Raw genomic sequence first — 57124 nt, 5'->3', positions numbered from 1 at the left:
AACATGGAAACCGTCCGCCAGGTGGCGCCCTTCCTGCTGGTCGGCGCCGTCCTCGCGCTCAGCCTGGGCCGGCCGCTCAACGCCATGGCCATGGGCGACGACACCGCGCGGGCGCTCGGCGCGCACCTGACGCGGACCCGGATCGGCGCGATGATCGCCATCACCCTGCTGTGCGGGGCCGCGACCGCCGCGTGCGGGCCGATCGTCTTCGTCGGCCTGATGATCCCGCACCTCGTACGGTTCTTCACCGGCCCGGACATGCGCTGGGTGCTCGCTTACTCGGCGGTGCTCTCGCCCGTCCTGCTGCTCGGCGCCGACGTCATCGGCCGGGTCGTCACCCGGCCCGGCGAACTGCAGGTCGGCATCGTCACCGCGCTCATCGGCGGACCCGTCTTCATCTACCTCGTCCGGCGCAAGAGGATGGCCCAGCTGTGACAGTGACCGACGCACCCGTCAAGGCGCGCGGGCGACGGACCGGGCCCCGGCCGGTGTACCTGCCCGGCGGGCTGTCGCTGCGCGTGGAGCGGCGCGCGCTCGGCGTGGGGGCGCTGCTCCTGGTGCTCGCGCTGGCGATGGCCGTCCTGCTCATCGGCACCGGCGACTTCGACATCGCGCCGTGGGACGTCGTACAGACCCTGATGGGCAACGGCACGCCCGCGCACGAGTTCATCATCAACGACCTGCGGCTGCCGCGGGTCCTGGTCGCCGTCCTGGTGGGCGCCGCCCTCGGGATGGCCGGCGCCGTCTTCCAGTCGGTCTCGCGCAACCCGCTCGGCTCGCCGGACGTGCTCGGCTTCGGCTACGGATCGGCCGTCGGCGCGCTGCTGGTCATCGTGCTGTTCCACGGCGGCGCCGGCGAGGTGGCCGCCGGGGCCCTCCTGGGCGGGCTGGTGGCCGGAATCGCCGTGTACCTGCTCGCGTACAAGCAGGGCATCCACGGCTACCGGCTGGTCCTCGTCGGCATCGGCGCCTCCGCGATGCTGGTCGCCGTCATCCAGTACCTGCTGACGAAGGCGCAGCTCGTCGACGCCACCCGTGCGATGGTCTGGCTGACCGGCTCGCTGGCCGGCCGGGACTGGGCGCAGGTCTGGCCGCTGCTCGCGACCTGCGCGGTGCTGTTCCCGCTGGTCCTCGGCCAGAGCCGGGCCCTGCGGATGATCGAGATGGGCGACGACGCGGCGTACGCCGTCGGGGTGCGGGTGGAGCGGACGCGGCTCGTGCTGATGGTGGCGGCGATCCTGCTCACCACCGCGGCCAGCGCCGCGGCAGGGCCGATCAGCTTCGTCGCGCTGGCCGCGCCGCAGCTCGCGCGCCGGCTGACCCGCTCGCCCGGGGCGAGCCTGCTGACCGGCGCGCTGATGGGCGCCCTCCTGCTGCTGGTGTCCGACTGGGCCTCGCAGCGGGCCTTCGGCGCCGACCAGTTGCCGGTGGGGGTGGTGACCGGCCTGGTCGGCGGCTGCTACCTGCTCTGGCTGCTCGTCACCGAGCGCAAGGCGGGCCGCATATGAGGAACCAGAGGGCCATGGGCAATCAGAGGAGCAGGCAAGTGCAGCGGCTGACCGCGGAGAACGTGACCCTCGGCTACGACCAGCGGGTCATCGCCGAGAACCTGTCGGTGGAGATCCCCGACAACTCCTTCACCGTGATCGTCGGCCCCAACGCCTGCGGCAAGTCCACCCTGCTGCGCGCCCTGTCGCGGATGCTGAAGCCCTCGCAGGGGCGCGTGCTGCTGGACGGTCAGGCCATCGGGTCGATGCCGGCGAAGAAGGTGGCCAAGACGCTGGGTCTGCTGCCGCAGTCCTCGATCGCCCCGGACGGGATCACCGTGGCGGACCTGGTCTCGCGGGGCCGCTATCCGCACCAGGGGCTGCTGCGGCAGTGGTCGGGCGAGGACGAGCGGATCGTGGAGGAGTCGATGGCCTCCACGGGGGTCGCGGAACTCGCGGACCGGGCGGTGGACGAGCTGTCGGGCGGGCAGCGCCAGCGGGTGTGGATCGCGATGGCGCTGGCGCAGCAGACGCCGCTGCTGCTGCTGGACGAGCCCACGACCTACCTGGACATCCAGCACCAGATCGAGGTGCTGAACCTCTGCGCGGAGCTCCACGAGGACCAGGGGCGGACGCTGGTCGCGGTGCTCCACGATCTGAACCACGCGGCGCGCTACGCCACCCACCTGATCGCGATGCGGGACGGGAAGGTCGTGGCGGAGGGGCCGCCGGCCGAGGTGGTCACGGCGGAGCTGGTGGAGCGGGTGTTCGGGCTGCGGTGCCAAGTCATCTCGGACCCGGAGACGGGGACGCCGCTGGTGATCCCCGCGGCGCGGGTGGTTGCTCGCGCGAGGTAGGGGGCGTGCGGTGTAGCCTCCCGGGGCTCCGCCCCGGACCCCGCGCCTCGAACGCCGGCGGGGCTGAATTTGGCGGGGCTGGGTTTGGCGGGGCTGAACTTGGCTAGAGCAGGCTCTTGAGGCGGAGGAGGTCGCGGAAGCCTGCTTCCAGGCGGACGCGGCCCGAGGCCCAGGCCTTGGGGAACTTCAGGTCGCCGGTGACCAGGGCGAGCAGGTCGTCGCCGGTCATCGCCAGCCGGATCTCGGCCTTGGCGGACGGCGGGCCGGGGGTCACCGCGTCCACGCGGATCCGGCCTCCGTCGAGGCGGCCCGTGAAGGTCCGGTCCAGGTCGGTGATGTGGCAGCTCAGCGAGCGGTCGAGCGCGGTCGCACCGCGCACGTCGCCTTCGGCCCGCGCCAGGTTGTCGGAGAGTCGGTCGAGTGCCGTACGGCACTCCTCGGTCGTAGCCATCGTGATCCCGACCGTACCGCAGAGCCGTGCGCGGTCGCGGACGCCCTACGCGGTAGCGTCGGGGCATGAGCGAAGAAGTGCCCGCCGCGGCCCAGGAGCCGGACGAAGCCCCGGCCGCGCCCGCCGGGCCGGTCGCGCTGGGCGTCGTACGCACCCCCACCGGGCACGCCGAAGCGGATGCCGCGCTGGAGCGGCTGGCGGACGTGGACCACCTCCCGGCGGACGGACACGTCGAGGTGTACGAGGATGTGCACAGGGGGCTGCGCTCCGCGCTGACCGCGCTGGACGCGACCGAGGGCCCCCGTCCGCACGAAAACAGGAGCTGAACCGATCGTGGCAGGAGTGGCACGCCGCCGCCTGGACGCCGAACTGGTACGCCGCAGCATGGCCCGCTCCCGCGAGCACGCCGCGCAGCTGATCGCCGCCGGCCGGGTGACCGTGGGCGGCAACACGGCGACGAAGCCGGCCACCCAGGTCGAGACCAGCGCGGCCCTCGTCGTCCTCAAGGACGACAGCGACCCCGACTACGTCTCCCGGGGCGGCCACAAGCTGGCAGGGGCCCTCGCGGCCTTCCAGCCCCGGGGGCTGCTCGTGGAGGGCCGCCGGGCGCTGGACGCGGGCGCCTCGACCGGTGGTTTCACCGACGTGCTGCTGCGCGCCGGGGTGGATCACGTGATGGCCGTCGACGTCGGCTACGGGCAGCTCGCCTGGTCCCTGCAGAGCGACGACCGCGTCACCGTGAAGGACCGCACCAACGTGCGCGAGCTCACGGTGGAGCTGATCGACGGGGTGCCCGTGGACCTGGTCGTCGGCGATCTGTCCTTCATCTCCATCGGGCTGGTGCTGCCCGCGCTCGTACGCTGCTGCGCGCCCGGCGCGGACCTGGTGCTGATGGTCAAGCCGCAGTTCGAGGTCGGCAAGGACCGGCTCGGCAGCGGTGGCGTGGTGCGCAGTACGGAGCTGCGCGCCGAGGCCGTGCGGGACGTCGCGGCGCAGGCGTGGAAGCTGGGCCTGGGCGTGCTCGGGGTGACCGCGAGCCCGCTCCCGGGCCCCTCCGGCAACGTCGAGTATTTTCTGTGGCTGCGGGCGGGGGCACCGGCACTCGACCCGGCGGATGTCGATCGTGCAGTGGCGGAGGGGCCGCAGTGAGTGATCTTTCGGGGGACCCGGCACAGCCGGGCAAGTCAGGGACGTCAGGGGCGCCGGGGAAGCGGACCGTCTTCCTGCTCGCGCACACCGGGCGGCCGGCGGCCATCCGCAGCGCCGAGCTGGTGGTGCAGGGTCTGCTGCGCAGCGGGCTGGGCGTACGGGTGCTGCGGCACGAGGCGGTGGACCTGCCGCTGCCGCCCGAGGTGGAGCTGGTGGCCGAGTCCGAGTGCACCCCGGAGGTGCTCGCCGGGTGCGAGCTGCTGATCGTGCTGGGCGGCGACGGGACGCTGTTGCGCGGCGCGGAGTTCGCGCGCGGCTCGGGGGTGCCGATGCTCGGCGTCAACCTGGGCCGGGTGGGCTTCCTCGCGGAGGCGGAACGGGACGACCTGGACAAGGTCGTGGACCGGGTCGTGACCCGGGAGTACGAGGTCGAGGAGCGGATGACCCTCGATGTGATCGTGCGGACCAACGGGGACGTGGTGCACCGGGACTGGGCGCTGAACGAGGCGGCCGTCCAGAAGGTGTCCCCGGAGCGGATGCTGGAGGTGGTCCTGGAGATCGACGGGCGCCCGGTGTCCGGCTTCGGCTGCGACGGGATCGTCTGCGCGACGCCGACGGGCTCGACGGCGTACGCCTTCTCGGCCGGCGGGCCGGTGGTCTGGCCGGAGGTGGAGGCGCTGCTGATGGTGCCGATCAGCGCGCACGCGCTGTTCGCGAAGCCGCTGGTGACCTCGCCCGACTCGGTGCTGGCCGTGGAGGTGCAGACCGGGACCCCGCACGGGGTGCTGTGGTGCGACGGGCGGCGGACGCTGGAGCTGCCGGCCGGGGCCCGGGTGGAGGTCCGGCGGGGGACGGTGCCGGTGCGGCTCGCGCGGCTGCACCACGCGTCGTTCACGGACCGGCTGGTCGCGAAGTTCGCGCTGCCGGTGTCGGGATGGCGCGGGGCTCCGCACTAGTCCCGTAGGGGGGCGGGTGTGGGCGTGGGAGCGGCGCGATACGGGTTCCCGTGCACCGCGCGTACGTAAATAGCATGATTGTTCGAGCCGGTTCGGGCGGGTGACGTCACATGGCACCCATGAAACCTCGGTATCGTCGTCCCGTGCTTGAGGAGATGCGGATACGGTCGCTCGGGGTCATCGACGACGCTGTGGTCGAGCTGTCACCCGGTTTCACCGCGGTGACCGGCGAGACCGGCGCGGGCAAGACCATGGTCGTCACCAGCCTCGGGCTGTTGCTCGGCGGGCGCGCCGACCCTGCCCTGGTGCGGATCGGGGCCAAGGCCGCGGTCGTCGAAGGGCGCATCGTCATGCGCCCGGACGCCCCCGCGGCGCTGCGCGCCGAGGAGGCCGGTGCCGAGCTCGACGACGGCGCGCTGCTGATCAGCCGGACCGTTTCCGCCGAGGGCCGCTCGCGCGCCCACGTCGGCGGCCGCTCCGTGCCCGTCGGACTGCTCGCCGAACTCGCCGACGACCTCGTCGCCGTCCACGGCCAGACCGACCAGCAGGGACTGCTCCGGCCCGCCCGGCAGCGCCAGGCCCTCGACCGGTACGCGGGCGACGCCGTCGCCGTCCCGCTGGAGAAGTACGCCGCCGCCCACCGCAGGCTGCGCGCCGTCGCCGGAGAGCTGGAGGAGATCACCACCCGGGCCCGGGAACGCGCCCAGGAGGCCGACCTGCTGCGCTTCGGGCTCGACGAGATCGCCGGCGTGGAACCGCTCTCGGGTGAGGACACCGAACTGGCGGCGGAGGCGGAGCGCCTCGGGCACGCCGAATCCCTGTCCTCGGCCGCCCAGGTCGCGCACGCGGCCCTCGCCGGCAACGTCGAGGACCCGGAGGGCGTCGACGCGGGCGCGCTCGTCGCCGGGGCGCACCGCGCACTGGAATCCGTACGCTCCCACGACCCGGCGCTCGGCGCGCTCGCCGAGCGGATCGGGGAACTGGGCATCCTGCTCGGGGACGTGGCCGGGGAACTCGCCGGCTACGCGGACGACCTGGACGCCGATCCGCTGCGGCTGGCGGTCGTGGAGGAGCGCCGGGCGGCGCTGACCCAGCTGATCCGGAAGTACGGATCCGCCGGGCACCCCGAGAACACAGTGGACTCCGTCCTGGAGTGGGCCGAACGGGGTTCCGTACGGCTGCTCGAGCTGGACGGAGACGACGAGCGGATCGACGAGCTGACCGCCGAGCGTGACGGGCTGCGCCTCGAACTCGCCGCACTGGCCCAGGCGTTGACCGACGCACGGGGCGAAGCGGCGACCCGCTTCGCGTCCGCCGTCACCGAGGAGCTGGCCTCCCTGGCGATGCCGCACGCACGGGTCACCATCGACGTCCGGCAGACCGAGGACCCCGAGGGGGTCGAGGTCGGCGGCCGGCTCGTCGCGTACGGGCCCTCGGGCGTCGACGAGGTCGAACTGCTCCTGGCCCCGCACCCCGGCGCCCAGCCGCGGCCGATCGCCAAGGGCGCCTCGGGCGGTGAGCTGTCCCGGGTGATGCTCGCCGTCGAGGTCGTCTTCGCGGGCTCCGACCCGGTGCCCACGTACCTCTTCGACGAGGTCGACGCGGGCGTCGGCGGCAAGGCGGCCGTGGAGGTCGGGCGGCGGCTCGCGAAACTGGCCAAGTCGGCGCAGGTCGTGGTCGTCACGCACCTGCCGCAGGTGGCGGCCTTCGCGGACCGGCAGCTGCTGGTCGAGAAGACCAACGACGGGTCCGTGACCCGCAGCGGTGTCACCGTCCTGGAGGGCGAGGCCCGGATCCGCGAGCTGTCGCGGATGCTGGCCGGCCACGAGGACTCGGCATCGGCGCGGGCGCACGCGGAGGAGCTGCTCGCGGCGGCCCGGAGCCCGGAGTAGGGCTCCGGCGTTGACCTCAGGGTCATCGGGCTGACGCCCGGCTAGCCCGTGTGGGTGAGGATCGGGGGGTCCGGGCCGTAACTCACACGGGATCCGCACCCGTATGGTCCCGGAACGCGCGTGCGGACTGGCATCCTGGGCGACGTCCCTGCCTTCCTCCTTCCCTCACCCTGGAGCTTCGGCCCGTGAGCAGCTCCCCGGTCCCGGTCCCCGTCCTTCGCACCGTCCAAGTACTCGGCGGCGCGAGCGGTGGTGCGCACGTGCGGTCGCTGGCCACCGGGCTCGCCGCGCGCGGCGTACGGGTCACCGTGTGCGCGCCCGTCGAGGCGGAGGGGGAGTACGACTTCACCGGCGCCGGCGCGCGGTTCACCCCGGACGCGGTGAGCGCGCTGCGGGCCGCCTGCGTCGAGGCCGACGTGGTGCACGCGCACGGCGTACGGGCCGGCATGCGCGCCGCGCTGGCCCTGCGCGGGCGGCGGGTCCCGCTGGTCGTCAGCTGGCACGGCGGCGGCCCCGGCAGCGGCCGGCTGAGCCTCCTCCTCGAACGGCACGTCGCGCGGGCCGCGGCGATCGTCCTCGGCGCCTCCTCGGCGCAGGTGGACCTGGCCCGGCTGCGGGGGGCGCGGGACGCGCGGCTGGCGGCGGTGGCGGTGCCTTCGGCGGCCTCCGGGCCGTCCGGCGCTCCGGACCCGGGGAAGGTACGGGCGGAACTCGGCGCGGTCGAGCGGCCGTTGCTGATCGCGATCGGGAGTCTGGTGCCGCGGCGCGGGTACTCCGTACTGCTGGACGCGGCGCGCGAGTGGCGGACCCTGGACCCGGTGCCGCTGCTGGTGATCGCGGGAGAGGGCCCGATGCGGGCGGAGCTCGCGCGGCGCATCCAGGCGGAGCAGCTGCCGGTGCGGCTGCTCGGGCGGCGGCGGGACGCCGCGAGGCTGCTGGCGGCGGCCGATGTAGCGGTGCTGCCGAGCCGGTGGGAGGCGCGGTCGCCGCTCGCGCAGGAAGCCCTGCGGATGGGCGTGCCGTTGGTGGCGACGGCGGTGGGCGGTGTGCCGGAGCTGGTGGGCCCGGCGGGCGTGCTGGTGCCCTACGGGGAGGCGGGGGCGCTGGCCGGCGCCGTGGCCGGGCTGCTGGCCGATCCCGCGCGGCGGGGGGCGCTGGCGGTGGCCGGGCGGGCCCAGGCCTCGACGTGGCCGTCGGAGGACGACACGGTGGCGCAGGTCCTGTCCGTGTACGACGAACTGACCTCCCGCCGGCGGTAGGGCCCCTCGCAAACTCCCGCCCGCCTCGGGCGACGACGGGAGTTTGACGACAGGCCCCAGGGTCGGCCGGCCGACCCCGAGCCCGGCGGCCCTCAGTACCAAGGGCGGGCGTCGGGCGTGGGCAGCGGACGCAGCTCCGGCCAGCGTTCGAGCAGGCGGCCCGCCAGGGCGGAGCTGAGGCTCCCGACGGCGTGCAGGTGATCGTGGTCGCGGGTCAGGTCGGCGACCACGCCCAGGCGGTGGACGAGCCGCTCACGGGCGGAGACGTAGCCCCACTCGAAGTCCTCGGCGGGTACCCGGGCGAGCTGGTCGACCGTCCCGCGGTGGGCCCGCTCGACGAGCGCGTCGCCCTGGATCAGCCAGCCCGCGCACGCGTCGGCGAGGTCACCCGGCACGTCCTTCCCGGTGAGGCCGCGCCAGGTGGTCCGGTAGACGTCCTCGACCTCCGTGAGCGGGGCCGCGGTGACCGACATGGCACACCAGCAGGTGGGGAAGCCGATGCGGAAGTAGGCGAACTCGACCAGGCCGTTGCCGAGCGAGGCCCGCTCGAAGTCGACGAAGCGGACGCCGCCGGCGGTACGCAGATCGTTGCCGGGGCAGGGGTCGCCGTGCAGCAGCGCATGGTGCGGGGTGGGGTCCAACCGGTCCAGGAGCCCGGCGAGTTCATCGGGAACCGTGGACGGCACGGGCACGTCGAGTGTCCGGGCCAGGGTGAGGAAGGACTCCGCGTCGGTGGCCGTGGGCCCCGACCAGGCCGGTAGTGCGCCCGCGTCGGCGGGCCCGGTCAGGGCGTGCAGCCGGGCGAGCGACTCGGCGTACGCCGGCATCCAGTCGTCGCTCTCGCCGAGGTCGTCCACGTACTCGAGGACGAGCACCCTCGAGGAAGGGTCCGTGGCGAGCACCGCGGGGGCCACGGCGGGCCCGGAGGCCCGCCCCGCCAGGCGCAGCCCGGCGAGCTCCCGCGCGAAGCGCGCGTCCGCGTCGGCGCCCGTGTCCCCGGCATCCGTGATCTGCTTGACGATCACCGGCCGCCCGTCGGCCAGCCGCACCCACCACACCCGGGACCGCGGACTGCTGTCCAGGAGTCTGGCCTCTTCGGGGGTGCCCACGGCGGAGAGCAGCGACTCGTCGAAGGGAACACGGTTCGGCATGCGGACGAGCCTAGGGCCTGTCGTCAAGAAGGAATGGTGTGGCGGCGGGCACGGAGGGCCAGGCTCAGGGAGAGGACCGTCTCCGGGTCGTCCAGGTCCGCGCCCAGGAGCTCCGAGATGCGGGCCAGGCGGTTGTAGAGGGTCTGGCGGTTCAGGTGGAGCTCGCGCGCGGTCTCCGCCTTGCGGCCCGCGTGGGCCAGGTACGTCTCCAGGGTGGGCAGGAGCGGCGGGCGGGACTGGGTGTCGTGGACGCGCAGGGGGCCGATCGCGCGGTCCACGAAGGCCGCCAGGTCGGGGTGCTCGCGAAGGCGCCACAGGAGCAGGTCGATGTCGAGGCGGCGGGCGTCGTACCAGGGGCGGGACGGCAGCCCGGCCGCGGCGGTGGCGGTTTCCGCCGCGTGACGCAGGCCCGCGGAGGCCGCCGTCCAGCTGCCGCAGACGCCGACGACGACCGCCGGCGCGGCCCCCGCCCGGTCCAGGCCCGCCCGCTCCACACCGGCCCGCAGGGCCGCCGCGACCCGGTCCGCCACCGTCGTGCGCTCGGCGTCGGACCGGAGGGAGACCAGGAGGGGGACGCGGCCCTCGACCGGGCGGACCCCGAGGAGGACCGGGACGCCGACCGAGGCGAGTTCCTCCAGGACGGCCCGGGCCAGGACCGCCCAGTTCCCCGAGGGGGCCAGGTCCGAGGACAGCCGCATGACGATGGGCAGGAGCGGGCCGGGGCCCGGTTTGAAGCCCAGGACGCGGGCCTGGGCGGGAGCGTCCTCCGCCGAGATCCGTCCCTCCGCCAGGTCGGTGAGGAAATCGCCGCGGCCGCGCGCCGCCAGCTCGTCCTCCTGCCGGGCCTGCATCAGCACGACGGCCAGTACGCCGGCCGTCCGTTCCGCCGCCATCCGGTGCACGGGCAGCAGCGGGGCGGAGACCCCCAGCAGGACCAGCCGGGCCCGCACCGAGCCCGTGCCGCGGCCGCCGCCCGGGACGTCGACCACCACGGCGTTGCCGGAGGGCTCCGCCGGGCGCTGGCCCCGTAGGCCCTCCCAGACCTGGAGCGGGTCCGCCGCGGCCTCGCCGGCGACCGGGCCGGCCGCGTACAGCAACTGGCCGTCGGGGGTTTCCAGGAAGACCGGGTTCGCCGTGAAGTCCGCCAGGATGTGGAGCACTTGGGGGATACCGCCGCCGTCGAGCAGGGCTTCCGTGCAGCGCCGGTGGACTTCCTCGGCCCGCTGGAGCAGCGCGTAGTGCCCGTTGACGATCTCGGTGTGGACCTCCTCCGTGACGGTCACGAAGGGGACCTCCCGGTGCAGCTGGACCAGGGGGAGGCCGACCGCCCGCGCCGTCTCCACGAGGGTCGCCGGGAGCCGGGTGAAGCGGGGTCCCAGCTCGACGACCAGTGCGGCGATGCCGCGGTCCGCGAGGCGGCGTACGAAGGCGCGCTGCTCGGCGGGTCGGGTGCCGAGGCCGAGGCCGGTCGTCAGCAGCAGCTCGCCGCCCTTGAGCAGGGAGGCGATGTTGGGGACCTCTCCGGCGTGCACCCAGCGCACGGTCCGGCCGAGCCGGTCGGCGCAGGCCACGACCTCCGGGAGCCCGCTGCGCAGTCCCGGCAGCTCAAGCGCCCGCTGAACCGTGATCCCGCCCTGATTGTCCATATGGCGGACGCTACCGGGGCTCTTGTTCCGTGCACATCACCGAGCGGTTACGGGGGCCGATCTACCCCCGTCCGGCCCGACAACTCGTCGCGCCGGTAAGGAGATTATCGGACTGCATGCCGATTGTGGCGTACGTCACGCGGGGTGAGAGTGAGCGCCCTCACGACAGGAACGAGGAGCCATGAGCACGGATAGCAGCACGGGCGGCGGCGCACTCCAGGTCCAGCGGCTGAAAGCCAATTCTGTGGGCCTGGTCGGTGTCGTCTTCATGGCCGTCGCCACCGCCGCTCCCATCACCGCGATGACCGGCAACCTGCCCATCGCCGTCGGCTTCGGAAACGGCATCGGCGCCCCCGCCGGATACCTCTTCGCGACCGCCGTCCTGACCGTCTTCGCCGTCGGCTACGTCGCCATGGCCAAGCGGATCACCGCCGCCGGCGCCTTCTACGGATACATCTCGCACGGCCTCGGCCGGATCGCCGGCATGGCCTCCGGCATGCTCGCGGTCCTCGCCTACATCGTCTTCGAGGCCTCGATCGTCGGCGTCTTCTCCTACTTCACCAAGACCACCGTCCACGATCAGCTCGGCATAGACCTGCCCTGGATCGTCTACGCGGCCGCCATGCTCGCGATCACCGCCGCCCTCGCGCACTTCGACATCAACCTCACGGCCAAAGCCCTGGGCGTGATGCTCATCGCCGAGATCGCCGTGCTCTTCGCCGTCGCCACCGCCGTACTGATCGCGGGCGGCGGCCCGGACGGCATCCCGGTCGAACCCCTCAACCCCAAGAACGCCTTCACCGGCGCCTCCGCCGGGCTCGGCCTCTTCTTCGCCTTCTGGTCCTGGGTCGGCTTCGAGTCCACGGCCATGTACGGGGAGGAGTCCAAGAACCCGAAGAAGGTCATCCCCAAGGCGACCCTGATCTCCGTCATCGGCGTCGGCCTCTTCTACATCTACGTCTCCTGGATGACCATCGCCGGCAACGGCCTCGCCAAGTCCGTGGAACTCTCCGCCTCCGCGAGCCCGCTCGATCTGTTCTTCGCCCCCACCCAGACCTTCATCGGCGCCTGGGCCGTCGACGCCTTCCAGTGGCTGCTGCTCACCGGCTCCTTCGCCTGCGGCATGGCCTTCCACCAGTGCGCCGCCCGCTACCTGTACGCCATCGGCCGCGAGGGCTTCCTCCACCCGGGCCTGGGCCGTACGCACGCCAAGCACGGCTCCCCGTACGTCTCCTCCCTGGTGCAGACGGCCATCGCCACCGGCCTGGTCGCGCTGTTCTGGCTGACCGGGCAGGACCCGTACATCCACCTGTACACGCTGCTCGCGATCCTCGGCACCATGGCGATCCTCATCGTCCAGACCCTGTGCTCCTTCGCGGTGATCGGGTACTTCCGCAAGAACCACCCCGAGGACCGGCACTGGTTCCGCACCTTCACGGCCCCGCTGATCGGCGGCGTCGCCATGGCCGCCGTGGTGGTCCTGCTGCTGGTCAACATGAAGACGGCGGCCGGGCTGGCCGCCGACTCGTTCTTCTTCACGCTGATCCCGTGGATCGTCGGGGCCGTCTTCTTCGGCGGGCTGGGACTGGGCCTGTGGCTGAAGTACAAGGCCCCCGAGCGCTACGAGATCATCGGCCGCGTCGTCCTGGAGGACGCCGCCGAGCGCACCGACGAGCGCACCGACGGCGCCGCCGGTGCCTTCGCCCCCTCCGCCGCGAACGTCTGAGAAGGAGCCACCGCCATGGCCCGTACGCCGCTGATGCACGCGCTCCGCCGGCTCGCCGCCGAGCACGCCGCCGCCCGCCGGCTCGGCCTGCCCGTCGCCGAGGTCCGCGGCTCCACCCGCCGTCAGCTCCTGGGGCGCGCCGCCGCCCTCGGCCTCGCCGCCGCCGTCGCCCCGGCGGCGGGCGCCCATGCCGTCGAGGCCGCCCCCGACAAGAAGCCCGTCACCCCCGCCCGCGTCGCCGTCGTGGGCGCCGGCATCTCGGGGCTGACGGCGGCCCTCACCCTCAAGGACGCGGGCGTCCCCTTCACCCTCTACGAGGCCAACCCGGGCCGCGTCGGCGGCCGCATGTGGACCCAGCGCTCCCTGTGGGCCTACGGGCAGACCTCCGAGATCGGCGGCGAGCTCATCGACACCAGCCACAAGAAGATCCTGGAGCTCTGCCGCCGCTTCGACCTCCCCACCGAGGACTTCCTCGGCGGCGGCCCCAACGGGGCGGAAGAGGTCCTCTGGTTCAACGGGACCTACTACCCGCGCGAGCAGGCCGACGTGGACTTCAACGCCGTCTACCAGGCCCTGCGCCGCGACCTCCAGGAGGCCGGCGAGGTCGCCTGGAACTCCACGACCCCGGCGGGCACCGCCCTCGACAACATGACCCTGTACCAGTGGATCGAGACCCGGATCCCCGGCGGACACGGCTCGCGGCTCGGCCGCTTCATCGACGTGGCGTACAACGTCGAGTACGGCGCCGACACCCAGCAGCAGTCCGCCCTCGCGCTGGTCCTGCTGATGGGCTACCAGCCCAACCCGGGCCACTTCAACGTCTGGGGCCTGTCCAACGAGCGTTACCACATCACCGGCGGCAACGACCGGCTGCCGAACGCCATCGCCCAGGCGCTACCCGCAGGTTCGACCGTCATGGGCCGCGAGCTGGTCGCCGTACGCGTCTCCGCCGACGGCACCCAGACGCTGACCTTCAACGACGCGGGCGCCACCCGCACCGTCGTCGCCGACCACACCATCCTGTGCCTGCCGCTGCCCATCCTCCAGCGGATCGACATCACCGGCGCCGGCTTCGACCCGCTGATGAAGAACCTCCTGCGCGACGCCCGCATGGGCTACTGCACCAAGCTCAACATGCAGTTCACCAGCCGCCCCTGGCGCGGCACCGGCCCCTGGCCGGGGGTCTCCGCCGGGGACTGCTTCACCGACAGCGAGGTCCAGCAGACCTGGGACACCACCAAGGTCCAGCCGGGCAACGGCGGCATCCTGCTCCAGTACGGCGGCGGCACCCTGGCCGGCGCCCTCACCCCGGCGACCCCCTTCGCCACCGATTCCGACCCCTACGTACGCGCCCTCGCGGGCCGGATGCTCACCGGGATCGACGCCTTCTTCCCCGGCACCAAGGCGGCCTGGAACGGCAAGGCGCAGGTGTCGGCCTGGCACCGCGATCCGTACGCGCTGGGCGCGTACGCGTACTGGCCGACCGGCTACCTGCACAAGTACGCCAAGTACGAGGGCACCGCGCAGGGCCGGATCCACATCGGCGGAGAGCACTGCAGCTACGACTTCCAGGGGTTCATGGAAGGCGGTGCCACCGAGGGGGAGCGGGCGGCGAAGGAGGTGATCACCGCCCTGACGTAAGCCTCGGGCGGGCGGTCAGGCGGGCGTGATGTTGTGGTTGAAGCGGAAGACGTTGTCCGGGTCGTACTCCCGCTTCAGCCGGCCCAGCCGCCGCATGTTCTCGGGTCCGAGACCGGCCACCACCCGGTCTCCGCCCTCGTCCCCGGTGAAGTTGAGGTAGACCGCGCCGGTGCTCCACGGCTGGACGTCGGCGCGGACGTCCTTGACCCACTGGCGGCAGCGGTCGTCGTCGGCCGGGTCCTCCCAGGAGCCGAACGGGTGCACCGCCCAGGGCGCGTCGCGGAACGACAGCGGGTAGTCGGCCGGGCCCTCGGCGATCGCGCCGCCCTGGGGCCACACCACGTGCTGGGTGCCGCTCGGCACCGGCATGGAGTCCGCGCGGGCGCAGAACACGTCCACGAACGCGTCGGGCACCCCGGTCAGGTACTCCGCCGACCAGTAGTTCCGCATGCCGGGCGGATCGTCGAGCATGCACTGGAGGTCCGCGTAGGGCAGGGCCGTCACCAGCTCCGCCTCGTGCGGGATCACCAGCAGCGGCGCGGCCAGCCGGCGCAGCTCCTCCTCGGGTCCCGCGTAAGTGATCAGCGCGCCCGCCAGCAGTCGGCCCACCAGGTGCGGCGGGACGAACTCCTCGGGCGGGCCGGTCAGGTAGATGGCGCCGCCGCCGGCCTCGCGCGGCCCGTCCTCCATGACGTCCCGGTACGTACGGACCATCTCGGGCCCGTGCTCCGGCAGGTACAGCAGGAACGCGACGGACATGACCGGCAGCTCGTGCAGCCGCAGGGTCAGCGAGGTCGCTATACCGAAGTTCCCGCCGCCGCCGTGCAGCCCCCAGAACAGCTCCGGGTGGTCCTCCTCGGTCGCCGTCAACATCTCCCCGTCGGCCGTCACCAGGTCCACGGCGAGCAGGTTGTCCACCGCCAGGCCGAACTTGCGGTCCAGCCACCCGGTGCCGCCGCCCAGCACGAAGCCGCCGACCCCGGTGGTGGAGACGCGGCCGCCGGTGGTCGCCAGCCCGTACCGCTCACAGGCCCGGTCCAGATGGCTCATCGTGGCGCCGCCCTCGACGCGGACGGCCGAGGCCCCGGGATGGACGGTCACCCCCTGCATCCGGCGCAGGTCCACGACCACGCCGCCGTCGTTCAGGGACATCCCGGCCACGCTGTGGCCGCCGCCGCGCACCGCGACCGGCAGGTCGAGCCGCCGTGCGAAGCGCACGGCGGTCACCACGTCCACCGGACTCTCGCACTGCGCGATGACGGCCGGCCGGCGGTCGATCATCCCGTTGTAGAGGGTGCGGGCCTCGTCGTACCCCGGATCCTCCGGAACCAGGACGGGGCCGGACAGGTCCTCGCGGAGCTCGGCAAGTGCCGTGCCCGCCTTCGAGAGGGGAGCCATGGCTACCCCCTTCCGGGAGATGCGGAAGGTGCGGAAAGGCCTACGACCCCTCCAGGTTAGTCAGCCCCCGTACGCCCCGCTCGCCGTCAGCCGCAGCGCGGTGTCGATCAGGGGGACGTGGCTGAAGGCCTGGGGGAAGTTGCCGACCTGTCGCTGGAGCCTCGGATCCCATTCCTCCGCCAGCAGGCCCAGGTCGTTGCGGAGCGCGAGCAGCTTCTCGAAGAGGCGGCGGGCCTCGTCGACCCGGCCGATCATCGCCAGGTCGTCCGCCATCCAGAACGAGCACGCCAGGAAGGCCCCCTCGTCGCCCTCCAGACCGTCCACGCCCGCTTCCTCACCCGAGGTCGGGTAGCGCAGGATGAAGCCGTCCGGGGTCGACAGCTCGCGCTGGATCGCCTCGATCGTGCCGATCACCCGCTTGTCGTCCGGCGGCAGGAAGCCCATCTGCGGGATCAGCAGGAGGGACGCGTCCAGCTCCTTGGACCCGTAGGACTGCGTGAAGGTGTTGCGTTCCTTGTCGTAGCCCTTCTCGCAGACGTCCTGGTGGATCTCGTCGCGCATCTCGCGCCACCGCTCCAGCGGCCCGTCCGCGTCCCCGCTCTCGATCAGCTTGATCGTGCGGTCCACGGCCACCCACGCCATCACCTTCGAGTGCACGAAGTGCCGGCGCGGGCCGCGCACCTCCCAGATGCCCTCGTCGGGCTGGTCCCAGTGGGTCTCCAGGTAGCGGATCAGCTTCAGCTGGAGCAGCGAGGCGTAGTCGTTGCGCGCCAGGCCGGTCATGTGGCCCAGGTGCAGGGCCTCGGTGACCTCCCCGTACACGTCGAGCTGGAGCTGGCCGGCGGCGCCGTTGCCGACCCGGACCGGCCGGGAGTTCTCGTACCCCGGCAGCCAGTCGAGCTCGGTCTCGCCGAGCTCCCGCTCGCCCGCGATCCCGTACATGATCTGCAGGTTCTCCGGGTCGCCGGCCACCGCCCGCAGCAGCCACTCGCGCCAGGCGCGGGCCTCCTCGCGGTAGCCGGTGCGCAGCAGCGAGGACAGGGTGATGGCGGCGTCGCGCAGCCAGGTGTAGCGGTAGTCCCAATTGCGGACCCCGCCGATCTCCTCCGGGAGCGAGGTGGTGGGCGCGGCGACGATCCCGCCCGTGGGGGCGTACGTGAGCGCCTTGAGGGTGATCAGGGAGCGGATCACCGCCTCCCGGTAGGGGCCGTGGTACGTGCACTGCTCGACCCAGTCCCGCCAGAACTCGGTGGTGGCCTCCAGGGCCTCCTCGGCCTCCGGCGGCTGCGGCGGCTCCTTGTGCGAGGGCTGCCAGCTGATGCAGAAGGCCTTCCGGTCGCCCGGCCCGACGGTGAAGTCGGAGTACGTGGTCAGATCCTTGCCGTAGGTCTGCGCCTCGGTGTCCAGCCAGACCGAGTCGGGGCCCGCCACGGCCACGGTGCGGTCGTCGACCCGGTGCACCCAGGGCACCACCCGGCCGTAGCTGAAGCGCATGCGCAGCGCCGAGCGCATGGGGACGCGCCCGCTGATGCCCTCCACGATGCGGATGATCTGCGGTGCGTGGTCCTCGCGGGGCGGCATGAAGTCGATCACGCGGACCGTGCCGCGCGGGGTGTCCCACTCGGACTCCAGGACCAGCGAATCGCCTCGGTAACGGCGCCGGGTGGCACGCGGGGCCTCGGTGCCGGCCGGGAACGCCGGGCCGATCCGCCAGAACCCGTGTTCCTCGGTGCCGAGAATGCTCGCGAAGACGGCATGGGAATCGAAGCGTGGCAGGCACAGCCAGTCCACCGCCCCGTCCCGGCAGACCAATGCCGCGGTCTGCATGTCGCCGATCAGTGCGTAATCCTCGATGCGCCCGGACACGTTGCATCTCCAGTCGAACAGCCACGTCCGCCCCGAAGGGCGCTTGCATTGCGCGATGTCGCGGATTCTCCGGTGATGTGGATGGCCGCGTCCAGCCCATGATTCCGGAACCGGACGGGTTACGCCGTTCGCGGGGCCGCTCGGCAGGGATGTGATCGAGATCCGAGCAGGACAAGACGGCACCCTAGTGATCCCCGTCAGCTTGGGGACAATGAGGTTCGGCCGAACGGGTGAGCGGCGGCGATACCGCCGTGACAAGCCCCCCGGAGGCCCGGCGGAAGCCCCCCGCCGCGTGGCCGGAGGCGGACCGGCTCGGGCGCTGATAGGCTGGTATCCCGTGGACCGGTGGTCTGCCTGTGCGAATCAGGAGCCCCGAAACCGCAGCTTCGGCGCCCCCTGAGACCCTCCGGTTCGACGGTGGCCGGCGCCGGACGCACCTCACCTTCGCGACCACGGGAGCCCCCTCTTGGCGATGCCGCCCAAATCCATGACGACCAAGCACATCTTCGTCACCGGGGGTGTCGCTTCCTCCCTCGGCAAGGGCCTGACGGCCTCCAGCCTGGGTGCGCTGCTGAAGGCGCGCGGTCTTCGGGTCACGATGCAGAAGCTCGACCCGTACCTGAACGTCGACCCCGGCACGATGAACCCGTTCCAGCACGGCGAGGTGTTCGTCACCAACGACGGCGCCGAGACCGACCTGGACATCGGTCACTACGAGCGCTTCCTCGACGTCGACCTCGACGGCTCGGCCAACGTCACCACCGGCCAGGTCTACTCGCAGGTCATCGCCAAGGAGCGGCGCGGCGAGTACCTCGGTGACACCGTGCAGGTCATCCCGCACATCACCAACGAGATCAAGCACCGCATCCGCCGCATGGCCACCGACGACGTCGACGTCGTCATCACCGAGGTCGGCGGCACCGTCGGCGACATCGAGTCGCTGCCGTTCCTGGAGACCGTCCGCCAGGTCCGCCACGAGGTCGGCCGCGACAACGTCTTCGTCGTGCACATCTCGCTGCTGCCCTACATCGGCCCCTCCGGCGAGCTGAAGACCAAGCCCACCCAGCACTCGGTGGCCGCGCTGCGCAACATCGGCATCCAGCCCGACGCGATCGTGCTGCGAGCCGACCGCGAGGTCCCGACGTCCATCAAGCGCAAGATCTCGCTGATGTGCGACGTGGACGAGGAGGCCGTGGTCGCCGCGATCGACGCCAAGTCGATCTACGACATCCCCAAGGTCCTGCATACCGAGGGCCTGGACGCGTACGTCGTGCGCAAGCTCGACCTGCCCTTCCGCGACGTCAACTGGACCGTGTGGGAGGACCTGTTGGACCGGGTCCACAACCCCGACCACGAGGTCAAGGTCGCGCTCGTCGGCAAGTACATCGACCTGCCGGACGCCTACCTGTCGGTGACCGAGGCGCTGCGCGCCGGCGGCTTCGCCAACAGGGCCCGCGTCCAGATCAAGTGGGTCACCTCCGACGACTGCAAGACCCCGGCCGGTGCCGCGGCGGTCCTCGGCGACGTGGACGCGATCTGCGTCCCCGGCGGCTTCGGCGACCGCGGTGTCAACGGCAAGGTCGGCGCGATCACCTACGCCCGCGAGAACAAGGTCCCGCTGCTCGGCCTGTGCCTGGGCCTGCAGTGCGTGGTCATCGAGGCCGCGCGCAACCTGGCGGGCATCGTGGACGCGAACTCCACCGAGTTCGACGCCTCCACCCCGAACCCGGTCATCTCCACGATGGAGGAGCAGCTGGCCTTCGTCGAGGGCGCGGGCGACCTGGGCGGCACGATGCGCCTGGGCATGTACCCGGCGAAGCTCGCCGAGGGCTCCATCGTGCGCGAGGTCTACGGCGACCAGGCGTACGTGGACGAGCGCCACCGCCACCGCTACGAGGTCAACAACGCCTACCGCGGTGAGCTGGAGAAGAAGGCCGGTCTGGTCTTCTCCGGCACCTCCCCGGACAACAAGCTCGTCGAGTACGTCGAGTACCCGCGCGAGGTCCACCCCTACCTGGTGGCCACCCAGGCCCACCCGGAGCTGCGCTCGCGCCCGACGCGCCCGCACCCGCTGTTCGCGGGTCTGGTCAAGGCGGCCGTGGAACGGCAGCAGGCGGCGAAGTAGCCGCACGACCGCATAACGTTGGCAGCCGGGGTACGGAGATCCGTACCCCGGCTGTCGCGCGTTGTGGAGGGCTTCGGGGCATGGAGATCAAGGACACTGCGGAATCCTGGGAGACGGTGTCGACGCAGCGGCCGTTCCAGGGCGCGAAGACGGCCGTGGCCTCCGACGAGGTGCGCATGCCGGACGGGTCCGTGGCCCGCCGCGACTACCAGGTGCACCCCGGGTCGGTGTGCGTGCTCGCCCTGGACGACGCGGGACGGGTGCTCGTGCTCAGCCAGTACCGGCACCCGGTGCGGCGGCGGCTGTGGGAGCTCCCCGCGGGTCTGCTGGACGTCGTGGGGGAGAACCCGCTGCACGGGGCGCAGCGCGAGCTCGCGGAGGAGGCGCACGTCAAGGCCGAGGACTGGCGGGTGCTGACCGACTTCTACGCGTCCCCCGGCGGCTCGGACGAGGCCACCCGGATCTTCCTCGCGCGGGGGGTCTGCGAGGCGGACGGCGAACGCTACGCGGAGTCCGGCTCGGAGGAGGCGGACATGGAGCTGGCCTGGGTGCCGCTGCCGGAGCTGGTCCGGGGCGTCCTGGCGGGCGAGCTGGGCAACCCCGGGCTCGTGACGGGAGCCCTGGCCCTGTCGGCCGCCCTCGCCGCCGACCCGTCCCTGTCCTCCCTCCGCCCGGCGGACGCCCCCTGGCAGGCCCGCCCGTACGAGGCGTAGCCCCGCCCCCTTCTTGACGCGCAGCTCGCACCGCTGCGCGGGCTTCGCTCCGCTGCGCCGGACTCCGCCCGGCGGTGGCTGGTCGGGGTCCCCGCGAATGCCGTCTCGGCGTGGGTCGGCGGGCGGGTGCGGGTGGGCTGGCCCTGCGGGGCTGGGTCCCCTACCCGCCCTTCGCTCGTTCCCCGGGCTTCGCCCGGACCCGTTGCCGGGGGCCGGCCCCCGGACCACCGCTCCTCAAACGCCGGAGGGGCTGGATTTTGGCCGGAGTCGGCTCTGACCGTGCGGGCCCGGTGGGGCTGGATTGCCCGCAGGGCAATTCCAGCCTCGCCGGCGTTTGAGGCGCGGGGTCTGGGGCGGAGCCCCAGGGGGTCCGGGCGCAGCCCGGTACCCCCCTTCAGCCCGTCCGGCGCTTGAGGACCGGGTCAGGGCGGAGCTCTGGGAACGGAGGAAGGGCGGGTCGGGGACACGCCCCGCAGGGCCGCCCACCCACCCGCACCCGCCCGCCGGGCCCGTCAGTAGGCGGCGGTGGCCGCACCCCCGCCCGGCCACCGCCGGACGGAGTCCGGCGCAGCGCGGCGAAGCCCAGGAGGCCCGCCAGGGCCGAGTGGTGCGAGCCGCGCGTCAAGAAAATGTGCCCATCCGCTGATCCGATCGGGCGATTTGTCCGCCGCGCTCCACCCTGTCCGTCGCTCTGTGTGAACTACGCTCGCAATCCGAAGGCAGCGAGAGGAGCGGATCCGTGACGGATTTCGTCGGGCGGCGGCGTGAGCTCAAGGAGCTCCGCGAGGACATCGCGCGAACCGGGCTCGACACCCTCTCCGGCCGCAAGGCCAAGGCCCCGCGCGCCCGGGTGCTCCTCGTCGCCGGGCGTCCGGGCTCCGGCCGGACCGCCCTCGCCGAAGCGCTGGTCCGGGAGATCGCCGACGACTATCCCGACGGGGTGCTGAAGGTCCGCCTCACCGCCCCCACGGGGGAGGCCGTCGCCACGGAGCGTGCCGTCCGCACCCTCCTGGAGGGGCTCGGGCAGCCCACCCCGCCCGGCGCCGCCGAGGACGACCTCAGCTCCGCCCTGCGCACGGCCCTGGCCGGCCGCCGCATGGTCCTGCTCGTCGACGACGCCTCCGATCCGCACCAGGTCGACGCCCTGCTGCCGGACACCCCCGAGTGCCTGGTCGTCGTCACCGCCGAGGGCCCCCTGACCGGGATTCCGGATGTCCGACCCTGCACCCTGGGCGGTCTCGACACCCCCTCGGCCGTCCGCATGCTCGTCCACCGCATCGGCGACATCCGCGTCGCCAACGACCCGCGCGCGGCCGAAGCCCTCGCCGAGGAGTGCGGCGGCCAGCCCGCCGCGCTCGCCCTGGCCGGCGGCTGGCTCGCCGCGCGCCCCAAGGCCTCCGTGGCGGACGTGGGCAAGCAGCTGCACGATATGCCCACCGCTGTCGGCGGTCCGCTGGCCAAGGCCTTCAGGCTCGTTTACGAATCCCTCCCGCAGCCCGCCCAGCGGACCCTGCGGCTGCTTCCGCTTGCCCCGGCGGGCCTCGTCGACTCCCACGTGGCCTCCGCCCTCGCGGGCTGCTCCGTGGCCGCCGCGCAGTCGACCCTGGAGGACTTCGCCGCGCTGGGCCTGCTCAGGCCCGCCCACGACGGGCTGTACCTGCTGCCCGGCTGCCTCGCGCCGCTGCTCCAGGCCTTGCTGAAGGCCAAGGAGCGGCCCGCCGAGGTCCAGCTCGCGCGGGCCCGGATGCTGGAGCGCACCGTACGGCTGCTGCTCTCCTGCCGGGCCATGGCGGAGCCGGATGCGGACGGGCACGACGGCCCCGGAGGGCTCGTCGGGGCCCCGGAGAAGCTCGACGGGGTGCCGCGCGCGCTGCGCTTCGCCGACCGGCGGGCGGCGGAGACCTGGCTGGACACCCGGCTGCCCGCTCTGCTGGCCGCCGCCTCGCTGGCCGTGGCCGACGGGGAGCTGGACACCCTGGCGCGCAGGTTCGTGGCGGCGCTCGCGCGGGCGCTGTCCGAGCACCGCGGCACCGCCGGGGCCGCGCCCGAGCTGTACGGGCTGCACCGGCTCGTGCTGGACGTGGCCGAGCGGCGCGATCTGCACCGGGAACAGGCCGCCGCGCTGCTGAACCTGGCCGATCTGGACGCCGAGACCGGCCGGACGCGGGAGGCGCTGGACCGGTACCGGGCCGCGCTGGACGCGGGAAAGGCGGCGAATGACCCGTACGCGTCGGGCCGCGCGATGGAATCCGTAGGCGGTGCGCACCAGGAGCTGGGTGACTGGCACCGGGCCTCCGACTGGTTCGGCCGGGCCCTGTCCCATGCCCTCGCCCGGGGGGAGCGCGCGGACGAGGCGCGGCTGTACGGACGGCTGGGGAACGTGCACACGTACGCGGGCCGGTACGGGGACGCGCTGCGGAGCTGGCGGGCGGCCTCGGCCGGCTACCGGAAGCTGGCCGATGTCCCGGGCCAGGCAAAGGCGTTGAGCGAGATGGCGCGGATCCAGGAGTACGCGGGGCGGCCCGAGGAGTCGCTGCACACCTGCCGGGAGGCGGTGGAGCTCGCGCGGAAGGCCGGGGACCTGCGACTTCAGGCCGCGCTCCAGGTGCGGCTGGCGGACACGCTGGACCGGCTCGGCGATCCCGCGGCTGCCAGGCTGCACAGGTCCGCGGCCGACAGATTGCTGGGAGATGACCCCGCAGCCTGCGAAATCCGCAGCGTTTCCGACTGAGATTATTACTTTGCAAGGCTAGACAGCCGCTCATCCTTCATTAGACTGGCTTCACCAGGTCATCCTCTGGTGCATCCCGTTGCGCGTTCTTGTGGACGGGTTTGTATGGAAGTAGCCCGAAACATCCCCTGAGCCAAGGACCGTGAGCCACGATGAAGGTCGGCATCCCCCGCGAGGTCAAGAACAACGAGTTCCGGGTCGCCATCACGCCTGCCGGCGTGCATGAGCTGGTCCGCAACGGCCACCAGGTCTTCGTCGAGCAGAACGCCGGTGTGGGCTCCTCGATCACGGACGCGGAGTACGTGTCCGCAGGCGCCGAGATCCTCGGTACCGCCGACGAGGTCTGGGCGACCGCAGACCTGCTGCTGAAGGTCAAGGAGCCCATCGCGGAGGAGTACCACCGCCTCCGCAAGGACCAGACCCTCTTCACCTACCTGCACCTCGCGGCCTCCCGCGAGTGCACGGACGCCCTGCTGGAGTCCGGCACCACCGCCATCGCGTACGAGACGGTCGAGACGGCGAACCGCGCCCTCCCGCTGCTCGCCCCGATGTCCGAGGTCGCGGGCCGCCTGGCCCCGCAGGTCGGCGCCTACCACCTGATGCGCTCGGTCGGCGGCCGCGGCGTGCTCCCCGGCGGCGTCCCCGGCACCCACGCCGGCGAGTGCGTGGTCATCGGCGGCGGCGTCTCCGGCTGGAACGCCGTGCAGATCGCCGTCGGCATGGGCTTCCACGTGACCCTGCTGGACCGCGACATCAACAAGCTCCGCGAGGCCGACAAGATCTTCGGCACGAAGATCAAGACGATCGTCTCCAACGCCTTCGAGCTGGAGAAGGCCGTCATCGAGGCCGACCTCGTCATCGGCGCGGTGCTGATCCCGGGTGCGAAGGCCCCGAAGCTGGTCACCAACGAGCTCGTCGCCAAGATGAAGCCCGGAAGTGTCCTTGTCGACATTGCGATCGACCAGGGCGGCTGCTTCGAGGACTCCCGCGCGACCACTCACGCCGAGCCGACCTTCCAGGTCCACAACTCGGTCTTCTACTGCGTCGCCAACATGCCGGGCGCGGTGCCGAACACCTCCACCTACGCCCTGACCAACGCCACGCTGCCCTACATCGTGCAGCTCGCGAACCTCGGCTGGGTCGAGGCGCTGCGTCGTGACCCGGCGCTCGCGCTTGGCCTCAACACCCATGACGGCCAGGTCGTTTACCGTGAGGTCGCCGAGGCCCACGGTCTCGAGACCCTCGAGCTGAGCACGCTGCTCGGCTGATTCGTCAACGACTGACGTCAATCTCACGTATCCGGCCGGACCTTGCTCGCGAGGTCCGGCCGGAGGCGTTCCCGGGGTCCCCGGCGAGGCCGCTCAACTCGCCTCGAACGTAACCCTTTAACCCTTTCGCGCACCCGCGAAACTTCCCGGCGACAGCTCGTACGCCCTTGACAGAGTGGTGTTCGGTTGCCGACACATCGCGGTGGGTCCGGCGGATTGTGTTGCCGCTGAGTGGTGACACGCCATAGAGTCGCCAACCGTCGGCATGGTGCCACGCTGACCTATCGATAAGTGTCCTGGTCACGTCCGAGGAGGTAAGACGACTTGTGAATGAGTCGACATTTGCTCCTGGAGGTGGTCGAGCAGGAGGGCCTGCGCGGGGCCAGGGTCCTGCCGGAATCGAAGCCGTGGGATCCGTAGCGGTCCGCACCTTCGCAAACCACCAGCACATGACGACGCCCCAAAAGAGCATGGACGGCCTAGACGTGAACTCCAGGGCCGGCGACCTGAGCGGCGACAAGCCCGTGGGTTTCGCCGACTACGAACAGGTGCCCGAGGGGCATTTCTACGACCCGGACGCGGAGTACGAGCCCGACCCCGAGTACGCGGCCACTCTCGCCCCCGACGCTGCACGCCAGCGCCGTGAGCGGATCGGCCCGACCGGACGGCCGCTGCCGTACTTCCCGATCCCGGGACCGCTGACCGATCACGGTCCGGCGACCATCATCGCGATGTGCAACCAGAAGGGCGGCGTGGGCAAGACCACGTCGACCATCAACCTGGGCGCGGCGCTCGCGGAGTACGGGCGCCGGGTGCTGCTCGTCGACTTCGACCCGCAGGGCGCGCTGTCGGTCGGCCTCGGGGTCAACCCGATGGAACTCGACCTGACGGTCTACAACCTGCTCATGGAGCGGGGCATGTCGGCCGACGAGGTGCTGCTGAAGACGGCGGTCCCCAACATGGACCTGCTGCCGAGCAACATCGACCTGTCGGCCGCCGAAGTGCAGTTGGTCAGCGAGGTCGCGCGCGAGTCGACGCTGCAGCGGGCCCTGAAGCCCCTGCTGCCCGACTACGACTACATCGTGATCGACTGTCAGCCCTCGCTCGGTCTGCTGACCGTGAACGCCCTGACGGCGGCTCACAAGGTCATCGTGCCGCTGGAGTGCGAGTTCTTCGCGCTGCGCGGTGTGGCGCTGCTGACCGAGACCATCGAGAAGGTGCAGGAGCGGCTCAACCCGGAGCTGGAGCTCGACGGCATCCTCGCCACGATGTACGACTCCCGTACGGTGCACAGCCGTGAGGTGCTGGCGCGCGTCGTCGAGGCCTTCGACGATCACGTCTACCACACGGTCATCGGCCGCACGGTGCGGTTCCCGGAGACCACGGTCGCCGGCGAGCCGATCACCACGTACGCCTCCAACTCCGTCGGTGCCGCCGCCTATCGCCAGCTGGCCAGGGAGGTGCTCGCCCGGTGTCCCGCCGAGTGAGTCTGCCCGGAGCCGACGAACTGTTCCGTACGACCGGGGGGATGGCGCTGACCTCCTCCTCGCCGAACTCGGCGCGGGGCGTGGAGCACGCGGCTTCGGCCGCGGAGGGCACGGCGGGAGAGGGCCGCAGCCGGGAGGCTGAAGCCGGTACGGAGCCGGGCGTCGGCCCGCAGCGGCGGCCGCAGGAAGGTTCCGGTAACGCCGTCCCCGCCCCCACCCCCGGTCGGGGCAAGGGGCAGGGCCGGGGTGCGAACCGGCGGCCCAGCGGGCGCGAGCGGCACGACGAGAAGATCACGGTCTACGTCTCCGCCGAGGAGCTCATGGACCTGGAGCACGCGCGGCTGGTGCTGCGCGGGGAGCACGGGCTGGCGGTCGACCGGGGTCGGATCGTGCGGGAGGCCGTCGCGGTGGTGCTGGCCGACCTGGAGTCCCGCGGCGACGCGAGCATCCTGGTCCGCCGGCTGCGGGGGCGCTGAGTCCCTGCGGGGGCTCGGCCGGGCTTGGGCCGTCGCCCTTGCCGCGTGCGGCGAGCTGGGCGGGCCCTGCGGGGTGAAGTCCCCTCCCCGCCCTTCCACCGTTCCCCGGGCTCTGCCCGAACCCGGTCCTCAGGCGCCGGACGGGCTGTAGGGGTCCAGGGCTGCGCCCGGCCCCCCTGGGGCTCCGCCCCGGACGCCGGTCCTCGAACGCCGGGCGGCTGAAGAGCCCCGGGCCCCGGATTCGGTCGGAGTCCCCGAGGGTTCGGCGTGGTCGTGCGTGGGAGTCTTAGGGGCTGGGCCCCGGCCCAGGTCAGCCAGACGTTCGCTCCGTACCTCCCTGGACCGCGATGACCCCTCCCGCCGAACCCGGCCTCCCGCCCCGCCGCTCGCTGGGCCGCGGCCCGGGTGCTCCCGTACCGGCCCCCGGGGCGGCCTCGGAGACCCCCGGTGGCCCCGAGGGGCCCGAGGGGGCCGGGGAGCCCGTAGCGGCTCCCCTGGCGGCCCCTGTGGCCGTGCCCGAGCGCACGGCCGGGGCGCCGGTCGAGGCCGAAGCAGTGCCGGACCCCGTCGGGGACGGCCGGTTCACGGTGCACCTCGGGAACTTCGAGGGGCCCTTCGATCTGCTGCTGCAGTTGATCTCCCGGCACAAGATGGACGTCACCGAGGTCGCGCTGTCCGAGGTCACCAACGAGTTCATGGCGCACATCCGTGCGATGGGGCCCGACTGGGACCTCGACCAGACGACCGAGTTCCTCGTCGTCGCCGCCACCCTGCTCGACCTGAAGGCGGCCCGGCTGCTGCCCGTCGCCGAGGTGGAGGACGAGGCGGACCTGGCGCTGCTGGAGGCCCGGGACCTGCTGTTCGCGCGGCTGCTGCAGTACCGGGCGTACAAGCGGATCGCCGAGATCTTCCAGGAGCGGGCCGAGATCGAGGGCAAGCGCTACCCGCGCACCGTGGGGCTGGAGCCCCACCTCGCCGAGCTGCTCCCCGAGGTGGTCATCAGCATCGGCGGCGAGGGGCTGGCGCGGCTCGCGGTCAAGGCCATGCAGCCCCGGGCGAAGCCCCAGGTGTACGTGGACCACATCCACGCGCCCCTCGTGAGCGTCCGGGAGCAGGCCGGGCTGGTCGTGGCGCTGCTCAAGGCCCGGGGCGAGGCCACCTTCCAGGAGCTCACCGAGGACGCGGCGGACACCCTGACCGTCGTGGCGCGCTTCCTGGCCCTCCTGGAGCTCTACCGGGAGAAGGCGGTGGTCCTGGACCAGGAGGAGGCCCTGACGACGCTCACGGTGCGCTGGAGCGGCGGGGACGGGGACGGCATGCCGACGGTGACGGACGAGTTCGACCAGATCGTGGAGGTCAAGGAATGAGTGACGTGACGACCCCCGTGGCCGGGCTGGCGCTGAAGCCGGCCCTGGAGGCCGTCCTCATGGTCGTGGACGAGCCGGCGACCGAGGCGCACCTGGCCAAGGTGCTGGAGCGGACCCCCCGCGAGGTCGCGCGGGCGCTGCGCGAGCTGGTGGACGAGTACGAGGTCCAGGGGCGCGGATTCGAATTGCGGCTCGTCGCCGGGGGCTGGCGGTTCTACAGCCGGGCGGACTACGCGCCGGCGGTGGAGGCCTTCGTCCTCGACGGTCAGCAGGCCCGTCTCACCCAGGCGGCTCTGGAGACGATGGCCGTCGTCGCGTACCGCCAGCCGGTCAGCAGGTCGAGGGTCTCGGCGGTCCGCGGAGTCAACTGCGACGGGGTCATGCGCACCCTCCTCCAGCGGGGTCTGGTGGAGGAGGCGGGGACGGAACCCGAAACAGGTGCGATCCTGTACAGGACGACGAACTACTTTCTGGAGCGGATGGGCCTGCGTGGCCTGGACGAGCTCCCGGAGCTCGCGCCCTTCCTCCCCGAGGCGGACGCGATCGAAGCCGAGACGCAAGAGGGTGTTCCGTCGTTCGATCCGGACTCTCCGGATACCGATGAAGACGACAAGACGACGGAACTTTGATGCGAAGCAGCGGCAACGGCAACGGTGGCGGCAACAGGAACAGCGGCGGCGGTGGTGGCGGGCGCGGTGGCTCCCCCCGCGGCGGCTCCTCCAGCGGCGGCGGTGGTGGCTACCGCGGTGGCGGCTCCGGCGGCGGCAGCGGCTCGGGCGGTGGCTCGCGCGGCGGCTCCTCGGGCGGTGGCTACCAGGGTGGCGGCACGCGCGGCGGCTCCTCCGGTGGCGGCTACCAGGGCGGCGGCAGCTCGGGCGGCGGCTCGCGCGGCGGCTCCTCGGGCGGTGGCTACCAGGGTGGCGGCTCGCGCGGCGGCTCCTCGGGCGGTGGCTACCAGGGTGGCGGCTCGCGCGGCGGCAGCTCCGGTGGGGGTTACCAGGGCGGTGGCTCTCGCGGCGGCTCCTCCGGTGGCGGTTACCAGGGTGGCGGCTCCTCCGGCGGTTACCAGGGTGGCGGCTCCTCCGGCGGCTACCAGGGCGGCGGCTCCGACCGTGACCGCGAGCAGGCCCCCCGCATCCGCAACCCCCGCCCCGAGGAGCGTCGCTACGACGTGGGCCCCGAGGGCGAGCGCAACGGCCGCGGCGGTGCCAAGGCGGGCGGCGGCGGTGCCCGCGGCGCGGCCGACGCCAACCGCGGTGGCGGTGCGCGAGGCGCTGCGGCCCGCGGTGGCGCCAAGGGCGGCCCGAAGGTCTCCCGCACCCCGGGCATCGGCGGCGCCGGCGGCCCGCGCAGCGGCCCCGGCTCCCGCAGCGGCCAGTCCAAGCCGCGCGAGCTGGAGGCGCGGATCGAGGAGCGCGTGCGCGACCGGTACGCCGACAAGCCCGTGATCAAGACCCCGAAGACCTTCCCGGGCGCCGAGGAGGAGGGTGAGCGTCTGCAGAAGGTGCTCGCCCGTGCCGGCATGGGTTCGCGCCGTGCGTGCGAGGAGCTCATCGAGCAGGCGCGCGTCGAGGTCAACGGCGAGATCGTCCTGGAGCAGGGCAAGCGCGTGAAGCCCTCGGACGAGATCAAGGTGGACGGCCTGACCGTCGCCACCCAGTCGCACCTGTTCTTCGCGCTGAACAAGCCGGCCGGCGTCGTCTCCACGATGGAGGACCCGGACGGCCGCCAGTGCCTCGGCGACTACGTCACCAACCGTGAGACGCGTCTCTTCCACGTCGGCCGGCTCGACACCGAGACCGAGGGCATCATCCTGCTCACCAACCACGGTGAGCTGGCCCACCGCCTCACGCACCCGAAGTACGGCGTGAAGAAGACCTACGTCGCCGCGATCACCGGTCCGCTGCCGCGCGACATCGGCAAGCGCCTCAAGGACGGCATCGAGCTGGAGGACGGCTACGCCCGCGCCGACCACTTCCGCGTCGTCGACCAGCTCGGCAAGAACTACCTGGTCGAGGTGACCCTCCACGAGGGCCGCAAGCACATCGTCCGCCGCATGCTGGCCGAGGCCGGCTTCCCGGTCGAGAAGCTCGTGCGGACCTCCTTCGGCCCGATCGAGCTCGGCGACCAGAAGTCCGGCTGGCTGCGCCGCCTGACCAACACCGAGGTCGGCATGCTCATGCGCGAGGTCGGTCTGTAGGACCCCGGCCTCCTGAAGGCCTCCAGAACCCGCGGTGCCCTCGGGCGCCGCGGGTTTTTTGGTTGTGCCGGACCCCGGACCCTGTTTATAGTCAACTTGACTATAAAGGGAGGGGGCGTCATGGGATGGCAGACGAGCTGGACCGAGATCCTCGGGTTCGTCACGGGGGCCGTGTGCGTCTGGCTGGTCGCCCGGCAGCACATCGCCAACTGGCCGATCGGCATCGCCAACAACGTCTTCTTCATCGTGCTCTTCGCCCAGGCCGGCCTCTACGCCGACGCCGGGCTGCAGATCGTCTTCATCGCCCTCGCCGCCTACGGCTGGTGGTCCTGGACCCACGGGGGTGGCCCGGGCACCACCACGGCCCTGCCGGTGCGCCGCACCACGGCCGCCGAGTGGACCGTGCTGGCCGCGGCGGGGGCGGTGGGGGTGCTCGGCCTGACCCTGCTGCTGAGCCGGGCCACCGACTCCACCGTCCCGTTCTGGGACGCGGCCACGACCGGGCTCTCGCTCGCGGCCACGTACGGGCAGTGCCGCAAGCTCCTCGAGTCCTGGTGGCTGTGGATCGCCGCCGACCTCGTGTACATCCCGCTGTACGCCTACAAGGGCTTGTACCTGACCTCCGTGCTCTACGTCGGCTTCCTCGCCCTGTGCGTGGCCGGACTCCTCGGCTGGCGCCGGGCGCTCCCGGCGGAAGGCGCCCGCGCGGTACGGCAGGTGACGGCGTGAAGCGCCACGGCCACGGCCTGGTCCTCGGCAAGTTCTATCCGCCGCACGCCGGCCACCACCACCTGGTGCGCACCGCGCAGGACCAGTGCGAGCGGCTGACCGTACTGGTCTGCGCGGCCTCCGTGGAGTCCGTACCGCTCGCCGACCGGGTCGCCTGGATGCGCGAGGCGCACCCGGGGGCCGAGGTGGTCGGCGCGGTCGACGACATCCCGGTCGACCTCCACGACCCGGCCGTCTGGGAGGCGCACATGGCGATCTTCCGGCGCGCGGTGCGCCGCCCGGTCGACGCCGTCTTCACCTCCGAGGCCTACGGGACCGAGCTCGCGCGGCGGTTCGGCGCCGAGGAGGTCTGCGTGGACCCGGACCGCACCCTCTTCCCGGTGTCCGGTACGGCCGTACGGGCCGACCCGGTCGGGAACTGGGAGTTCCTGGGGCCCGCCGTACGGGCGGCGCTGACCCGGCGGATCGTCGTACTCGGCGCCGAGTCCACCGGCACGACCACGCTGTCGCGGGCCCTGGCCGAGCACTGGCGGGGGCGCGGCGGGGTGTGGGCGAAGACGGGCTGGGTCGCCGAGTACGGCCGGCGGTACAGCGAGGAGCGGCTGGCGGCGGCGCGCGCGGCGGACCCGGCGGCGACCTGGGCCGACGTGAGCTTCGCCCCGGCGGAGTTCCCGGTGATCGCGCGGCGGCAGGACGCGGACGAGGAGCGGGCGGCCCGGCTGGGATCACCGGTGCTCTTCTGCGACACGGACTCCTTCGCCACCGGGATCTGGCACGAGCGGTACACCGGCGCGCGCAGTGCGGAGGTCGAGCGGATCGCCGCCGGGACGCGGCGGGACCTGTACCTGCTCACCGACCACGCGGACGTGCCCTTCGAGGACGACGGGCTGCGCGACGGAGCGGAGCTTCGGCCGTGGATGACCGGGCGGTTCCTGGAGGAGCTGGAACGGACCGGGAAGCGCTTCCTGGTGGTCCGCGGGGACCGCGAGGAGCGGCTGGCGGCGGCGGTGGCCGCCGTCGACGGACTCCTGGCGGAGGGGTGGCAGTTCGCGGATCCCCTGCCGGAGCGGGTGGCGGAGCGGGCGGGGGAGCGGAGCCGATGAGTGACACCGGACCCAGCCCCGGAGGCGAGCACGGAGGCGGGCACGGGTACGACCCGCACGCCTTCGCACCCTTCGCGGTGACCGTCGACCTCGCCGTCTTCACCGTGCGCGGCGGGACCCTGCACGTGCTGCTGATCCGGCGCGGGCAGGAACCGTACGCGGGCGCCTGGGCGCTGCCCGGCGGCTTCCTGCTGCCCCGGGAGTCCGCGGAAGCGGCCGCCCGGCGCGAACTGGCCGAGGAGACCGGACTGTCGGCGCACGTGATCGACGCCCTGCACCTGGACCAGCTGCGCACCTACAGCGCACCGGACCGGGACCCCCGCATGCGCGTGGTCTCCGTGGCCTTCACCGCGCTCGTCCCCGATCTGCCGGAACCGGTGGCCGGGGGCGGCGGAGACGCGGACCGCGCCCGCTGGGTACCGGTGGGGGAGGCCTGCGCGCCGGACTTCGGACTGGCCTTCGACCACGAGGAGATCCTCGCGGACGCCCGGTCCCGTATCGGCTCGAAGCTGGAGTACAGCTGCCTGGCCACCGCCTTCTGCCCGCCCGAGTTCACGCTCGGCGAGCTCCAGGCCGTCTACGAGACCGTCTGGGACACCGTCCTGGACCGCCCCAACTTCCGCCGCAAGGTGCTGGCCACGCCCGGCTTCGTCGAGGCCGTGCCCGGAGCCGCCCGGCTCACCGGCGGTCGCGGCAAACCGGCCGCCCTCTACCGGCCCGGCCCCGCCAACACCCTGCACCCGCCCCTGCTGCGCCCCTCGGAAGGACACACGCGATGACGACTACGCCGAAGAAGCCGACGGAACCGACGGAACCGACGCACACGAAGCGGGCCGCCACCGGCTCCCTGATCGGCCTGGCGCTCGGAGACGCCCTCGGCTTCCCCACGGAGTTCAACGACGTGCCCGGGATCCTGGCGAAGACCGGCCCGTGGCGGGAGATGGCCCTGATCCGGCCGGCGATCGTCTCGGACGACACCCAGATGACGCTGGCCCTCGCCCGGGGCATACGGACCGCCGCGGAGCGGGGCCGGGTCGGCCCGCTGCGCCTCGCGCGGCCGGTCCGGGAGGAGTTCGTCGACTGGTACCACTCCCCGGAGAACAACCGGGCCCCGGGCCGCACCTGCCTGAAGGCCTGCAGCCTCCTGAACCTGCCCGAGCGGGACTGGCGCGACGCCAGCCAGATCGGCTCCAAGGGCTGCGGAGCGAACATGCGGGTGGCTCCCGTCGGGCTGGTGCCGGGCTGGACGGAGGAGGAGCGGGCCGGCGCGGCCCAGCTCCAGTCGGCCCTGACCCACGGCCACCCCACGGCCCTGGCCGCCTCCGACCTCACGGCGCGGGCGGTGTTCCTGCTGGCGCGGGGCACGGAGGTGACCGGCCTGGTCGGGCAGCTGCGCTCGTACGCCCTGGAGAACCGCACCCGCTACCACGAGCGCTGGCTCGGCGACCTCTGGACGCGGACGGCCTCCGACGCCTCGGCCGAGTCCTTCATGGCGCGCGGCTGGGACGAGTGCCTGGAGGTCCTGGACCGCCTCGCGGCGGCCCTGCGCACCCCCTCCCCGGAAACGGACCCCTGCCTGACGACCGGCGAGGGCTGGATCGCCGAGGAGGCGCTGGCCACCGCTCTCCAGTGCTTCCTCCTCTTCCCCGAGGAACCGCTCCTGGCCCTGCGCCGCGCGGCCTGCACCGCGGGCGACTCCGACTCCATCGCCTGCCTGGCCGGCGCCTTCGCGGGCGCCCACCTGGGCGCGGACGCCTGGCCCCGCGACTGGGAGGGCCGCATCGAATACCGCGCCGAGCTCCTGTCCTTCGGCGCCCTCTGGGACGCGTGACCATGCTGGACGCGAGGGACACCGACCTCACCGCCGTCGTCGCGGAGCAGCCGGACCCGCTGCTCTTCGCCACGGTCTCGGGCGCCCACCTGTACGGATTCCCTTCCAAGGACTCCGACGTCGACCTGCGCGGAGCGCACCTGCTGCCGGCGGCCGCGTTGCTCTCGCTCCGCGATCCGCAGGAGACGCGCAGCCGGATGTGGTTCCGGGACGGCACCGAGATGGACCTGGTCACGCACGACCTGCGCAAGTTCGTCCGGCTGATGCTGAACCGCAACGGCTACGTCCTGGAGCAGCTGCTGTCCCCCCTGGTCGTGCACACGACGCCGGCGCACGAGGAGTTGGTCTCCCTGGCTCCCGGTGTCCTGACCTCGCACCACGCCCACCACTACCGCGGCTTCGCGAACACGCAGTGGCGGCTCTTCGGGAAGACGGCCGAGCTCAAGCCGCTGCTCTACACCTTCCGGGCGCTGCTCACGGGCGTCCACCTGATGCGCTCGGCACGGGTGCAGGCACACCTGCCCACGCTGCTGGAGGAGGTGCCGGAGGCTCCGGGCTATCTGGCCGGGCTGATCGAGGCCAAGGCCGAGGCCGAGCACGGCGCGGCCTCGGGCATCGACGCCGGGCGGGTGGAACGGGACTTCGAGGCCCTGCACGGGGTCCTGGAGGCGGCGCAGGGCGCTTCGCGGCTGCCGGAGCACGCGGACGCGTTCGAGGCGCTCGACGAGTTCGTCGTACGGCGCCGGGCGGGCTAGGTGTATTGACCTGCAGGGTTGTTGACGCGGCTGATGGGTGGTTTGCCGTCGAGTGCGGTGTGGCAGCGGTGGTGGTTGTAGGTGTGGAGGAAGTCTGTCAGGGCTGCTGTCCGTTCGTCGTTTGAGGTGTAGGGCCGTAGGTAGGCCCATTCGTCCAGGAGGGTGCGGTTGAAGCGTTCGACTTTGCCGTTGGTCTGGGGCCGGTAGGGGCGGGTGAGTTTGCCGCTCGCGCCGAGGTCGGCCAGGACGTTCTTCCAGGCCAGGCCTTTGCGGTAGGCCCAGGCGTTGTCGGTCAGGACCCGTTCGATGCGGGTGATGCCCTGGGAGTGGAAGAACGCGGCCGCGCGGGTGAGGAAGGCCGCGCAGGTGGCGGCTTTCTCGTCTGGGTGGATCTCGCTGTAGGCGAGGCGGGAGTGGTCGTCGACGGCGGAGTGGACGTAGTCGAAGCCCATGGCGGAGCGGGTGGTGCGGCCGGCCTGGCGGCCCAGGACTTTGTGGCCGCCGCCGTCGGGGATCCGGCCGAGTTTCTTCACGTCGATGTGGACCAGCTCGCCCGGGCGGTCGCGTTCGTAGCGGCGGATCACGGTGCCGGTGGGGCGGTCGAACCAGGCGAGCCGGTTCAGGCCGTGGCGGGTCAGGATCCGGTGGACGGTCGAGGCGGGCAGGCCCGGGACCGGGCCGATCCTCGCGGGGCCCAGCTTGCGGGTCCGACGCAGGTCGCAGACCTTCGCCTCGATGGCGGCCGGGGTCCGGTGCGGCGTCCTGTGAGGCCGGCTGGACCGGTCGTGAAGACCCGCCTCGCCCTCGGCCCGCCACCGGCGCACCCACTTGTGGGCAGTGGCCCGCGATATGCCCGTCTCGGCTGCTACGTGGGCGACCGGACGTCCCGATGCGACCCGATCGACCAACAGCCGCCTACCGAAGACAGTCAGCCGGGCATTACGGTGGGACACGAAGACCTCCGTTGTGCAATGGGTTCCTAGACAGCTCCCACCACACCGGAGGTCTTCGCCATGTTCAAGACCTGCCAGGTGTCAACAACGCTCGTGATCAATACACCTAGGCCGTCGTGGACGCCCGGCGGGTGCGGAGGAGGAAGTCCTCGACCCGGGGGAGGTCCGGGGATTCGGGGAGGGGGGTCTTCGCGAGGGCGGCTTCGGTTTCCTCGGTCAGGCGGGTCATCCAGCCGTCGACCTCCTCCCAGGTGAGTTCGCCGTGGCGGACCGCGAGGAGGCCGTCGCGGTAGGGGGTCGCGTCGATGGCCAGGCGGCCCGTGCGCAGCAGGTCGCGGCAGGACAGCAGCAGGCGCAGCAGGTGCATGGCGTGCTTCCAGCGCGGGGCGCCGTGGTTGCGGAGGTCGCCGAGGAGTTTGCCGCGCTGGGAGACGGCGTACCGGCTGAAAGTGGTGTGGGCCCGGCGGGAGAGGAACGCCTCGCGGAGCGAGAGGAGTTCCTCTCCGACCGGGGTGAGGTCCTCCACGAGGGGGGAGTGGAGGACCTCCAGGATGTTCGGGTTGGCGCGCAGCGCGAGTTCGCAGAAGCGCTCCAGCTCCCACGAGAACTCCTCGTCCCGGGGCCCGTCCACGTGCGTCGGCGGCTTCTCGAAGCGCCAGAAGAGCGGCGTCGGGGCGAGGTAGACACCGCGCCGGTCGGTGTCGCTCGCCTCCGTCGCCAGGCCGAACGCCCTCGAACCCATCACGCACGAGTAGACCGTGTGCTCCCTGACCAGGGTGATTCCGAGCGGGTCGGGCGTGGGTTCGATCTGGTTGGCCTCGTTCATGCCGCGAGGCTAGTGCTGCGGCCTCGGGCTAGGCGAGCGAGATTTCGCCCGCCGGGGAGACGGTGATCTTCTTCTCCTCCAGCGGCTTGGTGGCCGGGCCCTTGGCCACCGCGCCGTCCGTGTCCTTGAACTTGCTGCCGTGGCACGGGCAGTCGATGGTGCCGGCCTCCACCTTGTTCACGAGGCAGCCCTGGTGGGTGCAGACCGCCGTGAAGCAACGGAAGTTGCCCGCCGTCGGCTGGGTGACGACCAGTTTCTCGTCCTTGAGGACCGTGCCGCCGCCGACCGGCACCTCCGAGGCCTTGATCAGGGCCTTGGCGTCCCCGGCCGGAGCCGAGGACGAGGCGGACGCGGAGTTCTGCGCCGTGGGGGCGCTGCCGCCCTCGGACGCGGGCTTGGTTCCGTCGGTTTCGCCGCACGCGGTCAGCGCGCCGCCTGCCAGGACGCTCGCACCGGCCGCCAGGACCGTGCGCCGGGCGGTGCGGGTGGGGTCGCTCATGACTTCTCCTCGGGTGATCGCCGGGATGGCGAGAGGCATCCTGGCGCGTGACGGGCCTCAGGGACACCCCGCCACGCCTTGTCTCAGCCCTCCGGCGGCCACGGAACGAGTTCCGCGGGCGCACCGGGGGCGCGTACCACCTCCCACACGCGCACCACGGCCTCCCGGTTCAACGGTCCGTGGACGTGCGGGTAGCGGATGCCCGGTTCACCCTCCCGGCGGACGTCGCAGGTGAGGGCGCGCTCGTCGAGTTCCACGGCGAGCAGGGTTCCCGGTACGCCGCCGTAGTGCGAGGCGGCGATCGCCAGCGCCGTCTCCGGATCCCCCGAACAGTGCACGAAACCCTCGGAATCGAGGGAGGCCGGGGCGTACGGGCGCGCGGGATCGGCGGTCCAGTCGGCGAGCGGAACGAGGTGGAAGATCATGCCGATCGTTCTACCGCAGTCGGCGCGCGGCTCTGCGCCAAGTGGCAGACGCGCCCGAGTTGGGTGACATTGTCCGTATCTCGAAGCCGGGTGCGCCGAATTCAGCGCGCCCGGTCCCTCTTCGAAAGGCATCACCATGGCGGGCAACGACCTCGGCTCCCTTCTCGGCGGCCTCCTCGGCGGCAGCGGTGGACAGGGCGGCGGTGGCGGCGGCAACATCCTCGGCTCCCTCCTCGGCGCGCTCATGGGCGGCGGTGGCGCCGGCGGGGCCCAGGCGGCCGGAGGCGCGGGGAACAACCCGCTCGGCGGGCTGCTGGACATGCTGACCAAGTCGGGTCTGACCGACCAGGCCCAGTCCTGGGTCGGCACCGGCGAGAACCAGCCGGTCAGCGGCGCGGAGATCGCCAAGGCGCTGCCGGACGAGACCCTGGCCAAGGTCGCCGAGCAGGCGGGCGTCACCCCGGAGGCCGCCGCCGACCAGATCGCGGTGGCGCTCCCGCAGGCCGTGGACAAGCTGACCCCCGGCGGCTCGATCCCGAGCGGCTCGCTGGAGGACATCATCAAGCAGCAGGGCCTCTGAGCGACCCCGGTCCTTCCGAGGACGGTTCCCGAGGGCCCGGCGTCCCGTCCCAGCGGACGGGACGCCGGGTCCTCGCGCCGTTCCCGCTGGCTACCCTGAGGCAGGCACCGCCGTCACACCCCCCGTACCCCTGGAGAGCGCCCCGTGAGAACCGCCGTCGTCATCGGAACCGGACTGATCGGCACCTCGGCGGCGCTCGCCCTCGCCGCCCGCGGCATCGCCGTCCACCTGTCCGACCGGGATCAGGGGCAGGCCCGTACGGCCGCGGCGCTGGGCGCCGGCACGGAGGAGCCCTACCAGGGCAAGGCCGACCTCGCGGTCATCGCCGTACCGCCCGCCCACGTGGCCGCCGCCCTCGCCGACGCCATAGGCCGCGACCTGGCCCGCGCCTACGTGGACGTGGCCAGCGTCAAGGGCGGCCCGCGTCGGGAGCTGGACGCGCTCGGCGTGGACACCAAGGCGTACATCGGCACCCACCCCATGGCGGGCAAGGAGCAGTCCGGACCGCTCGCGGCCTCCGCCGACCTCTTCGAGGGCCGGCCCTGGGTGCTCACGCCGACCCGGGAGACCGACCACGAGGTGCTGAACCTGGCACTGGAACTGGTGGCCCTGTGCCGGGCCGTCCCCGTGGTCATGGACGCCGACGCGCACGACAGGGCCGTCGCGCTCGTCTCCCACACCCCGCAGCTCGTCTCCAGCATGGTCGCGGCCCGGCTGGAGGAGGCCGACGAGACCGCGGTGCGGCTGTGCGGACAGGGCATCCGCGACGTCACCCGGATCGCCGCCTCCGACCCCCGGATGTGGGTGGAGATCCTCTCGGCCAACCCGGGACCCGTGGCGGACGTGCTCTCAGGGATCGCCGCCGACCTCGAGGAGACCGTGGAGGCCCTGCGGGGCCTGCAGTCGGCCGACGAGGCCAAGCGCCGGGACGGGGCGGCCGGCATCGAGGACGTACTGCGCCGCGGCAACGCGGGCCGGGTCCGGGTGCCGGGCAAGCACGGGGCCGCGCCGGCGGTCTACGAGACGGTGGCCGTCCTCATCTCCGACCAGCCGGGCGAGCTCGCCCGGATCTTCGCCGACGCCGGCCGGGCCGGGGTCAACATCGAGGACGTGCGGATCGAGCACGCGACGGGGCAGCAGGCGGGCCTGGTCCAGCTGATGGTCGAACCCCGGGCCGTGGCCGGCCTCCAGGCCGAGCTGCGCGAACGCGGCTGGGCGCTGCGCCAGCAGTAGCGCGCCGGGCGTGGGGCACCCGCCCCGGGACCGGGCCCCTTCGCCCGCCCAGGGGCCGCCCCGCACCCGCCCCGCGTCCGCCCTTCCGCCCGCCCGCCGACGCCCCGGCGGGCGGCGGCGAAAAGCCCGGTAACCTGGAGGAGGGGCGCTATTGGCGCGCCCGGACACGTACGCGCAACCAGGAAGGTGCCCGCACCGTGGAAACCGCAGCTCCGACCGCCGTGATCGTCGCCATCGACGGTCCCTCCGGCACGGGCAAGTCCAGCACTTCCAAGGCCGTGGCCGCCAAGCTCGGGCTGCGCTACCTGGACACCGGCGCCCAGTACCGGGCCATCACCTGGTGGATGATCACCAACGGCATCGACATCGACGACCCGCAGGCCATCGCCCTCGCGGCGGGCAAGCCCGTCATCGTGTCCGGTACCGATCCGTCCGCCCCGACCATCACGGTCGACGGCCAGGACGCCTCCGGCCCGATCCGGACCCAGGAGGTCACCTCCAAGGTCAGCGCCGTGAGCGCCGTCCCCGAGGTGCGCACCCTGATCACCGAGCTCCAGCGCTCCATCGCCGCCGAGGCGGCCGACGAGGCCGACGGCATCGTCGTCGAGGGCCGGGACATCGGTACCACCGTGCTGCCCGACGCCGACCTGAAGGTCTTCCTCACCGCTTCCGCCGAGGCCCGCGCGGCCCGCCGCAGCGGCGAGCTCCGGGGCAAGGAGGCCACGGACCTCGCGGCCACCAAGGAGGCGCTGATCAAGCGCGACGCCGCCGACTCCGGCCGCAAGACCTCCCCGCTGGCCAAGGCCGGCGACGCGGTCGAGGTGGACACCACCGAGCTCACGCTCGACCGGGTCATCGAGTGCGTCGTGACTCTGGTGGAAGAGAAGCGGGCGGGGCGCTCGTGAGCGATACGCCCTCCCTCAAGGGTGCGGCGGTCGGCCGGAGGATCGGCATCGGGCTCATGTACGGCCTCTGGAAGCCGCGCGTGCTGGGGGCCTGGAAGGTCCCCGCCACCGGCCCCGTCATCCTGGCCGTGAACCACTCGCACAACATCGACGGCCCCATGGTCATGGGCACCGCCCCGAGGCCGCTGCACTTCCTGATCAAGAAGGAAGCGTACGTCGGTCCGCTCGGCCCCTTCCTGGAAGGGATCGGGCAGGTGAAGGTGGACCGCTCCGGCGCCGACCGGGGAGCGATCAGCCGCGCGCTGGGCGTCCTGGAGAGCGGCGGGGCCCTGGGGATCTTCCCCGAGGGAACCCGGGGCGAGGGCGATTTCGCCTCGCTGCGCGCGGGACTCGCGTACTTCGCGGTCCGCTCCGGTGCCCCCATAGTGCCGGTCGCCGTTCTCGGCAGCACCGAGCGCGCCGGCCGCGTCGTCAAGGCGCTGCCGCGGCTGAAGAGCAGGGTCGACATCGTCTTCGGCGATGCCTTCGACGCCGGGGACGGCAGTGGCCGCCGTACCCGGACCGCGCTGGACCAGGCCACCGTACGCATCCAGGACCGGCTGACCGCCCACCTGGCCGACGCCAAGCGCCTCACCGGGCGCTGAGCGAGACTTGACCTAGTAGTGGAACCGCGCTGCGCGGGCCCCACCGATCACCACGAACGACGAGGAACGGACTTCATGAACGACCAGCAAGACCACGGAGCACTTGGCGATGCCGAGTACGCGGAGTTCATGGAGCTCGCCGCGGAAGAGGGCTTCGACATCGAGGACGTCGAGGGCGCGCTCCAGGAAGCCGGCCACGGCCCGCTCCCGGTCCTCGCCGTCGTCGGCCGCCCGAACGTCGGCAAGTCGACCCTGGTGAACCGGATCATCGGCCGCCGCGAGGCGGTCGTCGAGGACAAGCCCGGCGTCACCCGCGACCGCGTCACCTACGAGGCCGAGTGGGCCGGCCGCCGGTTCAAGGTCGTCGACACCGGCGGCTGGGAGCAGGACGTCCTCGGCATCGACGCCTCCGTCGCCGCCCAGGCCGAATACGCCATCGAGGCCTGCGACGCGGTCGTCTTCGTCGTGGACGCCAAGGTCGGCGCCACCGACACCGACGAGGCCGTCGTCCGCCTGCTGCGCAAGGCCGGCAAGCCCGTCGTCCTGTGCGCCAACAAGGTCGACGGCCAGAGCGGCGAGTCCGACGCGGCCTCGCTGTGGTCGCTGGGCCTCGGCTACCCGCACCCGGTCTCCTCCCTGCACGGCCGCGGCACCGGCGACATGCTCGACGCCGTCCTGGAGGCCCTGCCCGAGGCGCCCGAGCAGACCTTCGGCACCGCCGTCGGCGGTCCGCGCCGGATCGCGCTCATCGGCCGCCCGAACGTCGGCAAGTCCTCCCTCCTGAACAAGGTCGCCAAGGAGGACCGCGTCGTCGTCAACGAGATGGCCGGCACCACCCGCGACCCGGTCGACGAGCTGATCCAGCTCGGCGGGGTCACCTGGAAGTTCATCGACACCGCGGGCATCCGCAAGAAGGTCCACCTCCAGCAGGGCGCGGACTACTACGCCTCGCTGCGCACGGCCGCCGCCGTGGAGAAGGCGGAAGTCGCGGTCATCCTGATCGACACGACCGAGCAGATCTCCGTGCAGGACCAGCGCATCATCACGATGGCCGTCGAGGCGGGCCGCGCGATCGTGATCGCGTACAACAAGTGGGACGACCTCGACGAGGAGCGCCGCTACTACCTCGAGCGCGAGATCGAGACCGAGATGCAGCAGGTCGCCTGGGCGCCCCGGGTGAACGTCTCCGCGCTCACCGGCCGCCACATGGAGAAGCTGGTCCCGGCGATCGAGGCCGCGCTCGCGGGCTGGGAGACGCGCATTCCGACCGGCCGTCTGAACGCCTTCCTCGGCGAGGTCGTCGCCGCCCACCCGCACCCGATCCGTGGCGGCAAGCAGCCGCGCATCCTGTTCGGTACGCAGGCGGGCAGCAAGCCGCCGCGGTTCGTCCTCTTCGCCTCGGGCTTCCTGGAGCACGGCTACCGCCGCTTCATCGAGCGCCGCCTGCGCGAGGAGTTCGGCTTCGAGGGGACCCCGATCCACATCTCGGTCCGCGTCCGCGAGAAGCGCGGTGCGCAGCACAAGCGCAAGATGTAACGGCGGTAGGGCCGTCGGGGCCGCCGGGGCTAGTAGCCCCGGCGCGGAGCGGGCGGCAGGGCCGCCGGGATGTGCTGCATCCCGGTCTGGTGCTGCCGCCCGTTCGCGTATCCGGCGCCGGCGGTGGCGTACGAGTACTGAGGCTGCGGAGCCGGGGAGGGCTGCCAGGCGTCCGCCGGCTGCCCCGCGTGCTGTCCCGTCGGCTGCCATGAGGAACCGTTCCAGCCACTCCCGTAGGAGCTCGCGGAGCCCGCGGCGGACCCGCTGCCGTACGTGCCCGCGCCGCTGCCGTACGCGCCGCCGCCGTAGGAGCCCCCGTACGAGAACGCCGTGAAGCCGAGGTCCTCCTCGCCCGTGCGGTCGCCGGGCAGGGCCCGGAAGGCGCGCAGGTACTCCGAGTACAGCGTGTCGTAGATGGGCGTGTGCGAGGCGGCCGGGGAACTCCCCAGCTCCCGTACGGGGCGCATCGGGGGGACGCTGCTCGGATAGGACGGGGCGCGGGAGACATCGTAGGAATGCACGTATCAGCCAACGAAACCGGCGGCCCACGGATGCGGGGTGGCGGGGCGGAAAACGCAGATCGCCGGGGGTGCGCGGGACGGACCGCGCACCCCCGGCGCACGCCGCCCGGCCCCCTTGGCGGGGGTCGGACGGCCGTCTCGGGGACGGAAGACGGAGCGGGCGAGCCGGAGTCCGGGAGGCTCCGGGAGCCGGGGCCTCAGGCGCCCGGGGTACCCGCCAGCGGCATCGAGGCGGCGACCAGCTTGCCGTTGCGGGCGGCCTTGTCCAGGGCGTCGCGCAGCAGGTCCTCGCGGGGCTGCTGGCCGATGGTGCCGACGGGGGCGGCGTACACCAGGACGCGCTGCGTCTTGTTGACGGCGGCCCGCCAGCCGTCGGTGACCGACAGCGGCCGGTGCGCCTGCCACCAGGCGATCTGACCGGGCTGGAGCACCGAGTGCAGCTGGCCCGCGGCGAGCAGGATCGACCAGCCGGTCAGGGCCTGCGGGACCTCCTCGGTGTCGGTCATGGGGATGAAGCCCTGCTCGATGAGGAGCGGGAGGAAGTCGTCGCCGGGACCGGTGGTGCCGGGGCGCGCGATGGGCGCGGTCGGCTCGACCACGAGGGCGGGGTGCAGCTCCCCGTTGATCAGGATCAGGCCGCTGGTGATGCCGAGGACGGCCTGGCCGCCGGGCACGGACTGCGGCACGTCGCCGGCGGGGGAGGCCGCCGGGGCGGGGCTGTCGCCCGTGATGGAACGGACGGCGCCCTGGAGGTCCGCCTCGGGCACGGAGACGACCTGCGAGGGGATGCAGCCGGCGTGGGCGAAGGCCAGGACGGCCGTCTCGTCGCCGACGAACAGCACGGTGCTGGTCTGCTCGCGCTCGGAGTCGCCGGGGGTGCGGCAGGAAGTGCAGTCGTAGCTGCCCGGGGATCCGTCACCTGCGAGCAGCCGCTCGGCCTCCTCGTCGCCGATCTCGGCACGTACCTCATCACTGACTTCGAGCATGCGCGGCACGGGGTGGCTCCTCGGACTAGGCGTGCGGGGCCGGGGGTTCCGGCTCGCCGGGCTCAACGGGGGAGTGGCGGCCGGGGTCACGCCGTTTGAGGGAACGGAATCGAACCGGACCCCCGAAGGAGTGAACGGTCCGACCGGGCCGTTTTTTTCGTGCCAACTCTTTTTTGGTTGTGCGCAGTTGATGGCCGGTGCTGGCCGTTTGGGCGGTGGGCCGAGCGGGTGGGGGCGCGCGGGGCGCGGTGTGGCGAGCGCGGGGGGTGGTACGGGGCTGCGTAGCGTGACGCGATGCGCAACTTCGGGGTTCCGGGTGGGGTGGGCGCGGCGGCGCTGACGCTCCTCTTGCTCGCATCGGCGGCAGCGGTCGCGGCGCCGCCCCCGCCCAGGCCGGGGGCGCCCGGCCGGTCGGTGGACTGCGGGCCCGGCGGGCAGTGGCCCTGGGACTGCGTGGCCGACTGCGAGAGCGGGGGCCGCTGGGCGGTGAACACGGGGAACGGCTTCTACGGCGGGCTGCAGTTCTGGCAGCCGACGTGGGAGGAGCACGGGGGACTGGCCTTCGCGCCGAGGGCGGACCTCGCCACCCGGGACCAGCAGATCCGGGTGGGGGAGGAACTGCTGGCGAGTCAGGGCTGGGAGGCGTGGCCCGTGTGCGCGAAGCGGTACGGGCTGGCGGGCCGGATGCACGTGGTGCGGAAGGGGGACACGCTGGTGGCGATCGCGCGCAGGCACCGGGTGCGGGGTGGCTGGCAGGCGCTCTACGCGGAGAACCGGACGGTGATCGGGGCGCGTCCGGAGGCGCTGCGGATCGGCACGATGCTGATGCTGCCGGCCGTGCGGTCGGAGCCGCCCGTGCCGGTGCCGGTCCCGCAGGCGCCGTCGCCCGTGCCGGTCCCGGTCCCGTCCCCGCAGGCGCCGTCACCCGGGGCCGTCGCGAATCCGGCCGCGCCGGCCTTGCTGCCCCCGGGGCCGTCGGCGACGCCACCCCGGGCGGACCCGTCCGTGAGTCCCGGCCCCGCGGGGGGATCGAGGGCGTAGGCGGCGGGCCGGTGTGGGTGGGTGGGTGGGTGGGCCCTGCGGGGCCGAGTCCCCTACCCGCCCTTCGCCCGTTCCCCGGGGCTCCGCCCCGGACCCCGCTCCTCAAACGCCGGAGGGGCTGGATTGGGGCGGGAGGGGGCTGGATCGGCGCCGGCCGGATCCGGCGCCGGTGGGGGTGGATTGGCGCCGGTGGGGGCTGGATCGGCGTCGGCTGGAGCGGCGCCGGTGGCGGCCGGAGCGTCAGGCCGGGTGGCCGAGGGCCGGGTCGTGGGCGGGGGAGGGCTGGGCCGGGATGCGGGCTCCGGCTGTGGCCGTCTCGGGGCCCGGCTGGGCGGGCAGGCGGACCTGGGCCGCCTCGGAGTCCGCGCACTCCATCGTGCGGGGGAGCTTCAGCGCCATCACCGCGCCCGCCAGGAGCAGCGCCGCGCTCACCAGCAGCGTGACGTGCAGCCCGTGGACGAAGGAGTGCCGGGCGGCGGAGAACAGGGACTCGCCCGCCGGTCCGCCGAGCCGGTCCGCGATCTGGTAGGCCTCGCCCAGTGAGTGCGCGGCGCCGGCGGAGTCGGCCGCCGACACCCCTGGAACCGTCTTCAGGCCCGGCGCGTAGGCCGCGTTCATCACGCTGCCCAGCAGGGCGATGCCCATGCCCGCACCGAGCTGGTAGGAGGTCTCCCCGATCGAGGCGGCGCCGCCGGCCGTCGCGGCCGGAGCCTCGCTCAGCATGGACTCGTAGGCCGCGAAGAGGGTGGTCTGGAGGCCGAAGCCGAGCAGGACGAAGCCGACCGTCAGCAGGACCGGCCGGTCGTGCTGGCCCATGAACGTCAGCAGCAGCACCGCGCCGGCGGTCAGGACGAAGCCCAGCGAGACCATCCTGCGCGGCCCGGTCCGGGCCAGCGTGTAGGAGCCGGTCGCGCCCGCCGCCATCGCGGCGAAGGTGAGCGGCAGCAGGCGCAGCCCCGTCTCCAGCGGGCTCAGGTGCAGCACGAGCTGGAGGTACTGGACGGCGATCAGTTCCAGTCCGACCAGCGCCAGCATGGCCAGCACGATGCAGCCCACGGAGGTGGTGAAGGCCGGCCGGGAGAACATCCGCATGTCGATCAGCGGGTGCGTCCGCCGCTTCTGCCGGCGCACGAAGAGCACCAGCAGCCCCGCCCCGATCAGCAGCGGGACCAGTGCCTGCGGGTCGGCGAGGTGGCGCTCCGCGCCGAGCCGCTTGACCCCGAGGACCGCGCCGAGCACGCCGCCGGCGGCCATGAGCGCGCCGAGCACGTCCCAGGGTCCGTCCGAGGTGCCCTTGGACTCGGGCAGCAGCCACCGGCCCAGCGGCAGGATCATGATCATGAGCGGGATGTTGATGAGGAAGACCGAGCCCCACCAGAAGTGCTGGACCAGGAAGCCGCCGAGAACGGGGCCACTGGCCGCGCCCACGGCGGCCACGGCGGTCCAGATGCCGACGGCGAGGGCCCGCTCGCGCCGGTCGGGGAAGACCTGGCGCAGGATCGACAGGGTGGCGGGCATGATCATCGCGCCGCCGACGCCCAGCAGGGCGCGGGCCGCGATCAGGACCTGGGCGTTGTCGGCGAGGGCGGCCAGGGCCGAGGCCGCGCCGAAGAGCCCGTAGCCGAGGAGCAGGACGCGGCGGCGGCCCACGCGGTCACCGAGGGTGCCGAAGAGGATGAGGAGGGCGGCGCACACGAGCGGGTAGGCGTCGACGATCCACAGCAGCTCCATCGGGCCGGGTCGCAGGTCTTCGGAGACCGAGGGAACGGCGACGTGCAGGATCGTCGCGTCGAGCGCGACGAGCACCAGGCTCACGCAGAGGACCGCCAGTACGGCCCAGCGGTTGGCCCCGCCGGAGGCCGCGCCGAGTCGACGCAGTCGCTGCCAGGGGGAAGGGTTCCTGTCGCCGGTCACGTTCGTCCCCGACATGCATGTACCTCCCAGGTGATCCCTCGCACTCGGCGGACCAGCGTCTTCTCAGAGCCACGGATGGGGAGGGTGGCGTCCTACGGGGTCCGGCGTCGACACGCGAGTGAAGAGTCAGCGTACGCGAGTTCGGCTGTCCGACACGTGGTCAAGCTCTCATCCCGCCGCCGGCTGCGCTGTGGTGTGCGCCACTCCTCCCGCCTCGGCCCTTCCTGCCCGGGCGCGACCTCCCCGGACCTCGATAATCATGCCCGTGAAGGATCTTGGATTTCGTCGGGCCGCGCCCGCTCTGGCCGTGTTCGTGGCGGTTCGGCTGCTCGGGCTGACCGTGCTCGCGGTGTGGGGGGCGGTGGCCGGCAGCAGTGCGCACACCCTGCTCTCGGCCCGCTGGGACTCCCTCTGGTACGCCCGGATCGCCGCCGAGGGGTACGGGTACGAGGTGGCGCTCCCGAACGGCGACGTCCACTCCAACCTGGCCTTCTTCCCGCTGCTGCCCTGGCTGGAGCGGCTGGTCTCGGCCGTCACCGGGCTCGGGTACGGATCGGCGGGCCTGGTGGTGTCGGCGCTCGCCGGGCTCGCCGCGGCCTGGGGGATCTTCGCGGTCGCCGAACTGCTCCACGGCCGCCGTGCCGGGGTGTTCGCCGTCGCGGTCTGGGCCGCGCTGCCCGTCGGGATCGTCCAGTCGATGGCGTACAGCGAGTCGCTGTTCACCGCGCTGGCCGCCTGGAGCCTCTACGGGGCCCTGCGCGGGCACTGGCTCACCGCCGGCCTGCTCGCGGCCGGGGCGGGACTGACCCGCCCGGTCGGAGCCGCCGTGGTCGCGGCGGTGTGGGTGGCCGCCGCCCTGGCCCTGCGCGGCGGGGAGCGCCCCCGGCGGCCGGTGGCGGGGGCGCTGCTGGCTCCGCTCGGCGCGGCGGCGTACGTGCTGTGGGTGGGCGTGCGCACCGGCGGCGGCCTGACCGGGTACCTGGACGTACAGGGCGGCTGGGGCAACGGCTTCGACGGCGGCCTGGCGTTCGCCCGCTTCATCGGGGCGCGGCTGGCCTCGCCTGCCTTCCCCGCCGGGATCGGGCTGATCGCCGGGGTCGCGCTGGTGCTGTGGCTGTACGTGCTCTGCGTGCGGCGGCGCCAGCCGCTGCCGCTGCTGGTGTACGCCGGAATCGTGGTGGCGCTGGCCCTGTGCGCCTCCGGATACTTCGGCTCCAAGCCCCGGCTGCTGCTGCCCGCCTTCCCGCTGGTGTTCCCGCCGGCGGCGGCGCTGGCCCGGTGGCGGGCGGGCCGGGCGGCCGCGGTGCTGGGTGCGGCGGCCGCCGCCTCGGCCGCGTACGGGGCCTTCTGGCTCAACGGCTCGGGGCCGCCGTAGGCCGTCGCGGGAGGGGCCCGGCGGCCCGAGATCACGGAATGGATCGTTCCGTTCCATCTTCGGGCAAAACAATTGGCCCGTACTGATAAATGCGGCCTAAGTATGCGAGGAAAATACTGGAGGAAGGGACCTCCACCGGTCCAACCAAAGGCTGAATACCGGGAATTAAGTCCCGCGTGAGACCAACTCCACATCACATGGTCATCACAAAGCGTGTGATTCGACCGGGTCGCCCATCGACGCGCGGTAACGTCGATTGAGTGCGTACCGACCAAATCCTGCCCAGACTGGAGCGGGTGTTCGCCCGGCTGGACCGGGAACCAGAGCGACCGGCTCATCTGCAAACACCGCGGATGAGCCGGCACCGCGTCGTGCTCCTCGGAGCGACCCTCGCCATCTACCTGGCGATCGTCGTCGCGGTCCTGACCACCTCGTGGCTCGTCCGCCTCGACTGGCAGATCATGTTCTTCCGGCCGTACGAGCAGTGGCCGCAGCTCCACGCCTTCCTCGACTACCTCGTCGTCCTGGGCCAGCGCGGCCCCACCGCGGTCATGGTCGCCGCCTGGCTCGGCTGGCGGTCCTGGCGGCAGCACACCCTCCGCCCGCTGATCACCCTCGGCGTGGCGCTGCTGTTGCTCAACATCACCGTGGGCGCCGTCAAGCTCGGCCTGGGTCGACTCGGTCCGCACTACGCCACCGAGATCGGCTCCGCCGAACTCTTCGCCGGTGGCGATATATTTCCTTCGGGGCACACCGCCAACGCCGTGGTGACCTGGGGAATCCTGGCCTACCTGGCGTCCACCGTGGTCACCCGCCGGGTGCTTTCGCTGGTCTCCGCCGTGGTCTCCCTGAGCGTCGGCGCCACCACCGTCTACCTCGGCACCCACTGGGTCAGCGACGTCCTGCTCGGCTGGCTCGCCGGCCTGCTCGTGCTACTGGCGCTGCCGTGGTTCGAGCCGGCCATCGCCATGGCCGAGGCCTACGTCTTCGACCTGCGCGCACGGCTGCGCAGCCTCGTGGAGGCCGGGCAGGTGCCCGAGTCCCTCACCGGGCTGCTCGTCCCGGTGCTCTCGGCCGGAGGCAAGTGGCAGCTCCAGCGGGCCGCCGCCGAGCCGTCCGAGCGGCCGTCGGCGCAGCCCGTGCCGACTGTGCAGCCCGCGCAGGCCATGCAGCCCGTACAGCCCGTGGTCGTTCTTCGGCAGTCGGAGCCGGCCGAGCCCGCGCAGGTGCCGGTCCCGGTCCCGGGCCCGGTTCCGGCGTCGGTTTCCGCTTCCGCTTCCGTGCAGGCCGCGGGGCACCAGCCGGCCGCCCGGCCCGCCGTTCACCTCTCCGGCCGTCCGCACCTGATCCGTTCGGAGCGGACGCCGATCACCCCGGCCGGCAGCCGCCGCCCGGCCCACGCCGAGCGGGCCCCGGTGCGCGGCGCGGCGCCCCGCCCGGCCGCCGGCGGCTGAGCCGGACGGTACGCACCCCTTCCGCTCGCGCATCCACGGCGGGCCCCGGTCGACGACCGGGGCCCGCCGTGCGCGTGCGGGGCGGGGGCGGCCGTCGAAAGGCCCGGAACGTCAGCGGCGCGCCCGGACGTTCCTCCGTACCGGGTCACGCTTGTGTCACGGATTGTCGACAGTCTCCCACTGCGGAGTTTGTCTGGACCTTTTATTTCCCGTCCCGCGACACGCCCGGGATGAATTCTGTTTCGAATTCCCCCGGAACTCCCCGGAATTGTGGCCGGGCCGAGCGCCCGTCCCCTTCGTTTCCTTACAAACCCTTCACTTCTCCGGCTGCTTCGCGCGGTGCCAGAGACCTGCCGAGCCGATCTCGCGCGGCCCGGATCCGGTCCGTCAGTTCGGCCGGTTCGACGACCTCGAACTCACACCCGATCAGCATGATGTGAATGACGAGGACATCGAGGTTGACGGCCCCGGTGCGCAGGATGCAGCTCTGCTCGTCGAGCGGCTCCAGGGTCCCGTCGGCCGGTCCGACGATCCGCGCCGCCTCCTGCTCGGGCACCCGCAGCCGGACGACGGCCCGGGCCGCGTACACCCGTTGGGAGATGCCCTTGGAGACGTAGGCGGCGAGGTCCTCGGCGGGCGGCGGACGCGGGGTGAAGCGCGGTCCGTGCGGGGGCCTGGGCTCGATCCGGTCCACCCGGAAGGTCCGCCAGCCCTCCCGGTCGAGATCCCAGGCGACCAGGTACCAGCGGCGCTCGCTGCACACCAGCCGGTGCGGTTCGACGGTCCTGCGCGTGACGGTGCCCCCGTGGTCCCGGTACCCGAAGCGCAGCCGCTCGGCGTCGCGGCAGACGCCGGCCAGCTCGGTCAGTACGGAGGGGTCGATGGGGGAGGCGCCCGCCCCGCGGAACATGGGCACGGTGAACCGGTTCAGTGCGGACACCCGGGCCCGCAGCCGCGACGGCAGCACCTGCTCCAGCTTCGCCAGCGCCCGTACGGAGGCCTCGCCGATGCCCTCCACGCCGTTCCCGGCGGCGGTCCGCAGCCCCACGGCCACGGCGACGGCCTCGTCGTCGTCGAGCAGCAGCGGCGGCAGCTCGGCCCCGGCCCCCAACTGGTATCCGCCGCCGGTGCCCGGACTGGCGTTCACGGGGTAACCGAGCTCCCGCAGCCGGTCCACGTCCCGGCGCACGGTCCGCGGCGTCACACCGAGCCGGCCGGCCAGGTCGGCGCCGGTCCATTCCCGGTGGGCCTGCAGCAGGGACAACAGGCGCAGCAGTCGCGCGGAAGTATCGAGCATGTCCGCAGTCTGCCCGCAGGACCGGGACCGCGGGACCGGGGCACAGGACCGGGGCACAGGACCGGGGCACAGGACCGGGACCGCAGGACCGGCGTCACACCCGCAGCGGGTGGACCGCGGACCGGCGGGGCGACAAACTTGCGGCGCTAGGTTTTGTGATCCCGGTCCGTCTGCCAGGAGGCGCAGTGTCCTTCGTTCCCACCGACCCGCTCGGGCTCGACGAACTCCTCACGCCCGAGGACCTCGCGATCCGGGACACCGTCCGCGGCTGGGCCGCCGACCGGGTCCTGCCGCACATCGCCGAGTGGTACGAGAACGGCGAACTGCCCGGGATCCGGGAGATCGCCAAGGAGCTCGGAGCCCTCGGGGCGCTCGGCATGTCACTCCAGGGATACGGCTGCGCGGGCGCGAGCGCCGTCCAGTACGGGCTCGCCTGCCTGGAACTGGAGGCCGCCGACTCGGGGATCCGCTCGCTGGTCTCCGTACAGGGCTCGCTCGCGATGTACGCGATCTGGAAGTACGGCTCCGAGGAGCAGAAGCAGCGGTGGCTGCCGGGCATGGCCGCCGGCGAACTCATCGGCTGCTTCGGCCTCACCGAACCGGACGTCGGGTCGGACCCCGGCGCGATGCGCACCCACGCCAAGCGGGACGGCTCGGACTGGGTCCTGAACGGCCGCAAGATGTGGATCACCAACGGCTCGGTGGCCGCCGTGGCCGTCGTCTGGGCGCAGACCGAGGAGGGGATCCGCGGGTTCGCCGTCCCCACGGACAGCGCCGGCTTCTCCGCGCCGGAGATCAAGCACAAGTGGTCCCTGCGCGCCTCGGTGACCAGCGAGCTGATCCTGGACGACGTACGGCTGCCCGCCGACGCGGTGCTTCCGGGCGTCAGCGGACTCAAGGGGCCGCTCGGCTGTCTCAGCCACGCGCGGTACGGGATCGTCTGGGGATCGATGGGAGCGGCGCGGGCCAGTTTCGAGTCGGCGCTGGACTACGCGAAGACGCGCGAGCAGTTCGGCAGGCCGATCGGCGGCTTCCAGCTCACGCAGGCCAAGCTCGCGGACATGGCGCTGGAGCTCCACAAGGGGATCCTGCTCGCCCACCACCTGGGCCGCCGGATGGACGCGGGGACCCTGCGGCCGGAGCAGATCAGCTTCGGCAAGCTCAACAACGTCCGCGAGGCCATCGAGATCTGTCGCACCGCGCGGACGATCCTCGGTGCCAACGGGATCTCCCTCGAGTACCCCGTCATGCGGCACGCCACCAACCTCGAATCGGTCCTCACCTACGAGGGCACCGTCGAGATGCATCAGCTCGTGCTGGGCAAGGCGCTCACCGGGCTCGACGCCTTCCGCTAGGCCGGGTGCGGCCACAGGATGCCGGGAGGGCCGGAAGGAACCGGGGGCGGCCGGTGAGGGCCTTGCTCAGCTCTGGTTGAAGAAGTCGCGCGAGCGGCCGGCGGGCTCGCCGCTCACGATCTGGGTGTCGGCCGGGGTCAGCAGGAAGACCCTGGTCGCCACCCGCTCGATCGAACCGCGCAGACCGAAGGTCAGGCCGGCCGCGAAGTCGACCACGCGCTTCGCGTCGCCCGGGTCCATCGAGGACAGGTTCACGATGACCGGGACACCGTCGCGGAACAGCTCGCCGATGCCGCGGGCGTCGCGGAAACCGTCCGGGGTGACCGTCGCGATGCGGCGGCCCTGATCGACGGCGGACTCCGACGCCACCTTGACGCGCGGGTCCGTGACCCACTGCTCGCCGGGGCCGACCACCGAACCCCCCTGCGGGGCCTCCGCGTAGTCGTCGTCGTAGTAACGCTCGTCGTCGCTGTCCTCTACGAGACCCAGCCAGGCACTCGCCTTGCGCACCGAACCCATGGACGCCTCCTTTCATCGCGGTCAGTTCTGTCTTCTCTTCCGCGTCCCTATCGTCGTCCATGATGCTGACAACGCGCCAAGTGGATAGTCGCCGCGCAGGGGTTTCGTGACGGTACTGGTGCAGAACATCCGTTGCACGGTCAAGGATCCCGGCGGGTACCGCTGCTGACTGAGTGAAAATACGACCAGTGCGGCCGTACGGGTGAGCGATGGGGACGTACGGGTGACGGGCGGTCTCGCTACGATGCCCGTCGAGCACGCGTATGACACACGGGGGAATCGTTTTGTTCGGCATCGTCAGACCATGCACGCACCGCCTCGGGGAACGGTTCAAGACGGAGTGGATGGCCCATCTCTGCGGGCTGTGCCTGGCACTTCGGGGGGACCACGGACAGTTCGCGAGGATCGTGACCAACTACGACGGGCTGCTCGTCTCCGTTCTGACGGAGGCTCAGTCCGGACCGGCCCCCGGCTCCCGGCGCACCGCGGGGCCCTGTCCACTGCGCGGGATGCGCACCGCCGCCGTGGCCAACGGCGAGGGGGCCCGGCTCGCGGCCGCCGTCTCGCTCGTCCTGGCCTCCGCGAAGGTGCGCGACCACGTCGCCGACCGGGACGGCCTGTTGGCCCGCGCCCCGATCGCCCTCGCGGCGCGCCGGGTGGCCCGGGGCTGGGACCGGGCGGGTGCCCGTACGGGGGCCTCGCTCGGCTTCGACACGGCCGTGCTCGTCGACGCCGTGGACCGGCAGGCGGGCATCGAGACCCTGGCCGGAGCCGGCACGCCGGTGCTGGTGGTGACCGAGCCGACCGAGACCGCCACGGCCGCCGCCTTCGCCCATACCGCGACCCTCGCCGGGCGGCCAGGCAACGCCCCCGCGCTCGCCGAGGCCGGACGCTACTTCGGGAGGCTCGCGCACCTGCTGGACGCCGTCGAGGACCAGGCGGCGGACGCGGCCGCGGGCGCCTGGAACCCGCTCACCGCCACCGGGACCCCCGTCGCCGAGGCCCGCAGGCTGTGCGACGACGCCCTGCGGGGCATCCGGCTGGCGCTGCGGGAGGTGGAGTTCGCCGACGCGGGGCTGGCCCACCGGCTGCTCGTGCACGAGCTGCGCACCTCGGTGGACCGGGCCTTCGGGACCGCGGGCTGCGCCCACACGGCGGCGGACCGGGCGCCCGAGGGCTCCTTCGGCCCGCCCCCGGTGGACTTCGGCCCGCCGCCGGCGCCCCCGCGAAAGCCCCGCCGCGACCTGTTGCCGGGCTGCGCGGTGGCCCTGGGGCTGTTCTGCACCTGCCAGCTGTGCTGCACGGAGCACGAGGGTCCGTGGTCCCGCGAGAGGAAGGACCCCTGGTGCGATGCCGGTGACTGCTGCGACGGCTGTGACTGCTGTGGCGACTGTGGGTGTGGTGACTGCTGCTGCTGTCCGTGTGACGGCTGCTGAGGAGGTTCCGGCTCCGCTTCGGCCCCGGGTTGGTGACGGCTTGGTTCCGGTTTGGTGCGGGCTTGGCCCGGCCCCTCGCATCGGTGATTCAGTAGGGCGATTTCCAGCCGTTCCGGGAGGCGGAGAGTGGGGGGCGGTGGCGTGGCCTGGTCTGCGGCAAGGGAGTATGTCGGTCGGGTCGGTCGGCCGTAAGCGGACAGTGGCTGGAATCAGCTCTTGCCGGTCGGGTCTGACGGCGGAAATCCTTCGATAACATTTACGGGGTTTGTCAGGGGCACGGCGAACGGCGATATGCCGGCTGTGGTTCCTGCTGCCCGCACGAGCCCGGGCACTGCACCTGCCCCCGGGCTGCGATTCCCTTCGGGAGGACAATAAGTGACGAACAAGCGCAACTTCCGTTCCCGGCTCCTCGCCGTGGCCACCGGCCTGACCGCCGTGGCCACCATCGCGGTTCCCGCGTCGGCGTCCGAGGCCCCGAGCGGCGGCAGCGTCAACGCCGAGCGCCTCGCCGCGGTGGAGGCCTCGCTCCTGCGGGCCGACGTCGCCGGCACCGCCTGGGGCACGGACCCCGCTACGGGGACCCTCGTGGTCACCGCGGACTCCACCGTCTCGGACGCGAACATAGAGAAGATCAAGAAGGAGGCCGGGGCGAACGCCTCGGCAGTGCGCATCGAGCGGACCCACGGCAAGCTGTCGAAGCTGCTCACCGGCGGCAGCGGCATCTGGACCTCGCAGTGGCGTTGCTCCGCGGGCTTCAACGTCCGCAAGGGCACCACGTACTACATCGTGACCGCGGGGCACTGCACCGAAGGTGCCGGCACCTGGTACGCGAACTCCACCGGTTCCACCAAGATCGGCCCCACTCGGGGCAGCAGCTTCCCGACGAACGACTACGGGCTTGTCCGCTACGACAACAAGTCCCTGTCGCACAAGGGCATGGTCGGCAGCCAGGACATCAAGGACGCCATCAGCGCCAAGGTCGGCCTGTCGGTCAAGCGCCGCGGCAACACCACCGGTACCCACGGTGGCAAGGTGACCGGTCTGAACTACACCGTGAACTACGGCAACGGTGAGATCGTCTACGGCCTCATCCGGACCAACGTCTGCGCCGAGCCCGGCGACAGCGGCGGCCCGCTGTACTCCGGCACCCACGCGGTCGGCCTCACCTCCGGCGGCAACGGCAACTGCACCTCGGGCGGGACCACTTACTTCCAGCCCGTGAAGGAAGCCCTCTCCCGCTACGGCGTCAGCGTCTACTAGGCCCTAGGTGCCCGGCCCCCCGGGTCCGGGCACCAGGTCCTTCGGACTCGGACGCGCGCGAGCACGGCACCGCCCCGGACGTCCTCCCCCTGTGGGGAGGGCGTCCGGGGCATCCGTGTGTTCCGGGCCCGTTCCGGACGCGTACAGGTCCGGACGGCGTACCGTCCGGTTTCCGGCCGGGCCGGTGTGGAAGGGTTGAGCGGCATGAGCGCTGACGCAACCGACACCGGCGAAACCGATGTCGCGGACGATACCGATGCCACCGACGCCACCGGTGCCACCGACGAAACGGATGATCCGGCCACGGCTTGGAAGCAGTGGCACGAGCACCGGGTGGCCGCCGTGTCCTCCCCCTACGGGCCGCTCGCACTGACCGGCACGCACTGGCTCGCCGATTACCCGGAAGGTCGAATTCCGGCCGTTCCGGGGCACTGGCGGGCCGCCGCCGGAGGCGTGACCCTGACCGCCGCTCCCGGAGACGGGATCACCCTGGACGGCGAACCCCTCGCCGGCGCCGCCGTCCTCGCCGCCGACGAGGCGCCGCCCGCGCACTCCCGGCTGCGGGCGGGGGAGGTACGGCTCGTGGTGATCCGGCGCGAAGGGGAATGGGCGGTACGCGTGTTCGACCCGGCCGCACCGGGCCGCGCGGCCTTCACCGGGATCGAGGCCACCCCGTACGACCCGGCGTACGCCGTGCCGGGGCACTTCTCCCCGTACGGGCAGGACCGGACGGTCCAGGTCGAGAACGTCGACGGGCGGGCGCGCGGGCTCGGCCTGGGCGGCGAGCTGAGCTTCGCCTTCGCGGGCGCCCGGCACACGCTGGGGGTCGCGGTGGACGAGGAGGACGGCAGTCTCTGGGCGGTCATCGGCGATGCCACGGGGGGCCGTTCCAGCTACCGGTTCCGCTTCCTCAAGCCCGGAATCCCGGCCGCCGACGGCTCGATCTCCGTGGACCTCAACCGGATCCAGTTGCCTCCCTGCGCCTTCGCGGACCACTTCGTCTGCCCCTTCCCTCCGCCGGGCAACACCCTGCCCTTCGAGATCGCGGCGGGCGAAAGGCGGCTGAAAGGCGCCCTTGCTAGCGGTATCTGACACCAGCAGACTCCCGTCAGCGTCTCTCGGGGCTTGTCAGGGGCACGTCGAACGGCATCCCGTCCGCCGCGTCCCTGGCCGCCCTCCACGGGCTCCGGCACCACCCCACCCCGCCGGGCCTCCGACCCCCACTCGGGAGGACGACAAGTGACGATCAAGAGCATCATCCGTTCCCGGCTCTTCGCCGTGGCCACCGGCATGGCCGCCGTGGCCGCCCTCGCGGCCCCCACGGCCGCGCACGCGGACGGCGGGTTCAGCGCCGACCGGCTCGCCTCCGCCGGCGCCTCGGTCCTGCGCGCCGACGTGGCCGGCACGGCCTGGCACACCGACCCCGCCACCGGCACCCTCGTGGTCACCGCCGACTCCACCGTCTCGGCGGCCGCCATCGCCAGGATCCGCAGCGAGGCCGGAACGAACGCGGCCGCCCTGCGCATCGAGCGCACCCCCGGCAAGCTGAGGAAGCTGATCTCCGGCGGCGACGCCATCTACGCCTCCGGCTGGCGCTGTTCGGCCGGCTTCAACGTGCGCAGCGGAAGCACGTACTACATCCTGACCGCCGGACACTGCACCGACGGCGCGGGCACCTGGTGGACCAACTCCGCCCACACCACCGTCATCGGCCCCACCGTGGGCTCCAGCTTCCCGAACAACGACTACGGGCTCGTCCGCTACGACAACGCCGCCGTCGCCCACCCCGGGACCGTCGGCAACCAGGACATCACCAGCGCCGTCAACGCCACCACCGGCATGTCCGTCACCCGGCGCGGATCCACCACCGGCATCCACAGCGGCTCGGTGACCGGCCTCAACGCCACCGTGAACTACGGCGGCGGCGACGTCGTCTACGGAATGATCCGGACCAACGTCTGCGCCGAGCCCGGTGACAGCGGCGGTCCGCTCTACTCGGGCACCCGCGCGGTCGGCCTCACCTCCGGCGGCAGCGGCAACTGCTCCTCGGGCGGCACCACGTTCTTCCAGCCCGTCGTCGAGGCGCTCAACGCGTACGGCG

Annotated in this window: 51 protein-coding genes (2 of these 51 cut by a window edge); 37 read left to right on the top strand and 14 right to left on the bottom strand. The window is 72.7% G+C overall.

From position 1 onward, the window contains the following. The 3 genes in view from OG247_RS10800 to OG247_RS10790 are tightly spaced (each overlapping or abutting the next) and all read left to right on the top strand, a layout consistent with a single transcriptional unit that may run on beyond the window. Positions 1–435, top strand: partial view of a FecCD family ABC transporter permease gene (locus OG247_RS10800; protein ID WP_442813598.1) — the final stretch only. The gene continues 609 nt to the left of window position 1, outside the view; 435 of the gene's 1044 nt are visible here — the last part of the coding sequence; the start codon falls outside the window, past its left edge; the stop codon is at positions 433–435. After that, positions 432–1508, top strand: coding sequence for a FecCD family ABC transporter permease (locus tag OG247_RS10795; protein ID WP_442813249.1), 1077 nt, complete (start codon positions 432–434; stop codon positions 1506–1508). The genes OG247_RS10800 and OG247_RS10795 overlap by 4 nt, the downstream gene beginning before the upstream one ends. Next, entirely contained in the window at positions 1505–2344 is an 840-nt protein-coding gene (locus tag OG247_RS10790) for an ABC transporter ATP-binding protein (protein WP_327252032.1), read from the top strand. Before OG247_RS10795 ends, OG247_RS10790 begins: the two co-directional genes overlap by 4 nt. A 103-nt stretch (positions 2345–2447) precedes the next feature. On the opposite strand, the gene OG247_RS10785 is transcribed toward OG247_RS10790, so the two are convergent. Beyond that, entirely contained in the window at positions 2448–2795 is a 348-nt protein-coding gene (locus tag OG247_RS10785) for an SCP2 sterol-binding domain-containing protein (protein ID WP_327252031.1), read from the bottom strand. Between the two features lie 65 nt (positions 2796–2860). Between OG247_RS10785 and OG247_RS10780 the strand changes: the two genes are divergently transcribed. The 5 genes from OG247_RS10780 (at position 2861) to OG247_RS10760 (ending at position 8051) form a co-directional block, all read left to right on the top strand. After that, a complete protein-coding gene (locus OG247_RS10780; RefSeq protein WP_327252030.1) occupies positions 2861–3121 on the top strand; it encodes a hypothetical protein in 261 nt (86 codons plus the stop codon). A gap of 7 nt (positions 3122–3128) precedes the next feature. Beyond that, entirely contained in the window at positions 3129–3944 is an 816-nt protein-coding gene (locus OG247_RS10775) for a TlyA family RNA methyltransferase (protein ID WP_327252029.1), read from the top strand. Continuing rightward, positions 3941–4900, top strand: a complete 960-nt coding sequence (locus tag OG247_RS10770) for an NAD kinase (protein WP_327252028.1) — start codon at positions 3941–3943, stop codon at positions 4898–4900. Before OG247_RS10775 ends, OG247_RS10770 begins: the two co-directional genes overlap by 4 nt. A 155-nt stretch (positions 4901–5055) precedes the next feature. Next, complete coding sequence (recN, locus tag OG247_RS10765) at positions 5056–6792, top strand: DNA repair protein RecN (RefSeq protein WP_327257417.1); 1737 nt, start codon at positions 5056–5058, stop codon at positions 6790–6792. 185 nt (positions 6793–6977) lie between these two features. After that, positions 6978–8051 carry a glycosyltransferase family 4 protein gene (locus OG247_RS10760; protein WP_327252027.1) on the top strand — a complete coding sequence of 358 codons (1074 nt, stop codon included), beginning with the start codon at positions 6978–6980 and terminating at the stop codon, positions 8049–8051. A gap of 92 nt (positions 8052–8143) precedes the next feature. Here OG247_RS10760 and OG247_RS10755 read toward each other — a convergent pair whose 3' ends face one another. Continuing rightward, the gene (locus OG247_RS10755; protein WP_327252026.1) at positions 8144–9202 is read right to left on the bottom strand and encodes a phosphotransferase; all 1059 of its coding nucleotides are present in this window, start codon (positions 9200–9202) and stop codon (positions 8144–8146) included. 23 nt (positions 9203–9225) lie between these two features. Beyond that, entirely contained in the window at positions 9226–10848 is a 1623-nt protein-coding gene (locus OG247_RS10750; protein WP_327252025.1) for a PucR family transcriptional regulator, read from the bottom strand. Between the two features lie 181 nt (positions 10849–11029). Between OG247_RS10750 and OG247_RS10745 the strand changes: the two genes are divergently transcribed. Beyond that, the gene (locus OG247_RS10745) at positions 11030–12574 is read left to right on the top strand and encodes an APC family permease (RefSeq protein ID WP_327252024.1); all 1545 of its coding nucleotides are present in this window, start codon (positions 11030–11032) and stop codon (positions 12572–12574) included. Between the two features lie 15 nt (positions 12575–12589). Continuing rightward, positions 12590–14215, top strand: coding sequence for a flavin monoamine oxidase family protein (locus tag OG247_RS10740; RefSeq protein ID WP_327252023.1), 1626 nt, complete (start codon positions 12590–12592; stop codon positions 14213–14215). A 15-nt stretch (positions 14216–14230) separates the two neighbouring features. Here the strand turns inward: OG247_RS10740 and OG247_RS10735 are convergent, their stop codons facing one another. Both OG247_RS10735 and OG247_RS10730 read right to left on the bottom strand, forming a co-directional pair. Beyond that, the gene (locus tag OG247_RS10735; protein ID WP_327252022.1) at positions 14231–15613 is read right to left on the bottom strand and encodes an FAD-binding oxidoreductase; all 1383 of its coding nucleotides are present in this window, start codon (positions 15611–15613) and stop codon (positions 14231–14233) included. A 60-nt stretch (positions 15614–15673) separates the two neighbouring features. Then, positions 15674–17479 (bottom strand): glycoside hydrolase family 15 protein, encoded by a 1806-nt coding sequence (locus OG247_RS10730; RefSeq protein WP_327252021.1) that lies wholly within the window; start codon positions 17477–17479, stop codon positions 15674–15676. A gap of 472 nt (positions 17480–17951) precedes the next feature. Here OG247_RS10730 and OG247_RS10725 point away from each other — a divergent pair, with 472 nt between their 5' ends. The 14 genes from OG247_RS10725 (at position 17952) to OG247_RS10660 (ending at position 34264) form a co-directional block, all read left to right on the top strand. Continuing rightward, a complete protein-coding gene (locus OG247_RS10725; RefSeq protein ID WP_327257416.1) occupies positions 17952–19604 on the top strand; it encodes a CTP synthase in 1653 nt (550 codons plus the stop codon). 80 nt (positions 19605–19684) lie between these two features. Then, positions 19685–20317 (top strand): NUDIX hydrolase, encoded by a 633-nt coding sequence (locus OG247_RS10720; protein ID WP_327252020.1) that lies wholly within the window; start codon positions 19685–19687, stop codon positions 20315–20317. A gap of 739 nt (positions 20318–21056) precedes the next feature. Further along, positions 21057–23048 carry an AAA family ATPase gene (locus OG247_RS10715; RefSeq protein ID WP_327252019.1) on the top strand — a complete coding sequence of 664 codons (1992 nt, stop codon included), beginning with the start codon at positions 21057–21059 and terminating at the stop codon, positions 23046–23048. A 152-nt stretch (positions 23049–23200) separates the two neighbouring features. After that, a complete protein-coding gene (gene ald, locus OG247_RS10710) occupies positions 23201–24316 on the top strand; it encodes an alanine dehydrogenase (protein WP_266876781.1) in 1116 nt (371 codons plus the stop codon). A 449-nt stretch (positions 24317–24765) separates the two neighbouring features. Beyond that, positions 24766–25803 (top strand): ParA family protein, encoded by a 1038-nt coding sequence (locus OG247_RS10705; protein WP_266958946.1) that lies wholly within the window; start codon positions 24766–24768, stop codon positions 25801–25803. Next, the gene (locus tag OG247_RS10700; RefSeq protein ID WP_266876780.1) at positions 25788–26279 is read left to right on the top strand and encodes a hypothetical protein; all 492 of its coding nucleotides are present in this window, start codon (positions 25788–25790) and stop codon (positions 26277–26279) included. The genes OG247_RS10705 and OG247_RS10700 overlap by 16 nt, the downstream gene beginning before the upstream one ends. A 347-nt stretch (positions 26280–26626) precedes the next feature. Continuing rightward, a complete protein-coding gene (locus OG247_RS10695) occupies positions 26627–27646 on the top strand; it encodes a segregation and condensation protein A (RefSeq protein WP_327252018.1) in 1020 nt (339 codons plus the stop codon). After that, on the top strand, positions 27643–28275 hold the full coding sequence (scpB, locus tag OG247_RS10690; RefSeq protein ID WP_243340993.1) for an SMC-Scp complex subunit ScpB: 633 nt from the start codon (positions 27643–27645) through the stop codon (positions 28273–28275). The genes OG247_RS10695 and scpB overlap by 4 nt, the downstream gene beginning before the upstream one ends. Continuing rightward, a complete protein-coding gene (locus tag OG247_RS10685; RefSeq protein ID WP_327252017.1) occupies positions 28275–29846 on the top strand; it encodes a pseudouridine synthase in 1572 nt (523 codons plus the stop codon). Before scpB ends, OG247_RS10685 begins: the two co-directional genes overlap by 1 nt. A 120-nt stretch (positions 29847–29966) precedes the next feature. Next, on the top strand, positions 29967–30575 hold the full coding sequence (pnuC, locus tag OG247_RS10680; protein WP_327252016.1) for a nicotinamide riboside transporter PnuC: 609 nt from the start codon (positions 29967–29969) through the stop codon (positions 30573–30575). Beyond that, positions 30572–31678, top strand: coding sequence for an AAA family ATPase (locus OG247_RS10675; protein WP_327252015.1), 1107 nt, complete (start codon positions 30572–30574; stop codon positions 31676–31678). Before pnuC ends, OG247_RS10675 begins: the two co-directional genes overlap by 4 nt. Further along, positions 31675–32457 (top strand): NUDIX hydrolase, encoded by a 783-nt coding sequence (locus tag OG247_RS10670; RefSeq protein WP_327252014.1) that lies wholly within the window; start codon positions 31675–31677, stop codon positions 32455–32457. Before OG247_RS10675 ends, OG247_RS10670 begins: the two co-directional genes overlap by 4 nt. Further along, positions 32454–33509 carry an ADP-ribosylglycohydrolase family protein gene (locus OG247_RS10665; RefSeq protein ID WP_327252013.1) on the top strand — a complete coding sequence of 352 codons (1056 nt, stop codon included), beginning with the start codon at positions 32454–32456 and terminating at the stop codon, positions 33507–33509. Before OG247_RS10670 ends, OG247_RS10665 begins: the two co-directional genes overlap by 4 nt. Before the next feature lie 2 nt (positions 33510–33511). Then, on the top strand, positions 33512–34264 hold the full coding sequence (locus tag OG247_RS10660) for a nucleotidyltransferase domain-containing protein (protein WP_327252012.1): 753 nt from the start codon (positions 33512–33514) through the stop codon (positions 34262–34264). Here the strand turns inward: OG247_RS10660 and OG247_RS10655 are convergent. From OG247_RS10655 to OG247_RS10640, 4 genes are all read right to left on the bottom strand, one after another. After that, the gene (locus OG247_RS10655; RefSeq protein ID WP_327252011.1) at positions 34261–35217 is read right to left on the bottom strand and encodes an IS481 family transposase; all 957 of its coding nucleotides are present in this window, start codon (positions 35215–35217) and stop codon (positions 34261–34263) included. The genes OG247_RS10660 and OG247_RS10655 overlap by 4 nt on opposite strands. Before the next feature lie 106 nt (positions 35218–35323). Next, positions 35324–36043, bottom strand: a complete 720-nt coding sequence (locus OG247_RS10650) for a nucleotidyltransferase domain-containing protein (protein WP_327252010.1) — start codon at positions 36041–36043, stop codon at positions 35324–35326. Between the two features lie 28 nt (positions 36044–36071). Further along, the gene (locus OG247_RS10645) at positions 36072–36542 is read right to left on the bottom strand and encodes a Rieske (2Fe-2S) protein (protein WP_327252009.1); all 471 of its coding nucleotides are present in this window, start codon (positions 36540–36542) and stop codon (positions 36072–36074) included. An 83-nt stretch (positions 36543–36625) separates the two neighbouring features. Beyond that, positions 36626–36967 carry a DUF952 domain-containing protein gene (locus OG247_RS10640; RefSeq protein ID WP_327252008.1) on the bottom strand — a complete coding sequence of 114 codons (342 nt, stop codon included), beginning with the start codon at positions 36965–36967 and terminating at the stop codon, positions 36626–36628. Between the two features lie 136 nt (positions 36968–37103). On the opposite strand from OG247_RS10640, the gene OG247_RS10635 reads away from it, so the two are divergent. The 5 genes from OG247_RS10635 to der all read left to right on the top strand — a co-directional run bounded on the left by OG247_RS10635 (position 37104) and on the right by der (position 41865). Beyond that, a complete protein-coding gene (locus OG247_RS10635) occupies positions 37104–37547 on the top strand; it encodes a YidB family protein (protein WP_327252007.1) in 444 nt (147 codons plus the stop codon). A gap of 144 nt (positions 37548–37691) precedes the next feature. Next, positions 37692–38780 (top strand): prephenate dehydrogenase, encoded by a 1089-nt coding sequence (locus OG247_RS10630; RefSeq protein ID WP_327252006.1) that lies wholly within the window; start codon positions 37692–37694, stop codon positions 38778–38780. Between the two features lie 197 nt (positions 38781–38977). Then, positions 38978–39685: a (d)CMP kinase gene (gene cmk, locus OG247_RS10625; RefSeq protein ID WP_327252005.1), complete on the top strand. Its 708-nt coding sequence runs from the start codon at positions 38978–38980 to the stop codon at positions 39683–39685. Further along, complete coding sequence (locus OG247_RS10620; protein WP_327252004.1) at positions 39682–40329, top strand: lysophospholipid acyltransferase family protein; 648 nt, start codon at positions 39682–39684, stop codon at positions 40327–40329. The genes cmk and OG247_RS10620 overlap by 4 nt, the downstream gene beginning before the upstream one ends. A gap of 75 nt (positions 40330–40404) precedes the next feature. Further along, positions 40405–41865, top strand: a complete 1461-nt coding sequence (gene der / locus OG247_RS10615; protein WP_327252003.1) for a ribosome biogenesis GTPase Der — start codon at positions 40405–40407, stop codon at positions 41863–41865. A gap of 29 nt (positions 41866–41894) precedes the next feature. On the opposite strand, the gene OG247_RS10610 is transcribed toward der, so the two are convergent. Next, positions 41895–42386, bottom strand: coding sequence for a hypothetical protein (locus OG247_RS10610; RefSeq protein WP_442813248.1), 492 nt, complete (start codon positions 42384–42386; stop codon positions 41895–41897). Between the two features lie 197 nt (positions 42387–42583). Further along, complete coding sequence (locus OG247_RS10605) at positions 42584–43381, bottom strand: hypothetical protein (protein ID WP_266909936.1); 798 nt, start codon at positions 43379–43381, stop codon at positions 42584–42586. Between the two features lie 285 nt (positions 43382–43666). On the opposite strand from OG247_RS10605, the gene OG247_RS10600 reads away from it, so the two are divergent. Next, a complete protein-coding gene (locus OG247_RS10600; protein ID WP_327252001.1) occupies positions 43667–44413 on the top strand; it encodes a transglycosylase family protein in 747 nt (248 codons plus the stop codon). 240 nt (positions 44414–44653) lie between these two features. Here the strand turns inward: OG247_RS10600 and OG247_RS10595 are convergent, their stop codons facing one another. Next, positions 44654–46342: an MFS transporter gene (locus OG247_RS10595; RefSeq protein WP_327252000.1), complete on the bottom strand. Its 1689-nt coding sequence runs from the start codon at positions 46340–46342 to the stop codon at positions 44654–44656. Positions 46343–46586: 244 nt separating this feature from the next. Between OG247_RS10595 and OG247_RS10590 the strand changes: the two genes are divergently transcribed. Further along, a complete protein-coding gene (locus tag OG247_RS10590; protein ID WP_442813247.1) occupies positions 46587–47702 on the top strand; it encodes a hypothetical protein in 1116 nt (371 codons plus the stop codon). A 260-nt stretch (positions 47703–47962) separates the two neighbouring features. Then, a complete protein-coding gene (locus OG247_RS10585; protein ID WP_327251998.1) occupies positions 47963–49156 on the top strand; it encodes a phosphatase PAP2 family protein in 1194 nt (397 codons plus the stop codon). A gap of 304 nt (positions 49157–49460) precedes the next feature. Here OG247_RS10585 and OG247_RS10580 read toward each other — a convergent pair whose 3' ends face one another. Next, positions 49461–50453: a helix-turn-helix transcriptional regulator gene (locus tag OG247_RS10580; RefSeq protein ID WP_327251997.1), complete on the bottom strand. Its 993-nt coding sequence runs from the start codon at positions 50451–50453 to the stop codon at positions 49461–49463. A 185-nt stretch (positions 50454–50638) separates the two neighbouring features. Between OG247_RS10580 and OG247_RS10575 the strand changes: the two genes are divergently transcribed. After that, positions 50639–51808, top strand: a complete 1170-nt coding sequence (locus OG247_RS10575) for an acyl-CoA dehydrogenase family protein (protein WP_327251996.1) — start codon at positions 50639–50641, stop codon at positions 51806–51808. A 66-nt stretch (positions 51809–51874) separates the two neighbouring features. Here OG247_RS10575 and OG247_RS10570 read toward each other — a convergent pair whose 3' ends face one another. Then, on the bottom strand, positions 51875–52327 hold the full coding sequence (locus tag OG247_RS10570; RefSeq protein ID WP_327251995.1) for a cell division protein SepF: 453 nt from the start codon (positions 52325–52327) through the stop codon (positions 51875–51877). A gap of 284 nt (positions 52328–52611) precedes the next feature. On the opposite strand from OG247_RS10570, the gene OG247_RS10565 reads away from it, so the two are divergent. The 4 genes from OG247_RS10565 to OG247_RS10550 all read left to right on the top strand — a co-directional run. Further along, complete coding sequence (locus OG247_RS10565; RefSeq protein WP_327251994.1) at positions 52612–53763, top strand: DUF5685 family protein; 1152 nt, start codon at positions 52612–52614, stop codon at positions 53761–53763. 375 nt (positions 53764–54138) lie between these two features. Continuing rightward, complete coding sequence (locus OG247_RS10560; RefSeq protein WP_327251993.1) at positions 54139–55023, top strand: S1 family peptidase; 885 nt, start codon at positions 54139–54141, stop codon at positions 55021–55023. A gap of 204 nt (positions 55024–55227) precedes the next feature. Beyond that, complete coding sequence (locus OG247_RS10555; protein WP_327251992.1) at positions 55228–56115, top strand: DUF1684 domain-containing protein; 888 nt, start codon at positions 55228–55230, stop codon at positions 56113–56115. Between the two features lie 198 nt (positions 56116–56313). Then, positions 56314–57124 carry the 5' portion of a S1 family peptidase gene (locus OG247_RS10550; protein WP_327257415.1) on the top strand. The gene runs 14 nt beyond the window's last position, so only the first 811 of its 825 coding nucleotides appear in the window; its start codon is at positions 56314–56316; its stop codon lies beyond the right edge, outside the window.

Source organism: Streptomyces sp. NBC_01244 (genome assembly GCF_035987325.1).
Lineage (GTDB): Bacteria > Actinomycetota > Actinomycetes > Streptomycetales > Streptomycetaceae > Streptomyces.
This window is presented reverse-complemented; position numbering and strand designations above follow the sequence as displayed.

Excerpts from the sequence above, each read along its gene's own strand:
- OG247_RS10790 (WP_327252032.1), top strand. The coding sequence starts at position 1,505 with ATGAGGAACCAGAGGGCCATGGGCAATCAGAGGAGCAGGCAAGTGCAG.
- OG247_RS10785 (WP_327252031.1), bottom strand. The coding sequence starts at position 2,795 with ATGGCTACGACCGAGGAGTGCCGTACGGCACTCGACCGACTCTCCGAC.
- OG247_RS10780 (WP_327252030.1), top strand. The coding sequence starts at position 2,861 with ATGAGCGAAGAAGTGCCCGCCGCGGCCCAGGAGCCGGACGAAGCCCCG.
- recN (WP_327257417.1), top strand. The coding sequence starts at position 5,056 with ATGCGGATACGGTCGCTCGGGGTCATCGACGACGCTGTGGTCGAGCTG.
- OG247_RS10755 (WP_327252026.1), bottom strand. The coding sequence starts at position 9,202 with ATGCCGAACCGTGTTCCCTTCGACGAGTCGCTGCTCTCCGCCGTGGGC.
- OG247_RS10750 (WP_327252025.1), bottom strand. The coding sequence starts at position 10,848 with ATGGACAATCAGGGCGGGATCACGGTTCAGCGGGCGCTTGAGCTGCCG.
- OG247_RS10745 (WP_327252024.1), top strand. The coding sequence starts at position 11,030 with ATGAGCACGGATAGCAGCACGGGCGGCGGCGCACTCCAGGTCCAGCGG.
- OG247_RS10740 (WP_327252023.1), top strand. The coding sequence starts at position 12,590 with ATGGCCCGTACGCCGCTGATGCACGCGCTCCGCCGGCTCGCCGCCGAG.
- OG247_RS10735 (WP_327252022.1), bottom strand. The coding sequence starts at position 15,613 with ATGGCTCCCCTCTCGAAGGCGGGCACGGCACTTGCCGAGCTCCGCGAG.
- OG247_RS10725 (WP_327257416.1), top strand. The coding sequence starts at position 17,952 with ATGCCGCCCAAATCCATGACGACCAAGCACATCTTCGTCACCGGGGGT.
- OG247_RS10720 (WP_327252020.1), top strand. The coding sequence starts at position 19,685 with ATGGAGATCAAGGACACTGCGGAATCCTGGGAGACGGTGTCGACGCAG.
- ald (WP_266876781.1), top strand. The coding sequence starts at position 23,201 with ATGAAGGTCGGCATCCCCCGCGAGGTCAAGAACAACGAGTTCCGGGTC.
- OG247_RS10705 (WP_266958946.1), top strand. The coding sequence starts at position 24,766 with ATGACGACGCCCCAAAAGAGCATGGACGGCCTAGACGTGAACTCCAGG.
- OG247_RS10695 (WP_327252018.1), top strand. The coding sequence starts at position 26,627 with ATGACCCCTCCCGCCGAACCCGGCCTCCCGCCCCGCCGCTCGCTGGGC.
- scpB (WP_243340993.1), top strand. The coding sequence starts at position 27,643 with ATGAGTGACGTGACGACCCCCGTGGCCGGGCTGGCGCTGAAGCCGGCC.
- OG247_RS10685 (WP_327252017.1), top strand. The coding sequence starts at position 28,275 with ATGCGAAGCAGCGGCAACGGCAACGGTGGCGGCAACAGGAACAGCGGC.
- pnuC (WP_327252016.1), top strand. The coding sequence starts at position 29,967 with ATGGGATGGCAGACGAGCTGGACCGAGATCCTCGGGTTCGTCACGGGG.
- OG247_RS10670 (WP_327252014.1), top strand. The coding sequence starts at position 31,675 with ATGAGTGACACCGGACCCAGCCCCGGAGGCGAGCACGGAGGCGGGCAC.
- OG247_RS10665 (WP_327252013.1), top strand. The coding sequence starts at position 32,454 with ATGACGACTACGCCGAAGAAGCCGACGGAACCGACGGAACCGACGCAC.
- OG247_RS10660 (WP_327252012.1), top strand. The coding sequence starts at position 33,512 with ATGCTGGACGCGAGGGACACCGACCTCACCGCCGTCGTCGCGGAGCAG.
- OG247_RS10650 (WP_327252010.1), bottom strand. The coding sequence starts at position 36,043 with ATGAACGAGGCCAACCAGATCGAACCCACGCCCGACCCGCTCGGAATC.
- OG247_RS10645 (WP_327252009.1), bottom strand. The coding sequence starts at position 36,542 with ATGAGCGACCCCACCCGCACCGCCCGGCGCACGGTCCTGGCGGCCGGT.
- OG247_RS10640 (WP_327252008.1), bottom strand. The coding sequence starts at position 36,967 with ATGATCTTCCACCTCGTTCCGCTCGCCGACTGGACCGCCGATCCCGCG.
- OG247_RS10635 (WP_327252007.1), top strand. The coding sequence starts at position 37,104 with ATGGCGGGCAACGACCTCGGCTCCCTTCTCGGCGGCCTCCTCGGCGGC.
- der (WP_327252003.1), top strand. The coding sequence starts at position 40,405 with ATGAACGACCAGCAAGACCACGGAGCACTTGGCGATGCCGAGTACGCG.
- OG247_RS10600 (WP_327252001.1), top strand. The coding sequence starts at position 43,667 with ATGCGCAACTTCGGGGTTCCGGGTGGGGTGGGCGCGGCGGCGCTGACG.
- OG247_RS10595 (WP_327252000.1), bottom strand. The coding sequence starts at position 46,342 with ATGTCGGGGACGAACGTGACCGGCGACAGGAACCCTTCCCCCTGGCAG.
- OG247_RS10590 (WP_442813247.1), top strand. The coding sequence starts at position 46,587 with ATGCCCGTGAAGGATCTTGGATTTCGTCGGGCCGCGCCCGCTCTGGCC.
- OG247_RS10580 (WP_327251997.1), bottom strand. The coding sequence starts at position 50,453 with ATGCTCGATACTTCCGCGCGACTGCTGCGCCTGTTGTCCCTGCTGCAG.
- OG247_RS10570 (WP_327251995.1), bottom strand. The coding sequence starts at position 52,327 with ATGGGTTCGGTGCGCAAGGCGAGTGCCTGGCTGGGTCTCGTAGAGGAC.
- OG247_RS10555 (WP_327251992.1), top strand. The coding sequence starts at position 55,228 with ATGAGCGCTGACGCAACCGACACCGGCGAAACCGATGTCGCGGACGAT.